We start from the raw sequence: 55,417 nt of genomic DNA, 5'->3' as shown, positions 1-55,417 counted from the left end.
CCGCCCGTCGAGGTAGTGGCCGAGGGCCTGCTTCTCGCTGGTCGCCTCGGCGTGGACATCGACGAGGATGGCATCAGCCGCCGCGCCGAGGGGGCAGGCCGAAATCTCCCGCTCCACCGCGGCGAACGGATCGTCCATCGCGTCGAGGAAGACACGGCCCATCACGTTGACGACGAGCACCCGTGCCCCGTCCCGGGTTTCCACCACGGTGGCGCCCCGGCCCGGCGTGCCGGGCGGGTAGTTGGCCGGGCGGACGAGGCGCGGCTGGCGGGCGATGAAGACCAGGGCCTCGCGCTGGTCGAAGCTGTGGTTGCCGAGGGTGACGGCGTCGGCACCCGCGCCGATCAGTTCGTCGCAGATCGCTTCGGAGATGCCGAAGCCCCCCGCGGCGTTCTCGCCGTTCACCACCACGCAGTCGAGGCGCCACCGCTCCCGTAGGTCGGGGAGAAGGTCGAGCACCGCCGCCCGACCGGGCCGCCCCACCACATCACCGAGGAACAGCAGCCTCATCCGTGGGGGTCCTCCAGGCTCAGCGAGCCGGCTTCGGTGACGATGGCCGAGAGAGACCGGTCATGGGGTTCCACCGGCACGGACGGCACTTCCTGCGCGGCGAAGCAGAGGCCCACCGTCAGCAGGGCGCGGCCCTCCGACAGGCGCGCGATGGCCCCGTCGTAATAGCCCCGGCCGTAGCCCAGGCGACGCCCGGCGCGGTCGAAGGCGGCCAGCGGCACGAGGAGCGCGTCGGGCGCGACCTCCGGCAGGGACGGGTCGGGCTCGCTCAGGCCGAAGCCGCCGCGCACCAGGGCCGCGCCGGGGTACCATTCGCGGAAGACGAGGCCGCCGGGGGTGACGTGGGGCAGCGCGAGCCGCGCCCCGCGTTCCGCCAGGGCCGTCATCGCCGGGCGCGGATCGACCTCGCTGCGGATCGGCCAATAGCCGGCGACCAGCTTGGCGCCGAGGAGGGCCGGAAGGGCGAGGAGCGTGCGGGCGATGGCGTCCGAGGCCGCGCGCCGGGCCTCGGGGTCCAGGGCGTCGCGGGCGGCCAGGGCCGTCCGGCGGACCTCCGCCTTGCGGGCGGCGAGGGAAGAAGGATCAGGGTGCGGAGCCACGTGAGCCGTTGGAGGATCGATCCCGGGAAACCTACAGAGTAGGTGGGCGCCGTGTTGGCCAAGTCCAGGGACAAGGCCAGGGACAGCTCCCGAGGGAGTCGATAAGGCCCCGGGGATAGTGCTCCTGACGGACTCTGCAGCCCCGCTCCCACTATGTAGACCCGCCCTCACCTCCGCGCCAGACGCCGCCGTGAGAAAAGCTTCTGGAGGCCGCCCGAGGGTCGTGCCTGCCGAACCCTCGTCGCCGGGAAGGCACCCCGCCGTCACGCCCGCCCGCGCCGGCCGAAGTCGGTGTCAGCGGGGGATGGCCGGCAACAGGTCAGCCAGCACGGTGAGGCAGTGGTCGATATCGCCGTCGTCCACCCAGACATGCGGGCTGAGGCGCAGGGCGCCGGAGCGCTCGCTGGCATGGACCTGCCGGGCGGCCAGCGCCGCGATGAACCCGTCCGGCAGGCCGCCCGGGACGCGGACGCCGAGGACATGCGGCACGCGGCGCCCCTGGGGCGGCACGGCGAGGCCCAGCGCCGCGCATCCCTCCGCGAGGCGATCCGTGAGGTAAGCCAGTCGGCGCGAGATCGCCGCCGGTCCCCATTCCCCGATCAGCGCGAAACCCGCCCCCGCCATCGGCAGGGCCACGGGATCGTGCAGCTCGCCCCGGTCGTAGCGCCGGGCGCCCTCGGCGGGCGGGCGGTTGCCGTTGTTCTCGTCCAGCGGATGGCCGCCCTGGCGCCCTGGCGCGGCGTAGAGGAAGGCGAGCCCGTAGGGGCCGAGGGTCCACTTGTAGGTCGGGAAGGCCAGGAAATCCGGCCGCCAGCGGGCGACATCGACCGGCATCGCGCCCACGGCCTGGGTGGCGTCGATCACCAGGGCACCCCCGGCCCGATGCACCGCCGGGGCAAGCCGGTCGAGGTCGATGGCGGTTCCGTCCGTCCAGTGCGAGGGCGTCAGGGTCGCCACGGCCAGGGGCGGTGCACCGGGCCGGTGGATGGCGGCCAGCAGCGCCTCCGTCCAGTCGCCGTCAGGGGGTCGGCCGACCACCTCCACGGTGAGGCCGCGGGTCTCGGCCAGCCGGTCGAAGGGCAGGCAGAGGGACGGGAACTCGTCCTCCACCCGCAGGATGCGCCCGCCGGGGGACGGGGCGAGGTTGAGCGCCGCCGTCGCCATGGCGTGGCTGACCGAGCCGACGATGGCGATGTCGTCGGGTGCCGCACCGACCAGCGCCGCCGCCCCGGCCCGGGCCGCCTCGGTCTGGGCGGGGAAGGCCGAGCGCGCATGCTCCCAGGGCCGGGCCTTGGCGAGGATGCCGGCCTCGCCCGCCCGCCGCACGGCGGTCGGAAGAGGTGTCCAGGCGGCGGCATCGAGGAAGCAGACGCCCGGGGGCATCTCGAAATGCCGGCGCTGGCAGGAAAGGACGTCCATGGGGCGAGTCTAACGGGCGGGCCCCCCGCGTTCATAGGGGGGCGAGGGCTCCGGTGGGCTTGATCCACCGGTGAGCTTGCCGCAATCCGGTACGGTCCATCGCGGACGAACCGACGTCCGCCTCCCCGCTTGACCCTTGAGTGATGAGCCCTCGGAGCAGCGACGCCACCGCGACCGAGCCCGCGCCGATGCGGGTCGCCGATGCCCTCGCGCTGATCTGCGGGCGGCTCAGGGTGTCGGCCGGCGTGGAGACGGTCGCCATCGCCGGGAGCGTCGGGCGGATCTTGGCGGCGGACGTGGCGGCGCCGCTTGCCCTGCCGCCCTTCGACAACTCCGCCGTGGACGGTTACGCCTTCCGCGCGGCAGACCTCGCCCCCACCGGCCCGACGACCCTGCCCGTCGCCGGGCGCGTGCCGGCCGGCGCGGAGGCGGCCTCGCTGCCTTGGGGGGCCGCCGCCCGGATCTTCACCGGCGCCCCCCTGCCGCCGGGGGCCGATACGGTCGCCATGCAAGAGGATGTCCGCTTTGCGGACGGGGCCGTGACGCTCAACGGCGGGATCGTCCGCGGGGCGAATTGCCGGCGTGCGGGGGAGGATGTCGCGGCCGGGAGCCTCGCGCTACCGATCGGCCGGCGGCTCGGGGCCAAAGACCTCGCCCTCGCGGCGGCGTTGGGCCTGCCCGCCCTTCCGGTGCGGACGCGGCTGAGGGTCGGCCTGTTCTCCACCGGCGACGAGGTGAGCGCGCTCGGCGGCCCCCTCGCACCGGCCGGCATCCACGACGCCAACGGGCCGATGCTCGCGGCCCTCCTCGCCCGGTTCGGCGCCCTGCCCTGCCCCCTCGGGATCCTGCGCGACGATCCGGCTTCCCTCCGGGCGCGGCTCGCTGCCGCAGCGGCGGAGCACGACCTGATCGTCACCTCGGGCGGCGTGTCGGTGGGCGAGGAGGACCACGTCCGCGCGGCGGTGGGCGCGGGGGGCGGCATCACCCTGTGGCGCCTCGCCATCAAGCCCGGCCGGCCGCTCGCCTTCGGCCATGTGGGCGAGACGCCCTTCGTCGGCCTGCCCGGGAATCCCGGTGCGGCCTATGTCACCGCCCTCGCGATCCTCCTGCCGGTGGTGCTGCACCTGTCCGGCGGGACCCCGGAGCCGCCGCTGCCCCTGGTGCGCAGTGGGTTCGCCCTGGGCAAGCGCGCGGGGCGGCGGGAGTACCTGCGGGTGTGCCTGAGGCCGGGGGGCGATGGCCTGACGGAGGCGGTGCCGGCCCCGGGCGGAGCCCTGTCGGCCCTGGCGGCGAGCGACGGGCTCGCCGAACTGGCCGAGGATATGGAGGCGGTCCGGCCGGGGGACCTCCTGCCCTTCCGGGCACACCCCCTCGGCTGACCCTGGCACCGGGGCGACCTTGCCGCCGCCCGATCCGGCCTGTACGCCCGGCCCCGCCCGTTAACCAGCCGGCGGACTCCCCGTGACCCACCTGACCGACCGCGCGCCTGCCAAGGTGAACCTCACGTTGCACGTCCTCGGGCGGCGCCCGGCGGACGGCTATCACGTGCTCGAAAGCCTCGTGGCCTTCGCCGGCACCGCCGACCGCCTGTCCCTGACCCCCGGCGCGGCTCTGTCGCTGACGGTGAGCGGGCCGACCGCCGGCCCCGCCGGGCCGGAGGACGACAACCTCGTGATGCGTGCGGCGCGGGGGCTCGCCGCGCGGGTGCCGGGCCTGCGCGTGGGGGCGTTCCACCTCTTGAAGCGCCTGCCCGTGGCGGCGGGGATCGGCGGTGGGTCGTCCGATGCCGCCGCGGCCCTGCGCCTGCTCGCCCGCCTCAACAGGCTCGCCCCCGACGATCCGGCCGTCATCGCGGCGGCGCGGGAGACGGGGGCCGACGTGCCGGTCTGCCTCGATCCGCGGGGGCGGATGATGCGCGGGGCGGGGGAGGATGTCGGCCCGGCCCTCGGCTTCGCGCCGCTTCCGGCGGTGCTCATCAACCCTGGCGTACCGGTCCCGACGGCGCCGGTCTTCAAGGCGCTCGGCCTCAGCGTCGGGCAGACGCTCAAGGGGGCGGAGCATCCCGCGATCCCGGCCAATGCCGGTCACGGGGCGCTGCTCGGCACCCTCGGCCCGGCCCGCAACGATCTCGAAGGGCCGGCCCTCACGGTGGCGCCGGTGATCGGCGAATGCCTCGCGGCCCTGCGCGGCCAGAACGCCCGCCTCGCCCGCATGTCCGGCTCGGGGGCCACGGTGTTCGGCCTGTTCGCCGACCGCCGCGCGGCGGTGGCGGCGGCCCGCTGCCTGCGCGCCGCCCATCGGGACTGGTGGATCGCCCCGACCTTCTTGGCGTGACGCCTCAGCGGTTGGCGGTGGTGACGGGCGAGGTGGCGCCGCCCAGCGACACCCAGGCCACCGTGTCCTGGCTTTCGCGCTTGATGAATACGTAGCCGGTGCGGTGCCAGGGCAGGATCGCGCTGGTCTTGTTGTCGAGGACGAGGTCGCCCCGGTCGGTGATCAGGGTCAGGACGGCGTGGCCCTCGCCCTTCTCATCGATGACCACCGTCATCCGCATGGCCCGGCGGGGAAGGCCCGCCTCGGCGAGCAGGTGGCGCTTCAGGAGCTGGAAGTCCTCACAATCGCCGATGCCGTCCTCGGCGAGGTCCCAGCGGTCGGCCACGTGGAGGTGCTCCATGTCGGTCATCGGCTCGACCGACTTGTTGATGCGGCGATTGACCGAAACGATGGTGTTCCAGGTGGCCGGCGTCAGGGTGATCCGGGTGGCCTCGGTGCGGTCCACGGCGCACTCGGCGGCATAGTCCTGGCAGAAGGCGGTCCAGGCGGCGATCGGCTTGGCGTCGCCACGGATGCGGGCGCCGACATCGGCGGAGGGCAGACTGGCCAGCGTCTGGGCTGCGGCGGCCCCGGTGAGGGCGGCGGTGGCGATGGCGAAGACGGCCAGGCCGCGCCGGAATGCCGAGGCCGCAACCCTCATCTTGTTCGCCGCGAACCGCATCGCCGTGACCCAACCGTTTAGCTCTCGTTAACGAAAGCTCTCACGGCAGAGCCTCCACGGCAATCGGCCCCTTAACAAAAGGTTAATGCTGTGAGCAGCGGGCAGTGACGGGGCCGATCTCGCCGCCGCCACGTCAATCCCCGGTCAAGGTTAACGGCCGTATCGGGTGGTAAGATCTTATCCACCAATGGCTTGACCCGGCGGTGAGCGACGCCCCTCCCCAGGGGACGGTGCGGGCCCCCTTGCAAATGCGGCCGCGTTGAGGGTCGGCGCGTCACCCGATCGTGAGGCGGGCCCTCGCCTGCGGCGACTTGGCAGCGTACAGACGCCCCTTGCCCCCAGGATTGGAGCCGACCGCGCGTGCGCCTGACCCAGATCACCCACCACGATCTCGACGGCTACGGTGCCTCGACCGTGGCCGCCGCCTGCGCGGAGGTCGACCGCGTCATCCACGTGCCGCGCTACAGCGATGTCGGGCCGGTCTTCGATGAGGAGCTGAAGCGCCTCGGCAAGGCGCAGGCGTCGGAGACGCTGCTGATGACCGACCTCGGCCTCGAAGAGCAGACCATCGCCGGGATCAAGCGCTTCGCGGCCATGAACCGGAAGCGCGAGGCGGACAAGCACCGGCTCGTCGTCCTCGACCACCACGCCTCCTCCGCCGACCAGCTCGCCCGGCAGGGGCTGGAGCCGGCCCCGGTGGCGGACAAGGCGGGCCTGTTCCAGGCCGATCTCGGCGACCCGGAGATCACCGTCCTGATCGACGGGGATTCCTGCGCGACGGCGATGACGATGGCGCACCGCGCCCTCTTCGCCACCCGGGAGCCGGAGCGGGCCGAGGATCTGGCGGCGCTGATCGCCGCCGTCGATGCCCTCGACCTGTGGCGCAAGGAACTGCCCACCTTCCCCGGCGGCACGGCCCTCGATGAGATCTTCTGGGACAGCGCCACGGGCCTCGTCCCCCCCGGCCATCCCTGGCACGACCGGTTCGTCTCCGCGCTGCTCATCGACGCCGGCGCCCGCCTGCGCGAGGGTGCGAGCCCGGCCGAGCTGGAGCGCGACGCGGTGGGGATCCGCACCCGGATCGTGGACCGCCTGCTCGGCGATGCGGGCGACGACGACGCCCGGATGACCACGCGCTCGCGCCTCGCCCGGGCCCTGGCCAAGTCGGACACCCTGTTCCGACCCCTGAAGGACGGGACGCTGCTCTCCTTCGGCCTCGATTCCGGGATGTTCCAGCGGGTCTCCGACCGGATCATGGAGGCCGGGCGAACGAAGCGCGTCGTCAACGTCCAGCGGATGGGGACGCTGTCGTTCCGCTCGGTGGACGGCACCGCCCTGGACGGCGCCCGCCTGTTCCGCGGCGGCGGTCACCGGGACGCGGCCGGGGGGCGGCTCCCCAGCGGTTCGGCCTTCTCCCTGACCGACGCCATCGCTCAGGTCGAGGCGGTGCTGAACCCGGACAAGCCGGCGGGCTCGGACAGCCCCTTCGCGGCGCTCAAGAACTGGAAGGTGTGAGGCGGCCGGTTTCGCGCGACCACGGCGCGCGGAACCTCGGCCGTCATCGCCGACGAGAGGATGCGATCCAGCGGCGCCACACCCGCAGACGTCCCGTTACCCTGGGTCGCTTCGCTGCGCTCGCGATGACGGCGCGGTGGGCGGCTCGCCGGACCGATCTCGTCATTGCGAGCGAAGTGAAGCAATCCAGCAGCGCCACGCTGGGAGGCGTCCCGCCACCCTGGGTCGCTTCGCTACGCTCGCGATGACGGCGCGGTGGGCGGCTCGCCGGATCGATCTCGTCATTGCGAGCGAAGCGAAGCAATCCAGCGGCACTACGCTGGCAGGCGTCCCGCCACCCTGGGTCGCTTCGCTGCGCTCGCGATGACGGCGCGGTGGGCGGCTCGCCGGGCCAATCTCGTCATTGCGAGCGGAGCGAAGCAATCCAGCAGCACCACGCCTGCAGACGCCCTACCGCCCTGGGCCACCGCGCTCGCGATGACGATGGCGGCTAGAGCCGGAAATCTTCGCCGAGATACAGGCGGCGCGCGTCGGGATTCGCCACGATCTCCTCGGGCGTGCCCTCGGTGAGGATGCGGCCCGAATGGGCGATGTAGGCCCGGTCGATCAGGCCCAGCGTCTCGCGGACGTTGTGGTCGGTGATCAGCACGCCGATGCCGCGCTGCTTCAGGTGCTTCACGAGGTCCTGGATGTCCCCCACCGCGATGGGGTCAATGCCGGCGAAGGGCTCGTCCAGCAGCATGAAGGTCGGCGAGGAGGCGAGCGCCCGGGCGATCTCGCACCGCCGCCGCTCGCCCCCCGACAGGGCGATGGAGGGCGACTTGCGAAGCCGCGCGATGTCGAACTCCTCCAGCAGGGATTCGAGTTTGTGCGCCCGCGCCTTCCGGTCCGGCTCGGTGACTTCGAGCACGGCCTTGATGTTGTCCTCGACGGAGAGGCCGCGGAAGATTGAGGCTTCCTGCGGCAGGTAGCCGATCCCGAGCCGCGCCCGCTGGTACATGGGCAGGTGGGTGATCGGCAGGCCGTCGAGGGTGATCTGCCCGCGGTCGGCCACCACCAGCCCGGTGATCATGTAGAAGATCGTGGTCTTGCCGGCGCCGTTCGGGCCCAGCAGCCCCACCGCCTCGCCGGTCCGCACCGTGAGGCCCGCCTCATGGACGACGGTGCGGGCGCCGTAGCTCTTGCGCAGGCCGCGAACCCAGAGGATCCCGGGGCCGCCCTCCTCCGTCGGGCCGGGCGGCTCCCCCTCGGGCACCGCCGACGGCGACGCCCTGCGGCCGAACAGCCGCCCCAGCAGCGAGGGGCGGCCCGCCGCCGCCGTCCCGGCCTCGAATGCCACGGAGCTGCTCAATTAGCCTGCGCCCGCGGCTTCGCCGGCGGCACGCTGCAGCCCTTGCCCTTCGTATCCTTCCCGTCGGACTTCTCACCGGGCACGAACATGGCCGAGACGCGCCCGCCCGCCACCGGATCCATGTTCGCCCGGCCGGAGGCCATGTCGTAGACGAGCCGCTGGCCGCGGGTGACGTTCTGGCACTGGCTGAGCACGACGTTGCCGGTGAGCACGATGCGCTTCGCATCCTGGTCGAACACGGCGTTGTCGCCGGTGGCGACCTGGTCCTTCTGCGTCACCGTCACAGGGCCGGCACACTCGACCTTCTTGATGCCGTTCTCGGCCGGGTTCTTGGGCGCCTGCTCCTCGCCCGCCTCCGCCGCCTTGTCCTTGGCGGCGGCGTCCTTCCCGCGCTTGTAATAGACGGTCATGGTCGAGCACCGGATCGTGCTCTCCCCCTGCACGGCCACGACGTTGCCGGCGAAGATCGCCTTGTTCTCCTTGTCGAACACGTCCAGCCGGTCGGCGTCGATCTTGATCGGCTCCTTGCCGCCGCCGCCGATATTGCCGAACGCCGAAGACGAATCGGCCTTTCCCGCGGATTTCTCGGCGAGGGCCGGCGCCGTCAGGCCGAGGCAGACGGAGAGGGCCACCGCGCAGCGGCGCAGGTCGGTCACGGGCGGCGCTCCACCGGGTCGGCATCCGAGGTGAGGATCGCGCCCTTCAGCTTGTCCTCCTTCGGCTTGTCCGCGGTCTCGGAATTGATGTGGACGTGCACGTTGCCGATGAACGAGATCACCTTGCCGTTCTCCACCACGTCGAGGCCGTCCGCATCGACGGTGCCCTTGCCGGTGGTGACGGTGACCGGGTCCTTCGAGACGATCGAGCCGGTCTTGAAGGCGATGGCGGCGGTCTTCAGCCGGGCCTCCTCCCCCTTGTCCGTCCAGACCCGGATGTCGTCCTTGAGGTCGAGGGCTTCGCGGGCACTGTCGAACAGGCCGGACGCCGCCGAGAGCCGGGCGAGGCCGCCCTGGTCGTCGGTGGCGATGTGGCCGCGCATCTGCTGCAATTCGATCTGGCTCGGCTTGCGCACGTCCTGCAGGGCGGCCTCGGCGGTCACCTCGTAGGCCCGGTCACCCTTGCGGAAGCCGGAAAGGCGCGGGTTCTCCATCTTCACCTTGGTGCCGGCGAGCGTCACCGGCCCGACGGAGACGCCGGACACGCCCAGGGCGAAGGGATTGAAGATGTAGGCCAGCAGCACGGCGGTGGCGCCGCCCGCGACGATGGGAATCGTCCGCCGCAGCCGCCGCACGCGGTCGCTGTGGCGGTAGGCATGGGCGTGAACGCGGCTTCGCGCCGCCGCGACCGCCTGTCCATTGCCGGCTTCAGCCTCGACGAGATTCATGCGGCGTCCAATGGGCCGGATAGAGATCCGCGCCGTGGAGTGAAAGTGCGCCTGCGGCCCCCACCGCGCCCGCGCGTTCGACCGGGATGATCCGGACGAGTGGCGAAGTTATGACTCCTACGTTTCCGAATGATCAATCACGACGGGGCGCCATCCGTGCGCCCCGTCACACGGATTCTACTCAGGCGCCCCCGGACCGGGCTTCGGCGAGTGAAGCGGCGACCTTTCGGGCGAAGGCGGCGGGGTCCCGGGGGCTGTCGCCATCCTGGATCCGCGCGAGGTCGAGGAGCATCCCCGCGGCCTCCGGCACCTCTGATTCGGGCGCGGCGGCCAGCGCCCGGATCAGCGCGTGGCGCGGGTTGATCTCGAGCGCAGGCTTGCCCGCGCCCGCCCGTCCGGCCCGGCGCAGCAGCCGTTGCATCTGGAGGTCGGGACCGGCGCCGCCGGCCGACAGCACCACCGCACTGTCCACCAGCCGATCGGTCAGGCGCACGTCGGCCACCTCGTCGGCGAGGGCGGTCTTCACCGCCGCCACGAAGGCGTCGAGCCCCTCGGCCGGCGCCACGTCCCCGCCCTCGGGGACGAATTTCGACAGGTCGAGGTTGCCCTTCGTGACCGAGCGAAGGGCCTTGCCCTCGAAGGTCCCCAGCTGCTCAGGCCAGAACGCATCGACGTGGTCGGAAAGCAGCAACACTTCGAGGCCGCGGGCGCGGAACCCTTCGAGCTGCGCGGAGGACTTCAGGGCCTCGGCATCGTCGGCCACGAGGTAGTAGATGGCCTCCTGGCCGTCCTTCATCCGGGAGATGTAGTCGGCCAGCGACGTCCAGCCCTCGACCGCGGAGGAGCGGAAGCGGAGCAGCGGGGCGATCTCCGGGCGGCGCTCGAAATCCTCGTAGATGCCTTCCTTCAGGATGGGGCCGAAATTTTCCCAGAAGCTCTCGTAATCCTCGCCCTTCTTGGCGCGGTTGGTGAGTTCGGTCACGACCCGCCCGGTCACGGCCTTGCGGATGCGGGCCAGGGCCGGGGTCGATTGCAGCATCTCGCGGGAGACGTTGAGGGGCAGGTCCTCGGTGTCCACCACGCCCTGCACGAAGCGCAGCCAGGACGGCAGCAGCTCGGCCTCGTCGGTGATGAACATCCGGCGGACATGCAGACGCACCTTGCTCTGGCGCTCGCCTTCGAGGGCCTGGAACGGCTTCATGCCCGGCACGAACAGCAGCGCGGAGAATTCGAGCTGCCCCTCGGCCCGCCAATGCAGCGTCGCCCAGGGCGTGTCGAAGTTCATGCCGAGCGAGTGGTAGAACTCCGCGTACTGCTCTTCGGTGATCTCGGATTTCGGCTTGCGCCACAGGGCGGTGCCCTGGTTGGCCGCCTCGTCCTTGCCGTCGCGGACGATCGCCACCGGCACGGTGATGAAATCCGCCCATTTCCGCACGAGGTGATCGAGCCTGTGGGGCTCCAGATACTCGTCGGCATCCGCCTTGATGTGGAGGACGATGTCGGTGCCCGGCTCGGCCCGGGTGCCGGGCTCCAGGGTGTAGCTGCCCTGGCCCTCCGAGGCCCAGGTCCAGGCCTCGTCCGCCCCGACCTTGCGGGAGGTGACGCTCACCCGGTCGGCGACCATGAAGGCCGAGTAGAAGCCAACGCCGAACTGTCCGATCAGGCTCGGCCGCTCCTCGGCCTTGGCCGCTTCGAGGGTCTGCGAGAAGGCGCGGGTGCCCGAGCGGGCGATGGTGCCGAGGCTGGAGGCGAGGTCGTCCTTGCCCATGCCGATGCCGGCATCGGAGATGGTCAGGGTGCGGGCGTCCTTGTCGGGGACGATGCGGACCTTGGCGTCCGGCGGCAGGGCGCTCGCCGCACTGGTCAGGGCCTCGAAGCGGCGCCGGTCCATGGCGTCGGCGGCGTTGGCGACCAGCTCGCGCAGGAAGATCTCACGGTCGGAGTAGAGCGCGTGCACCACGAGGTCGAGGAGGCGGCCCACCTCCGCGCCGAATTCATGCCGCTCGATCGTCTCGCTCACGGGAGGAAGCTCCGGTTCGGTTGAGGAAAATGCGCCGCGCATATGCGCGCGGGCTCGGCAGTTTTCAATGAGGGCTCACACCGTCATTGCGAGGCGGAGCCGAAGCAATCCAGGACGCGACCCGTCCGGAGGGGGCGGTGCCGACTGGATTGCTTCGCTTACGCTCGCAATGACGGCGGGGGGAAGGGCAAGGACGGCGGGGCTGTCAGGCTACGCGTGCCCCCAGTCGATGATCGCCGCCGACGGAGTCATCCAGCCACCGTCATTGCGAGGCGAAGCCGAAGCAATCCAGGGCGCGACCCGTCCGGAGAGGGCGGTGCCGACTGGATTGCTTCGCTCACGCTCGCAATGACGGCGGAGGGAAGGGCAAGGGCGGCGGGGCTGTCGGGCCGCACGCGCCAGATCGATGATCGCCGCCGGATGGGATGATCCAACCACCGTCATTGCGAGGCGGAGCCGAAGCAATCCAGGGCGCGACCCGTCCGGAGAGGGCGGTGCCGACTGGATTGGTTCGCTCACGCTCGCAATGACGGCGGAGAGACGGGGCAAAGACGGCGGAGGAAACGCGCGATGACGCCGGAGGCCGCGTCAGGCGGCGTCGAGCCCGAGATCGATGATCGCTGCGCTGTGGGTGATCCAGCCGCAGGAGATCAGGTCCACGCCGGAGGCCGCCACCGCCCCCACCGTCTCCCGGGTGATCCGGCCCGACGCCTCCGCCAGGGCGCGGCCGTCGATCAGCGTCACGGCCCGGGCGAGGGTCGCCGGGTCCATGTTGTCGAGGAGCAGGGCGTCCACGCCCACCGACAGGGCCTCCTGGAGCTGATCGAGGGTGTCCACCTCGCACTCGATCTTCACGAGATGCCCCGCCCTGGCCTTCGCCCGCTCGATCGCGTGCCGGACGCCGCCGGCCACGGCGATATGGTTGTCCTTGATGAGCACCGCGTCATCGAGGCCGAAGCGGTGGTTCGAGCCGCCCCCGGCCCGCACGGCGTGCTTTTCCAGCGAGCGCAGGCCGGGCGTCGTCTTGCGGGTGCAGACGATGGACGCCTTGCCGTGCGGCCGGGCCGCCTCCACGAGGCCGTGGGTCGCGGTGGCGACCCCGGACATCCGGCACAGCAGATTGAGGGCGACACGCTCCGCGGTGAGGATCGCCCGCGCCGGCCCTTCGAGGTGGAGCACCACGTCGCCGGGGGAGACCTGCGCACCGTCACCGCGCTCCACCGCCACGCTCACCTCGGGGTCGATGAGAGCGAAGGCGATGGCCGCCGCGTCCGTGCCGGAGATCACGCCCGCTTGCCGGGCGGCAATGACGCCCTTCATCCGGGCGCCCGGCGGCACGATGGCGTCCGTGGTGATGTCGCCCGCCCGGCCGAGGTCCTCGACGAGGGCCGCGCGGACGATCGGCTCCACGAGGAGCCGCGGCAGGGGGAGGATGTCGGTCACGGGAAGCCTCTCACTCGGCGAGCGCGGGGATGCCGGCCCGGTCCGGCACCGTCTCGGTGTGGCGGGCGGGCATCTGATGGGGGCGGTCGCTGCGCCAGTGGGCGCCGCGGCTCTCCTCCCGGGCGAGCGCAGCGCGCGCCAACAGGGACGCGACGAGGGCCGCATCGCAGGTGGCGACGTCGGGTGCCAGCACCTCGACGGCGGCGGCGAGCCCCGCCGCCTCGCGCACGACGCCGACCTGGGCCTCCATCAGCGACCGGATCGCGGGGAGGTCCGAGCCCGGGCGCCGCTCCGCCGTCTCCGGCACGATCCGGCCGGGGGCCGGCGCATCGAGCCCGTCCGCGATGAAAACCGCATAGGCGAGGCCTTCGAGCAGCGAGTTGCTGGCGAGGCGGTTCGCCCCGTGCAGCCCCGTCGAGGAGACCTCGCCGCAGGCGTAGAGGCCTGGGACGCTGGTGGCGCCAGCGCCGTCCACCTTCACGCCGCCCATGTGATAATGCGCCGCCGGCCGCACCGGGATCGGCTGGTGTGCGGGGTCGATGCCGGCCGCGGCGCAGAGCGCCGCCACGGTCGGAAAGCGCGTCGGCATCGCCGCGCCCAAGGCGCCGCGGGCATCGAGGTAGACCGTCCGCCCCCGCTGCAGGGCCTGGAAGATGCCCCGGGCGACGACGTCCCGCGGGGCGAGGTCGCCCCCGGCGATGCCGGCCATCACGGCGGCACCGGTCTCGTCGATGAGCGTCGCGCCCTCGCCGCGCAGGGCCTCGGTGGCCAGCGGCATCGGATCGCGCCCCGCCGCGATGGCGGTGGGGTGGAACTGCACGAACTCCATGTCGCGCATCACCGCCCCGGCCCGCGCCGCCAGGGCGAGCCCCCGGCCGACGGCGCCGGGGGGATTGGTGGTGGAGGCGTAGAGCCCGCCGAGGCCCCCCGTGGCCAGCACCACCGCGCAGGCGGGGATGCGGAACCGCGCCCCATCGCTCTCGGCCACGACGCCGGCGACGGCGCCCTTCTCGTCGCGCAGCAGGTCGGTCACCGCCGCGGTGACGACCTCGATCCAGGGGGAGTTCCGCACCGCCTGGACGAGGGTTTCGAGGACCCGCGCCCCGGTGGAATCGCCCCCCGCCCGCACGATCCGGCGGCGGCTGTGGGCGGCCTCCAGCCCGAGGGCCAGGGCACCGTCCTCCGCGCGGTCGAACGGCGCGCCGAGGCGCACCAGCCAGTCGATCAGCCGCGGCCCCTCGGCCACGATGCGCAGGGCCACGTCCGGCTCGGTCAGGCCGGCGCCGGCGGCGCCCGTGTCGGCTGCGTGGAGGGCGGCCGAATCGTCCGGCCCCATGGCCGAGGCGATACCGCCCTGCGCCCAGCCGGTGGCGGTGCCGGAGCCGAGCGGGGCAGCGGTGACGAGGGTGACCGGGCGCGGCGCGAGCCGCAGGGCGGTGCTGAGGCCGGCGACGCCGCCGCCGACCACGACGACCCGGTCGGCAGGGTTGCGGGAGAAGGCGTTCATCGCGTCTTCACCGCCAGCATGCGCTCCACCGCGGCCCGGGCCCTGTCCGCCAGGGCGGGATCGACCGTGACTTCGTGGGCCAGCGTCTCCAGGGAGCGACGGATGTTGCGCAGGCTCATCCGCTTCATGTGCGGGCACATGTTGCAGGGCTTGATGAACTCGATGTCCGGGTTCTGGGCCGCGATGTTGTCGGCCATCGAGCATTCGGTGACGAGGACGACCTGCGCGGGCCGCTTCTGCACCACGAAGTCCATCATCATCGCCGTCGAACCGGAGAAGTCCGATTCGGCGACCACGTCCGGTGGGCATTCCGGGTGGGCGATGACGGTGACGCCGGGGTAGCTCTCGCGCACGTCGCGGATGTCGGCGGGCGTGAAGCGCTCGTGCACCTCGCAATGCCCGGCCCAGGTCAGGATCTCGACATCCGGCACCTCGGCCTGGACGTTCTGCGCCAGGAACTCGTCCGGGATCATCAGCACCCGCGGCGCGTTCAGGGACCGCACCACGGCGACCGCATTGCCGCTGGTGCAGCACAGGTCCGATTCGGCCTTCACCGCGGCGGAGGTGTTCACGTAGGTCACGATCGGCACGCCGGGGTACCTCCGGCGCAGGCCGCGCACGTCCTCGGCGGTGATCGAATCCGCCAGCGAACAGCCCGCGGCCATGTCCGGGATCAGCACCGTCTTCGACGGGTTCAGGAGCTTGGCCGTCTCGGCCATGAAGTGGACGCCGGCCAGCACGATGACATCCGCATCGACGGTCACCGCCTCCCGCGCCAGGGCGAGGCTGTCGCCGACGATGTCCGCCACGGTGTGGAAGATCTCCGGCGCCTGATAGTTGTGGGCCAGGATGACGGCGTTGCGCTCACGCTTGAGGCGCAGGATCGCCTCGATGTCGGGGGCCAGCGCCGGCCACTCGATCGCCGGGACGTGACGGCTCACCCGCGCATAGAGGTCGGGCAGAGGAAGGGTCCCCGGCATCCGGGAAACGGGCGCGACGGTCGCCGTCATGGCGTCCTCCAATTATGCTCACTTTGAGCATTGTGCCGCCTAACTTATGAGCCCGCCGTGCCCCTGTCTAGATATGCTAGACTTGAGCATAAATCTTTTGCGGCGCATTTGTCAGGGTGCGCTGCGGCATCCTCCTCCCGCGGCAACCCACCCTGGGAACGCCGTGCCGCCGCGGTGCGCCTCGCCCCCAGCCGGCGGCGACGCGAGCCCCGTCAGGCGGCCCGCATTTCTGCGATCGTCAGCAGAAGGTCGCCGGATCGGGGCCGATCCGGCCATCGGCCCTATCGAGCTTGCCGATCTTCTCCATGTCCCCGGCACTCAGCTCGAAATCGAACAGGGAAATGTTCTCCACGATGCGCTGCGGATGGGCGCTCTTCGGAATCACCACGCAGCCGACCTGCGTGTGCCAGCGCAGCACCACCTGGGCGGGGGTCTTTCCATGCGCCTCGGCGATCGCGGCGATGGCCGGATCCTTGAGTTCCTGGCCTCGCCCGAGGGGGCTCCAGGATTCGGTCACGATCCCGCGAGCCCTGTCTGCGGCGCGGGCGTCGGCGCGCTGGAAGTAGGGGTGCAGCTCGATCTGGTTGACGGCGGGAGTCACCCCCGTCTCGCCAATCAGGGTGGCGAGGTGCTCGTCGGTGAAGTTCGACACGCCGATGGACCGGATCTTCCCCTCGTCCCGCAAGGCGATCATCGCCTTCCACGTCTCCACGAACAGCCGCTTCTGCGGGCAGGGCCAGTGGATGAGGTAGAGGTCGACGTAATCGAGCCCGAGCTTTGTCCGGCTCTCCTCGAACGCCTTGGCGGCATCCGGCCCCTGGCGGTCGTTCCAAAGCTTCGTCGTCACGAAGACCTGCTCGCGGGGCACGCCCGATTCGCGAAGGCCTTTGCCGACGCCGGCCTCGTTCCCGTACGCCGCCGCGGTGTCGATGAGGCGGTATCCCGCCGCGAGGGCCTGCCGCACGAGGTCCGGCGCCTGATCCTCCGCGATCTGCCAGCAGCCATAGCCGACCTGCGGGATGGTGCGTCCGTCGTTCAGGCTGAGCGTCGGGATGGAAGCCATGCGGGCTGTCTCCGGTGGGCGGGGGTATCGCCCTCACCTGTGGTGCGCGGTCCCCCGGTGCCAGGGTGAGGGGCGGTCTCCCGCGTTGATCCGGCGCAGTCTGGAGTGGATCCAGTCTGGCGGGGGGAACGTTGCCCAGCAGCTTTCCGAACGATGCCGCGCGGTGGCGCGCGCCGACTTCTCCCAGCGGGCTCGCAGCATGACTGACCAATCACCGGGCGCGCCGACGCGCCGTGCCGTCGTGGAAGGGTGTGCCCTGGTCGGAGCGCTCGGCTTCGGCGGGCTTGGGTTCCGGCCCGCGCCGGCCCGGGCGGCGGCGCCGGGCGATCCAGCTCCCCAGACCCTGCCGGTGCGCCTGACCATCAACGGGCAGGGCCACGACCTGAACCTCGACACCCGCACCACGCTCCTCGACGCCCTGCGCGAGCACCTCGCCCTCACGGGCACCAAGAAGGGCTGCGACCATGGCCAGTGCGGCGCCTGCACCGTCCTGATCGACGGGCGCCGCATCAATTCCTGCCTGACCCTGGTCGCCATGCATGACGGCGACGCCATCACCACCATCGAGGGGCTGGCCGCGGGCGAGGCGCTGCACCCGATGCAGGCCGCCTTCATCAGCCATGATGGCTTCCAGTGCGGCTACTGCACCCCTGGGCAGATCTGCTCCGCGGTGGGGATGCTGAAAGAGGCGAAGGAGGGCTGGCCGAGCCACGTCACCGACGACCTCACCGTCACCGCCTCCCTCAGCGACGCCGAGATCCGCGAGCGGATGAGCGGCAACATCTGCCGCTGCTCGGCCTACCCGAACATCGTCGCGGCGATCCGCGATACCGCCGGCTCGAACCTGTGAGGCACGCCCGATGAAGGCCTTCACCTACGAGCGTCCGGCCACGGTGCAGGACGCGGCCAAGCTCGTCGCCGAGCGGCCCGGCGCCACGTTCATTGCCGGGGGGACGAACCTCCTCGACCTGATGAAGCTGCAGATCGAGACGCCGGCCACCCTGGTCGACGTCAACCGGCTGCCCCTGGCGAAGGTCGAGGACACGCCGGAGGGCGGCCTGCGGATCGGAGCGCTGGTGCGCAATTCCGACCTCGCCGCCCATCCCCGGGTGCGCAAGGACTATGCGGTGCTTTCCCGGGCCCTGCTCGCGGGCGCCTCCGGCCAGCTGCGCAACAAGGCGACCACTGCGGGCAACCTGCTCCAGCGGACCCGCTGCTACTACTTCTACGACACTGCCATGCCCTGTAACAAACGCGAGCCGGGCTCCGGCTGCTCGGCCATCGGCGGGTTCACCCGCATCATGGCCGTGGTGGGGACGAGCGACCACTGCATCGCCACCAACCCGTCCGACATGAACGTCGCCATGCGGGCCCTCGACGCCACCGTGGAGACGATGAACCCGGACGGGGCGATGCGCAGCATCCCCATGGCCGACTTCCACCGCCTGCCGGGCGACACCCCCCAGATCGAGACCGACCTGCGCAAGGGAGAGATCATCACGGCGGTGACGCTGCCGAAGCCGATCGTGGGCACGCATCTCTACCGGAAGGTCCGCGACCGGGCCTCCTACGCCTTCGCCACCATCTCCGTCGCGGCGGTGATCGCCGCGGAGGGCAATGGCCGGGTCGGCTCGGCTCGGCTCGCCTTCGGCGGGCTCGCCCACAAGCCCTGGCGCGTGGCCGCCGCCGAGGAGGCGCTGGTCCGCACCGGCTCGGCCGACGCCGCCGCCGACGCGGTCCTGAAGGGCGCCCGGGGCTACGGCGCCAACGACTTCAAGATCCCCCTCACCCGCCGGACCCTGCGCGCCGTCGTCGCGCAGGCGACCCGTGCCTGACGCCGAACGCAGGACATCCGCCATGGAGATGAACCAGCCGATCGGCCGCACGCCGCTCGACGAACGCCCTGACGGCCTCGTCGGGAGGCCCCTGGACCGGGTGGATGGCCCCCTCAAGGTGACCGGCCGAGCGCCCTACGCCTACGAGAGCCGGGCCCTGAAGGACCCCGCCTACGGCTACATCGTCACCGCCACGGTGGCCGCGGGCACCATCACGGCCATCGACGCCACCGCCGCGCGGAACGCGCCGGGGACGATCCTCGTGATGACCCACGAGAACGTGCCCGAGCAGGGCGAGAAGAAGGAGCAGGTCTGGCCACAGCTCCAGGGCCGCGAGGTCCTGTTCTACGGCCAGCCCGTCGCCTTCGTGGTCGCGGAGACCTTCGAACAGGCCCGCGCCGCCGCGCTGCTGGTGAAGGTGAACTACGACCGCGCCAAGCCGAAGGGCCTGCTCAAGGAGAACCGCGGCGCGGCCTACGAGCCGAAGCCGATGACGACGTCCCCGACCGTCAAGGTGGATTCCGCGCTGGGCGATTTCGACGGCGCCTTCGCCGCCGCCCCGGTGCAGATCGACGTGGAGTACACGACGCCGACGCAGATCCACGCCCAGATGGAGCCCCATGCCACCATCGCCGCCTGGGAGACCGGGCCGGACGGGGACTCGGTCGTGCTCTACTCGGCCAACCAGATGCCGAACCGGGGCCAGCCCGCCCTCGGCTCGGTGCTGAAGCTACCGCCGGAGAAGGTGAGGATCGTCACGCCCTATATCGGCGGCGGCTTCGGCTCGAAGCTCCAGGCCCTGCCGGAGGCGACGCTGGCGGCGCTCGCGGCGAAGGTCGTCAAGCGGCCGGTGAAGGTGGCGCTCACACGCCAGCAGGAGTTCCACGTCGGCACCCACCGCACCGACACGATCCAGCGCGTCCGCCTCGGCGCCGACAAGGACGGAAAGCTCAACGCCATCGCCCACGAATCGTGGTCGGACACGGCCGTGGGCGACACGTTCTACGAGACGTCCGCCAACGTGACCCGCTCCCTCTACGCCGCTCCCAATCGCATCACCCGGCATCGGCTGGTCAACCTGAACATGCCGATCGCGTCCTCGATGCGCGCGCCGGGCGAGGCGGTGGGGCAGCTCGCCTTCGAATGCGCCATGGACGAGCTCGCCGAACGGCTGAACCTCGACCCCATCGAGCTGCGCATTCGCAACGAGCCGAGCGAAGATCCCGAGAAGAAGATTCCCTACTCCACCCGCCGCCTCGTGGACTGCATGAAGGAGGGCGCGGCCCGGTTCGGCTGGGACAAGCGCGGCAAGCCCGGCGCCACCCGGGACGGGCAATGGCTCGTCGGCCTCGGCGTGTCGGCCGCGGCCCGGCAGAACCCGCTGAAGCCGTCCTCGGCCGGCGTCCGCCTCGGCCCGGACGGGGTGCTCACCGTCCGCATGGCCATGACCGACCTCGGCACCGGCACCTACACCATCCTCACCCAGATCGGCGGGGAGATGCTGGGGCTGCCGCCGGAGAAGGTGCGCGTCGAACTCGGCGACACGAACTTCCCGAAGGCGGCGGGCTCCGGCGGCTCGTTCGGCGCGGGTTCGGCGGGCTCGGCGCTCTACGTCGCCTGCGACAACCTCCGGCAGGCGCTCGCCGCCAAGGCGGGCATCGATCCCGCCACCGCCACCTTCTCCGACGGGGCCGTGAACGCGGGCGACCGCTCGGTGTCGCTGACGGACCTCGCCGGTCCCGACGGGATCGAGGCCAAGGGCGAGATCAAGCCCGGCGAGCTGGAGAAGAAGTTCGCGCAGTATTCCTACGGCGCGCACTTCGCCGAGGTCGGCGTGGATGTCGATACGGGCGAGATCCGCCTGCGCCGGATGCTCGGCTGCTTCACCGGGGGGCGGATCCTCAACGCGAAGACCGCCCGCTCCCAGGCCATCGGCGGCATGATCTTCGGCGTCGGCGCGGCGCTGATGGAAGATGCGGTGATCGACCCCCGCTACAGCTACTACGTCAACCACGACCTGGCCGAGTACCACGTCTCCACCCACGCCGACGTGCCGGACGTCGATGCGTTCTTCCTGCCGGAACTCGACGACAAGGCGAATCCCCTCAAGAGCAAGGGGCTGGGGGAGCTCGGCATCTGCGGCGCGGGCGCCTCGGTGGCCAACGCGATCTACAACGCCACCGGCATCCGCATCCGCGATTATCCGATGACCCTCGATAAGGTGCTCAAGGGCCTGGAGGAGCGGGAGACCCAGCGGCGGACGTGACGTGTGGGACGCCACGTCGCTCCCCTTCCCCTCGTGGGGAGGAGTGAGAGGTGGGGGTGGTGCCGGATGGGGCTGGGCGGTTCCGCCTGAACCGCCCCCACCCCTGCCCCTTCCCCACAAGGGGAAGGAGAACCCAAGCCGTCACGGCGAGCGACGCGGCGGCGACATTTCGAGTTGACGGAACGGCCGGCCGCGCGGGACACCGGAGCCAAACTCCTCCGCGATGGACCGCCCGTTGTCAGAGACCCGGAACCCGCCCGCCCGCTTCAACGCGGCCCGCTACTGCATCGGTGAGAATGCCCGTCTGAGGCCCGAGAAGACCGCGCTGATCCTGGTCGGCGACGGCACGGACGCGCGTCTCAGCTTCGGCGAGGTGGACCGGGCGGTGCGGGGCATCGCGGCCGGGTTGCTGCGGCTCGGCCTGAAGCCCGGGGACCGGGTGATGATCCGCATGGGCAACGATGCGGACTACGCCCTGCTGCATTTCGGCGCCATGGCGGCGGGCCTCGTCTCCCTGCCCTCCTCGCCCCAGCTCACCGAGGGCGAGGCGGCGTTCCTCCTGGAGAATTCCGGCGCGGCGGCGGTGGCCCTGGCCGGTGGCTGCACCGTCGATCCCCACATCCTCGGCGACCGGATCGTCCTCGACGCCGCGGCCATCGCGGCGCTGATGGCGGGCGAGCCCCTCGCCGACTACGCCGACACCGCCGCCGACGACCCGGCGATGCTGATCTACACCTCGGGCACCACGAGCCGCCCGAAGGGCGTGCTTCACGGGCACCGGGCCACCTACGGGCGGCGGCCGATGCTCGACCACTGGATCGGCATCACCGCAAACGATGTGATGCTCCATGCCGGCACCATGAATTGGACCTACACGCTCGGCGTCGGCCTCTCCGACCCATGGTCGGTGGGCGCGACGGCGGTGCTCTACAACGGCCCGCGCGACGCGGGCGTCTGGCCCCGGCTGATCGCCCGCTACGGGGCGACGGTCTTCGCGGCCGTCCCGACCCTCTACCGCCAGATCCTCAAATACGGCGACCTGCCCGCCCACGACCTGTCCAGCCTGCGCCATGGCTGCACCGCCGGCGAGCCCCTGTCCACCGAGCTGCTCGACGCCTGGGCGGCGGCCACCGGCAAGCCGCTCTACGAGGCGCTCGGGATGAGCGAGATCTCGACCTACATCTCCAGTGGGCCGACGATCCCCGTGCGCCCCGGCTCGCCGGGCAAGCCGCAGCCGGGACGGCGTGTGGCGATCCTGCCCGTCGCGGGCGAGCCCGTGCCGCTTCCGGCCGGCGAAAGCGGGCTGCTCGCGGTCCACCGCACCGAGCCGGCGCTGATGCTCGGCTACTGGAACCGCCCCGAGGAGGAGGCGGAGGTGCTGCGCGGCGAGTGGTTCGTCGGCGGCGACCTTGCCCGGTTCGATGCGGACGGCTATCTCTGGTTCGAGGGCCGCAACAACGACCTGATGAAGGCGATGGGCTACCGGGTCTCGCCGAACGAGGTCGAGGTGGTGCTCGCGGCCCATCCCTCGGTGGCCGAGGTCGGGGTGGCCGAGTTGCCGGTGCGGGCCGACGTGTCGGTGATCTGCGGCTTCGTGGTGCTGCAGCCGGGCGCCACCCCGGATGCCGGGGTGTTGCTCGACTGGTGCGCGGACCGCCTCGCGGCCTACAAGCGCCCCCGCGAAATCCGCTTCCTCGATGCCCTGCCGAGGACCGCCAACGGCAAGGTGCAGCGCAAGCGCCTCGTCGCGGCGTCGCAGAGCTAGCGCCCTACCCGAACGAGTGTGTTCAGCCAAACTTCTCCAGATCATCCCTCATCCTTAGGTGCGGCGAAGCCGCCTCGAAGGAAGGCTCCAGGGATCGCGCGACAGGCTGGAGACCTCCTTCGAGGCCCGCTGACGCGGGCACCTCAGGATGGGGTGAGTGGGTGGGGGGCGCCTCCACGTGATCGGTCGCTGCCCTACAGCAGCGTCCCCCGCAGGATGAGGAGCGCCACCGAAAAGTAGATCACCAGCCCCGTCACATCGACCAGCGTCGCCACGAAGGGCGCGGAGGCCGTGGCGGGGTCGAACCCGATGCGCTGGAGCACGAAGGGCAGCATCGAGCCGGCCAGGGAGCCGAAGGTCACGATCCCCACCAGGGCGGCCCCGACCGTCGCCGCCACCAGCGGCCAGTGCTCGCCGTAATCGTAGAGGCCGAACTTCTGCCACGCCACGATGCGGATGACGGCGATGACGCCGAGGATCCCACCGAGCACCAGCCCGGTCGGCAACTCGCGCAGGGCCACCTTCCACCAGTCCCGCAACCGGACTTGGTGCAGCGCCAGGGCGCGGATCAGCAGCGAGGTCGCCTGCGAGCCGGAATTGCCCCCCGAGCTCATGATGAGCGGGATGAACAGGGTGAGGACGATGGCCTTCTCCAACTCGCCCTCGAACCCCTGCATGGCCGAGGCGGTGAGCATTTCGGACAGGAACAGGGCGCAGAGCCAGCCGGCCCGCTTCCGGATCATCGTGAGGAAGCCGATATCCATGTACGGCTCGGGCAGTGCCTCCATGCCGCCGAAGCGCTGCACCTCCTGCGTCTGCTTCTCGACCATGGCGTCGATCATGTCGTCCACGGTGACGATGCCGATGACGTGGCCGACCGCATCCACCACCGGAAGGGCCAGGAGGTCGTATTTCGAGATCAGCCGGGCCGCCTCGTCGCGGCTCGCGGTGGGCGATACGGCGAGGGGGGCGCGGCCGGGCGCCACCGTCAGCACGTTGTCCTCCGGGTTGCCGGAGATCAGCCGGCGCAGGGGCACCGCCTTGGTGAGGGCGCGGGTGCGCGGATCGAGCACGAAGATCGAGTAGATCGTCTCCCGGGTCTTCTCGACGTGCCGGCAGTATTCGAGCGTCTGGCCCACGGTCCAGGTGCCCGGCACCGTGACGAACTCGGTCGTCATCAGCGAGCCCACCGTCTCCTCGCCATAGGCCGAGAGACGGTCGACGGCGCCGCGGGTCTCGGCGTCGAGGCGGGCCCGCAGGTCGGAGCGGCCGGGCTCCTCGATCTCGCGGAACACATCCGTCACCCGGTCGGCGGACATGCCCGACAGGAACGACGCCACCCGGTCCCGGGGCAACATCTCGATGATCTCGCTGGCGCATTCCAGCGCGGGCTGGTCCAGCACCTCGATCGCCCGCTCCATCGGCAGGCCGAGGAGGATCGCCGTGGCGACCTCGGGCGCTTCGCTGTTCAGCGCCTCGACGATGTCGGGGGCGCGCTCGTCAGCGAGCCGCGCGGCCAGGGCTGCAGGCTCGACGCGGGCGTCGAAGGGGGTCATCTCGTTCATGACGCGCCTCATGGGACGAGGCGGCGCGCCGCAGGATGTCAGGCCGCTCCCGGGCCGCGGGCCGATCCCGCGGGCCGACCTGACGGCGGCTCAGAGGGAGCGACGGCGCAACGCCGGGCGCGGCAGGCACGATCGGTCGGGCACGTCGCTTCACTGAATCTGAGCTGGAGGGGGCGCAGCCCCGCCGTGGCGGGCCTGCGCGGTGCCTCGTGCTCCGCCTTCTCGCATCCGTCAAGCGCAAAGCCGGCGGCCTCACCGGAGTCTCCGCAGCCTGCGGCTTTTTCAGAACGGCGGCCCGGATGACTATTGCTATGAGAAATATAAGCATAGCGTCCGCTTGTATTGCGCCCCAACAAACGGTTATATCCTGCATATCGCAGGGCCGGGAGGCGAGCGGTTCGGGCCACCGGATCGCGAGGCACCCGGGTTCGCCTGCGGCAAGTTCAGCTGGTCCGCGTCGCCTGACGCGCCGCGGATCGATGGTCCTTACGAGCAGGAGAGAATCACATGGCCTGGTCCGCCCCCGTCGTGTCCGAGATCTGCGTCGGCATGGAAGTCACGAGCTACGAGTCGGCCGAGATCGACACCTTCAACTGAGCGGTTCGCGATCCGAGGATCGTCCGCAGGTTGTCGCAATAAACCACCCGAAGTCTAAATTGGAGGAATTATAATGGCTTGGTCTGCTCCCGTCGTGTCCGAGATCTGCGTCGGCATGGAAGTCACGAGCTACGAGTCCGCTGAGATCGACACCTTCAACTAAGTCGTCAGCGACCGTCAGGTCTCAGGGCGCCGCCTCCTCCGGGGGGCGGCGTTTTTCGTATGTGCGCGGCCCGGCGCGTTCGGCTATCACCCCCGGAACCGGCTCGGCCGGAGGGATCCGGGGGGAACGGCTTGGCCGAGAAGTTCCGGTTGGAAGGAAGCGTCGCCCTCGTCACCGGGGCGGCTAGCGGCATCGGCGCGGCGCTGGCCGTGGCGCTCGCGGGACGGGGCTGCTCCCTCGTCCTGATCGACCGCGACGCCGAGGGGCTTGCCGCCATCGCCCGCAGGACCGGCGCGGCCGGGGCCGCCACCGAGTGCCGCGTGGTCGACCTCACGGATGCGGGCGCCATCGCCATGCTGCCCGCCGCCGTCGAGGACCGGTTCGGGCGGCTCGACTGCCTCGTGAACAATGCGGGCGTCGCCCTGGGCGGGCGGTTCGAAGAGACGCATCTCGACGACTTCGAGTGGGTCCTCGACATCAACCTGCGCGCCGTCGTACGGATGTGCCACGCCTTCCTGCCGATGCTGAAGGCCCGGCCCCAGGCCCAGATCGTCAACATCTCCAGCCTGTTCGGGCTGATCGCGCCCCCCGGTCAGGCGGCCTACTGCGCCAGCAAGTTCGCGGTGCGGGGCTTCACCGAATCGCTGCGCCACGAATACGCCGGCACCGGGCTCGGGGTCAGCGTGGTCCATCCCGGAGGCGTGGCCACCGCAATCGCCCGCAACGCGCGCGACCCGCGCCCCTCGGCGATCCCGGAGGAGGCCGAGACGATGCGCCTCGCCGCCGAGAAGGGGCGTGCGGCGTTCCAAGCTCTGCTGACCCTGCCGCCCGAGGCAGCGGCCGAAGAGATCGTCCGCGGGATCGAACGGCGCGCCCCGCGCATCGTCATCGGGAAGGACGCGCGCAGCGCCGCGCTGATCCAGCGTCTCATGCCGGCCGGCTACTGGGCGGCGATCACCCGCCTGTCCGGCGGAAAGGTCTAAGATGGCGAGCCTGCGCGCCCATATCGGAGCCTGGATGGTTCGGCGCCGCGTGAAGGCGCCCCTGGCGACCGCCGCCAGCACCGAGGACGTCCGCCGCATCCTCGGCGGGGCCACGTTCCCCGATCCGAAGGATGCCACCTTCGAACCCGGCACCCTGGGGGGCATCCCCGGCGAATGGGTCCGGCCGGTCTCCGGCGACGCGTCGCACCGGCTGCTCTACGTCCATGGCGGCGGCTTCGTCGCCTGCTCCCCCAAGACCCACCGCCCGCTGACCGGCGCCCTCGCCCGGCGCGGCTTCACGATCTTCGCCCCCGACTACAGGCTGGCGCCGGAGCACCCCTTCCCGGCCGGGCTGGAGGACGTCGTGGCGGCCTGGGCCGCCTTCCGCGCGTCGGGTCCCGCGAGCCTCGCGGGGGAATCGGCGGGCGGCAACCTCGCCCTGGCGGCGATGCTGGCCGCCAAGGAACGCAGCATCCCCCTCCCCTCGGCCGCCTGCCTGTTCTCGCCCGTGACCGATATCGGCGCCGTCGATGGCTCCCGGGTCGCGAACGGGTGGCGCGACGCCATGTTCACCGCCCGCTCGATCTCCGAGATCGCGCCGCTCTATCTCGGCGACCGCGACCCGCGCATGCCCCTGGCCTCGCCGGTCTACGGCGACCCCGCCGGCCTGCCGCCGCTGCTGTTCCACGTCGGCGACCGGGAAGTGCTCCGCGACGATTCCGTGCGCATGGTCGAGCGGGCCAAGGCGGCCGGCGTGGAGGCGGGCCTGCGGATCTTCCCGGTGGTGGCCCATGCGTGGCAGTTCGCCGACCGGTTCCTCCCGGAGGCGACCGCCTCCCTGGACGAGGCCGCCGCCTTCCTCAAGCGCCACGCCGGCCGGCCGGGGGTGACGGCATGAGCCCCGCATCCGGGACGGACGGCATCCTCGCCGTCCTCATCGTCGGCGCCGGCTTCTCCGGGGTCGCGATGGCGATCCGCTGCCGCGAAGAGGGGATCGGGCCCATCGCGGTCATCGAGAAGGGCGCCGGGATCGGCGGGACGTGGCGGGAGAACACCTATCCCGGGGCGGCCTGCGACGTGCCCTCGCATCTCTACTCCCTGTCCTTCGCGCCGAAGGCCGACTGGAGCCGTCTCTATGCGAAGCAGCCGGAGATCGAGGCGTACCTGCGCGGGGTGGCCGAGTCGCACGGGCTGATGCCGCTGATCCGGTTCGGCACCACGCTCCGGCGGGCGGTGTGGGACGAGGGGCGCGCCCTGTGGCGCGCGGAGACGGACCGGGGCGAGGTCTTGGCCCGCGCCATCGTGTCCGGGGCGGGCGGGCTGCACCACCCTGCCCTGCCCGCCATTCCCGGCCGTGACGACTTCGCCGGGCCGAGCTTCCACACCGCCGCCTGGGACCACTCCATCGACCTGGCCAGCCGGGCCGTCGGCATCATCGGCACCGGCGCCAGCGCCATCCAGGTCGTGCCGGAACTCGCGAGGAGCGCCGCGCACCTCACCGTGTTCCAGCGGACCCCGCCCTGGATCATGCCCAAGAACGACCGGGCGATCCCGCCCGAGCGGCAGGCGCGCTACGCCCGCCATCCGATCCTGCGGCGTCTGGAGCGGGCCCGCCTGTTCTGGCGGCTCGAATTGCCGGCCCTGGTCGGTTTCACCCGGGTCTCGAAGGTCACGGCGCAGGCCGAGGCGATGGCCCGGCACCATTTGCGCAAGGCGGTGCCCGACAAGGACCTGCGCAGGAAGCTGACGCCGACTTACCGGTTCGGCTGCAAGCGCGTGCTGCTCTCGGACGAGTATTACGCCGCCGTCCAGCAGGACACCGTCACCCTGGAGACGGGATCGATCGCCCGGATCGTCCCGGACGGCGTCGAGATGATCGACGGCACCCGGCACCGCCTCGACGCCCTCGTCTACGCCACCGGGTTCGACGTCGTCGGCGGGTCGCTCCGGACGGAGGTCGTCGGCCGCGGGGGGCGGCGGCTCGCCGAGGCTTGGGCGGACGGGATGCAGGCGTTCCAGGGCATCACGGTGTCCGGTTTCCCGAACTACTTCATCCTCCTCGGCCCCAATACCGGCATCGGCCACAACTCGATCATCGCGATGATCGAGATCCAGGTCCGGCACGTCCTCGATTGCCTCAAGACCCTGGCGAAGGGCTCGCAGGCGATCGAGGTGCGCGACCCCGTGCAGACGCGCTTCGTGGAGCGCATCCGCAACCGGATGAAGGAGAGCATCTGGCAGGCCGGGGGCTGCTCGAGCTGGTACCTCGACGCCAAGGGCCGCAACACAACCCTGTGGCCGGATTCGGTGCTGGCCTACCGGCGCAGCGCCCGCCGCGCCCGGCTGTCGGATTACCGCCTGGACTAGGGACGTTCCCCGGCGCCACCCCGCGCCCTCGCTGTCGGTGCGGCCGGGCCGGGCGGGCGTGCGCCCTGCTCACGCCACCTGCCGACGGGGCGGCACCAGCATGTCGAGCATCGCATCGGCCCGCATCGGCCGGCCGAGATGGTATCCCTGCACGAGGGAACAGCCCATCTCGCGCAGGGCCGTGAGGTCCGTCTCGGTCTCGACGCCCTCGGCCACCACTTCAAGGCTCAGGGCCCGCCCGAGGTCGATCACGGCCTGGACGAGTCCGCGCTTGTCGTCCGCCTCGCCGAGGCCGGTGACGAGGCTGCGGTCGATCTTCACCCGGTTCACCCGAAGCTGGCGCAGGCGCGACAGGGAGGAGTACCCGACGCCGAAATCGTCGATGGCGATGCTGACGCCGGCATGGGACAGGTTGGTGAGCTTCTCGGACACCGCGGCCACGTCGAGCGCCATATCCTCGGTCAGCTCGATCTCCAGCCCGTCCGCGTTGAGGCCGAAGGCCGCCAGTTTGCCGAGGATGATCTGATCGAGGGGGGCCTGCGCCAGCTCCCGGGGGCAGACGTTCATGCCGGTCCGCACCGCCCCCAGGCCGCGATCGCGCAGGGCGAGCCTCATCCGGCAGACGCCGTCGAGGATGAACCGGAGCAGCGACTCGGTGAGCCCCGTCATCGCCGCGGCGGCGATCAGCTCGGACGGTGGCACCCAGCCGTGCCGGGGGTGGTGCCAGCGGATCAGCGCCTCCAGCCCGGCGAGGTTTCCGTCGCGGATATCGAAGATCGGCTGGAACCACACCTCGACGGCGCCCACCGCCAGCGCGTCGGGGAGGTCGCGCTCCGCATCCCGCCGCATGTCCAGGCGGTCGCGCAGTTCGTCGTCGAACACGTGGTACCGGTTCCGGCCGGTGGACTTGGCCATGTAGAGGGCTTCGTCCGCGCGCACGAGGCGCTCGGTCAGGCTCTCGGCCACGCCGAGATGGATGCCGATGCTGATGCCGACGCGGCCGGTATCGAACCGGTCGAACGGTTCGGCGATGGCCGCGATCACCGCCTCGGCGAGGGCGCGGAAGGGGACACCGGTCTCGGCCGGATCGTAGAGGATGGCGAACTCGTCGCCGCCGAGCCGGGCGGCGAGGCCGCGCGGGGGCACCTGCGCCCGGAGGCGCCGGCCGACCTCGACGAGCACTTGGTCTCCCGTCCCGTGGCCGTAGATGTCGTTGACCGACTTGAAGCCGTCGAGGTCGAGCAGCATCAGGCAGGAGGCGTGGGAATGCTCGCCCTGCTCGGCGAAGCCGGCGCGGTTGAGGAGGCCGGTGAGCCCGTCGCAGGTGGCCCGCCCCGCCATCTTGTCGGCCAGGGCGTTGGCCTCGTTCTTCAGGCCGCTCGTCCTACGGAAGTTGGCCTCAGCCCCGAAGCAGGTCCGCGCCAGGGCGGCGAGGTAGAGAAGGACGGTCCCGGCAAGGCAGGACTGGTCGAACTCCCCGAGGCTGATCAGGCAGCCGGCCGTCGACAGGAGCGGCGGGGTGATGAAGGCGATGGGGATGCGGGCGTAGGACGTGCCGTAGCCGACCGCCCCCGCCGTGATGCCGCAGGTCACCGTCAGGTAGAACAGCGTCTGCGGCGTGGTGTAGCCCGCGCAGAGGGCCGGGAGGAACGCCCAGACCGAGCCCGACAGCAGGGCGGCGAAGGCGGAGAGGCGGAGCCGCCGGTCCACCGCCGCATCGGCCACGTCCGGGGCGGTGGCGCCGTCGTCGTCGAGGCCGCGGCAGGGGGCCCGGCAGAGATAGACCCGGAGGAGGTTGGCCATGAGCGACGCGGCGAACCACACCGCGCCGGCCGCACCTTCCCCCGCGCGGATCGCGACGGCGAGGCAGGTGAGGCCCAACAGACCGTTGATGAGCAGGGCCCGCAGGACGCTCCGGCGGGCCGCATCCAGCTGATCGCGGCGAATCGCGCTGTTCAGCGCGTCGGTCATCGTCGGTCGCACCGGCTCTCGGCGCGCATCCGGCTCGGAGTTGCTGCCTGCTTCCGCGGCCATCACCCGGTTCCTTGCTCCCCCTGCCTATTGCACGCATGCGGTAAAGAAATTCTCGCAATTCACCCGCAGGCTGCAATGTCACGGCCGGTGCCGCACTGGGCGTCGTGGCCCATATTCATGAGCCGCAAGTCAGGGTTGCCTATGGCGCTGTCCAGAGAACTGATCTCGATCGAGCGGATCTTCTACGAGGAGGCGGCCGAGACCTATCCTCACGGACAGGCGATCCTGGCCCGCTTTCCGGGGGCCGAGCGGATCGCCGTTCCGTCCCACTGGAACATACCCGAGCTTCACGGCAACGCAGGTTCCGTCGAGGATTGGATCCGCATCAAGCGCTCGACCCTGGTCCTCGGGGTGAAGAAGAGCCTGACGATGCGGCCGAACGGGCGCAGCGCCCACTTCATCGCCCCTTCGACCTCCAATGGATGCGCGATGGCCTGCGCCTATTGCTACGTGCCGCGGCGGAAGGGCTTCGCGAACCCGATCACGCTGTTCGTGAATACGGAGAAGGCCTGCGCCGCGATCGTCCGGCATGCGGGCCGCCAGGGGCCGTTGCCGGAGCCCGACTCCGTCGATCCCGCCCTGTGGGTCTACGATATCGGCGAGAACGGGGACCTGTCCGTCGATGCCGCGGTGTTCGACGGGGTGCGTGATGTCATCCACCTGTTCCGCGACATCCCCAACGCCAAGGCGTCGTTCGCCACCAAGGCGGTGAACCGCGACCTGTTGACCTACGAGCCCCGCGGCAAGACGCGGATCCGGTTCTCGCTGATGCCGGAGCGGATCGCGAAGGTGGTCGATGTGCGCACCTCGCCCATCCCCGAACGGATCGCGGCCATCGATGACTTCGTTGGGGCCGGCTACGAGGTTCACGCCAACTTCTCGCCGGTGATCATGTACGAGGGCTGGGAGGCGGACTGGCGCGACCTCTTCCGGCAGATCGATGCGGCGCTCTCCCCGGCGTCGAAGGCGCAGCTGCGGTGCGAGATCATCATGCTCACGCACAACGCCGGGCTGCACGAGGTCAACCTCGGCTGGCATCCCCGGGCGGAGGACCTCCTGTGGCGGCCCGAAATCCAGGAGGTCAAAGTCTCCGAGGGCGGCCAGACCAACCTGCGCTATCGCACCAGGTGGAAGGGGCGCTGGCTCGCCCGGTTCAAGGATCTCCTCGCGGCGGAGATGCCCTACTGCACGGTTCGCTATGCCTTCTGAACCCTGCGTCCCCGCCGACGTTCTGCCCAGGCATCACGTGAGGCTGGCGAGGGTCGGATGGGGCGGCACGAGGAATTCATGGCCGAGGCGGTCGCGATCGCCGAGACCAATGTCGCCGAGGGCGGGAGCCCCTATGGGGCGGTCATCGTCCGGGACGGGGCCGTCGTCGCCCGTGCGGCCAACACCATCCACCTCACGCAGGACGTGACGAACCACGCCGAGATGGTCGCCATCCACGAGGCGAGCCGCATCCTCGGCCGGAACGACCTGTCGGATTGCGTGATGTACGCGAGCGGACGGCCCTGCCCGATGTGTCACGCGGCCATGCGCCTCGCGGGGTTCAAGCGGGGCTACTTCGCGTTCAGCGCGGAGGAGGCGCAGGAATTCGGCGCCGGCAGCGCCGATCTCTACGGGGAACTGTGCCGCCCCCTCGACCAGCAGCCGATGCGGCTGGAGCAGATGCGGCCCGAGGGCGCCTCCCCCTATCCGGCGTGGCAGGCACGGCAGAAAACGTGACGCCCTTGCCGCCGGCCGCTCGTCATCGCCGACGGAGCGAAGCGGCTCGATGGTCGGCGCTCAAGAAGTGACCCGCTTCCCTGGACCGCTCCGCCAGGCGTTTTCCGCGAACCTCGGATCAGCTGTCCCCACGGCTCAGTGCGGGTCCCCTCCCCCTTGTGGGGAGGGGTAGGGGTGGGGGTGGTGCCGGGCAAGGCACCCGGGTGCCTCCCGAACCAGGTTGGCGAGTGAACGCCCTAGGCCCGGAGCGACGACGCCGAGGGAGCGAGGGTGGCCAGGGCCTCCGGCGTGTCGATGTCGAGGGCGGAGGCCGGGTCGCCCGCGATCTCGAGCACGTCCGGGCGGCCGGCGAGGAGGGGGCCGGCGCCCCGGTCTCCGGTCAAGGTCGCCAAGCTTGCGCCGAGCCGCCGCAGGTTCAGCAGGACCGGATTGCCCCGGCGCCCCTCGTGGACGGGTACGACGGAAGAGGGAGCCCCGTCCGCCGCCGCGAAGGCCTCGGCCAGGCGGTCGATGAGGGGGGCGCCGACCAGCGGCATGTCCCCGAGCATCACGATGGCCGCGTCGCAGCCGGGCGGGAGCGCCGCGAGCCCCGCCTTGAGGGAGGTGGAGAGCCCGTCCGCATAGGCGTCGTTCCGCACGAAGACGAGGTCCAGCCCGGCGAGGGCCGTCCGCACGGCGTCGGCATGGGCGCCGAGCACGACGACGACCGGCCTCGGCCCGGCCGCGAGGGCGGCCTCGGCGGCGCGACGCACCAGGGGGCGGCCGTCCAGATGCGCCAGGAGTTTGGGTGCGGCGCCGAACCGGGTGCCGCGCCCGGCGGCGAGGAGGATCGTGGCGACCTCACTCATCCCCGGCCTCGGCCGTATCCGTCGCCCCGCCCGCCCGGGGCTGCGGACGCGAGACGATCTCCATGAGCAGCCCGCCGACCCCGAGGGCGACGATATCCGCCCGGTCGACCGGCACGTCCGCCAGCAGCCGGTGGAGGATCCAATCGAACCCGTTCTCCTTGGGCGAGCGGGCGCAGCCCGGCGCGCCGATCACCGGCACGTCCCCGAGGGATCCGAGGAGCAGCAGGTTGCCGGGGTCCACCGGCATGCCGAGATGGTCCACCCTTCCCCCCGCGCGCTCGATCCCGGCGGGGATCACGTCCCGCCGGTCGGCGATGGCCGAGGCGCCGAACACCACGGCGAGGTCGGCGCCCGCGCCCCCGATCACCCCGGCGAGGCCGGCAGCGACGCCGGCGGCCGAATGCGCCACCCGCGTCTCGGCCACGATCTCCGCCCCCGCCGGGGCGAGGCGTTCGGCCAGGACTCGCAGGGTCTTTTCCACCGTGGCGTCCTTGAGGGAGGCGAGGCGCGTGGAGACCACGCCCACCCGCCGCCGCCGGTAGGGCGCCACGCGGATCGCCCCATGCCCGGCCTCGGTGCAGGCCAGGGCCAGGGTCGCGCGGCGCACGGCGTAGGGGATGATCTTGACGGTCGCGACCATCTCCCCCTCGGCCACCGGCTTGAAGGCCGGCAGGGTCGCCACGGTGACGGCCTCATCGACCCCGTTCACGGCGTCGATCCGCCCGCGGTCGATCAGCAGAACGCCCGGTGCCGTGGCGAACAGGTTGCAGCGGCCGGTGAAGGGCAGTTCGGCCCGGAGGTGGGCATCGCACAGGGTGGCGGCCAACCGGCCGGCGGCGTCGTCCTCACCCACGTCGTCGCCGTCCAGGGCGACGGCCACGACCTCGCGCACGCCCTCCGCCGCGAGGCGGGCCGCCATCTCGGGCGTGATCGTGGAGCCCTTGCGCAGGGTGGTGCCGCCGCTGCGCAGGGAATGGGCGGTGATGAGCCCCGCCGCCTCGGCGACCGGGACGGGTCCGAACCTCACGGCCCCTCCGGCCGGGGCGCCCGGCGCAGCTCCGCCACGATCTCGGCCAGGACCGCCAGGGCGATCTCGGCCGGGCTCACCGCGCCGATGGCCAGGCCGATGGGCGCGCGGATGCGGCCGACCTCGGCCTGCGTGAACCCGGCCTGGGTCAGCCGCTCCACCCGCGCCGCATGGGTCTTCCGGGAGCCCAGGGCGCCGATATAGAAGCACCCCGCCCGCAGGGCCGCCGCGAGGGCCGGGTCGTCGATCTTCGGGTCGTGGGTCAGGGCCGCCAGGGCGCAGTAGCGGTCGAGGGCGGGCACACGTCCGCCGAGCGCCCCGTCCGGCCATTCCGCCACCAGATCGACGCCGGGGAACCGCTCCGGCGTGGCGAAGGCGGTGCGCGGGTCGATCACCGTCAGGGCGAGGTCGAGGGAAGCCGCCATCGGCACCATCCCCTGGGAGATGTGCACGGCGCCGACCACCACGAGGCGCACCGGCGGCACCTGCACGGTGAGGAAGGCCTGCCGGCCGTCCGGCAGCGTCGCCAGCCCGCTCTTGCCCTGGGCGAGGTGCCGGGCGAGCACGTCCGCCAGGGGGTCGCCGGGGATGTCGGCCTCGCGCACGAGGCGCTGCCCGCCATCGGGGATGGCGGTGACGAGGATGGCCGCCCGCCGGGCGGCCCGCTCGGCGTTCAGCCCGGCCAGGATGTCCGCGCGCATCAGTCGATCCGTTCCACGAAGACGCGGATGCGGCCGCCGCAGGACAGGCCCGCCCGCCACGCGGTCTCGTCGGCCACGCCGAATTCGAGAACCCGGGGGCGCCCGTCTTCGATGACCTCCGCCGCCTCCACGATCACCGCCCCCTCGACGCAGCCCCCCGAGACGGAGCCGAGGAAGTTGCCGCCGCCGTCGATGACGAGGTGGCTGCCCACCGGCCTAGGGGCCGAGCCCCATGTCTCGATGACGGTGGCGAGGGCGACGGCGCGCCCTTCGCCTCGCCACGCTTCCGCGGCGGAGAGAATGTCGGTGTCGGTGCTGAGCATGGCCCTGCGAGCCTTTACGGGGTGCGGGCCGTGCCCGCCTCGGGAGAGGTATGGCCCCCGCGTCGCAGCGCAAGGCGCCGGGGGCGTCTCCTTGGCCTGCGCCGCGCCGGCCGGTAGGATGCGGCTCCCTCCGTGCCGGAAGCCATGCCGTCCTTCGCCGACAGGATCCCGCCCCGCCGTCCCGCCGCCGCCCGCCCGTGAACGCCGAGGATCCCGCCCTCGCGCGCGTCGTCCAGGCGGCCGAGCCGCCGGCCCGCACCCCCTCGGCGTCCCGGCGGCTGTGGAAGCGCATCGCCCGGCCGATCGGCGACGCGCTGCCCAAGGGCCTCTACGCGCGCTCGCTCATCATCATCATCGCGCCGGTGGTGCTGCTGCAATCGGTGATCGCCTACACCTTCATGGAGCGGCACTGGCAGCTGGTGACGAAGCGGCTCTCGGCCTCCGTGGTCGCGGATGTCGCCGCGCTGATCGACATCTACGAGAGCTACCCGCAGGACAAGGACGCGGACACGCTCTCGCGGATCGCGGGCGAGCGCCTGAACCTCGACCTCGACATCCTCGACGGGGCCAAGCTGCCCCCGCCCGGGCCGCGCCCGTTCTTCTCGATTCTGGACGAAGCGCTCTCCGACGAGATCAAGCGCCAGATCCGGCGTCCGTTCTGGATCGACACGGTGGGGCGCTCGAACCTGATCGAGATCCGCGTCGCCATCCCCGGCGGCGTCATGCGCATCACCGCCCGGCGCAGCCAAGCCTATGCCTCGAACTCGCACATCTTCCTCGTGTGGATGATCGGCTCGTCGCTGGTGCTGCTCGGCGTCGCGATCCTGTTCCTGCGCAACCAGATCAAGCCGATCCTCCGCCTCGCGGCCGTGGCCGAGGGGTTCGGCAAGGGCCGCGAGATCGAGTTCCGCCCCCGCGGCGCCCGGGAGGTGCGGCAGGCCGGGCACGCCTTCATCGAGATGAAGCGGCGCATCGAGCGGGCCATGGAGCAGCGCACGACGATGCTGAACGGCGTCAGCCACGACCTGCGCACCATCCTCACGCGGTTCCGGCTGTCGCTGGCGCTGATCGAGGGAAGCGGCGAGATCGAGGACCTGACCCGCGACGTGGACGAGATGAGCCGGATGCTCGAAGGCTACCTCGCCTTCGCCCGGGGCGATTCGGCCGAGAGCGCGACCCCCACCGACATGCACGCCCTGCTGGAGGATCTGCGGACCGATCTCGAACGCCTCGGCGCCCATGTGGCCGACGTGGCGCTGACCGGGCGGCCGATGGTCACCGTGCGGCCGGACGCGTTCCGGCGTTGCCTGTTCAACCTCGCCTCGAACGCCGCGCGCTATGGCGACACGGTGGCGATCTGCGGCCGCCTGGAGACGCGCAGTTTCCTCGTCTCCGTCGATGACGACGGGCCGGGCATCCCCCTCGCGAGCCGGGACGAGGTGTTCAAGCCGTTCGTGCGCCTGGACGATGCCCGCCAGGATGCCGGCGGATCGGGCCTCGGCCTCTCCATCGCCCGGGACATCGCCCGGGCCCACGGGGGGGACATCACCCTCCACGACAGCCCGCTGGGCGGGTTGCGCGCCACCGTCCGCGTGCCGGCCTAGGGAGGCCCCTCCCCCGCCAGGGTCGCGCGAGGGTGAAGGGCGCCCCGTGGTGCGAATCGGAGCGGAGCGGGCCTCAGGCGTCGGCGGGACCGCGCAGCCGGGTGTATTCGGACTGGACGCTGCCGAGCAGGTGATCGAGCGTCGCGCCGTCGAGCCTCGCCCTGGTGAGGCGGTCGAGCAGCACGGCCTCGCCCCGCCACGCGTAGCCGGCATCGGCGGGCAGGTGGCGCAGCAGCAGGGCGCTGACGATCCGGTTCCTGCGATAGCCGGGATGGCGGACGAGGCGCCCGATCAGCCGGACGAGGGTATCCACGCTGCCGGCTCCCCCCGATGAATTGCCACCCTTGGCAGCCGAAACCTGCATTCCGCCCTCCGACCATGTCTTTCGACAGTTGTGGCGCAAGTCTCGTGAAGAAAGGCTGTGGGGCGCCGGGGCTGCGGCAAAGTGTGCGGGTGGCCGGCAAATCTCCCCGCCATGGGGGGTCCCAACCGTCGCCGTGCGATGCTATGCAGGCCGGATCAGCCCGAGGCGCATGATCGCGCCGGATTCCGAGTGCCCCGCATGAACCCGCTCGTCCCGCTGTTCATCCTGATCTGCCTGCCGCTCACCGCCATCGGTCTGGTGCTCTACACGGATACGGGGATCGAGCCGGCGCTGTTCTACGCGTCGGTGAAGACCTTCGTGATCCTCGGCCTCGTCGCCGTCGGCATGTCCTTCGCCGCCATGAAGCTCGCCGACCGCACCAAGCCGTAAGGCACCGGGCGGACGGTCGTCCGGGCGAGCTGGGCGATCGGCGTCGAACCGAAATCCCCTGGCCCGGAGGCCGCCATGCTCCACGTCGTCCCGGCCTTCTCGCGCATCGGCGAGGAGAACGCCTTCGCCGTGCTCGCCCGCGCGCAGGCTTTGGCCGCGCAGGGGCGGGACATCATCAACCTCGGCATCGGCCAGCCCGACATGCCGACGACGCCGCACGTGGTCGAGGCGGGCATCAAGGCCCTGCGCGACGGCCACCACGGCTACACGCCCGCCACCGGCATCCAGCCCCTGCGGGAGGCGGTCTCCCGCGATATCCTCCGCCGCCACGGCGTCGAGGTCTCGCCCGACTCGGTGATGATCGTGCCGGGCGGCAAGGTCACCATGTTCATGGCGATCCTGATGTTCGGGCAACCCGGCGCCGAGATCCTGTACCCGGACCCCGGCTTCCCAATCTATCGCTCGATGATCGAGTACACGGGCGCGACGCCGGTCCCGGTGCCGATCCGCGAGGAGAACGGCTTCGCCTTCTCCGCCGCCGAGACCCTGGCGCTGATCACGCCGCGGACGCGGCTGCTCATCGTCAACTCGCCGGCCAACCCCACCGGCGGCGTGAGCCCGCGCTCCGAGATCGACGCCCTGGTGAAGGGGCTCGCCGACCACCCCGACGTGGCGGTGCTCTCGGACGAGATCTACGGCACCATGACCTATGACGGGCAGGTGCATCACTCGCTGCTGAAGTACCCGGAGATCCGCGACCGGCTGATCTACCTCGACGGCGCGTCGAAGACCTACGCGATGACGGGGTGGCGGCTCGGCTGGTCGGTCTGGCCGAAGCCCCTCTACGACAACGCCCGCAAGCTCGCGGTGAACGCGCATTCCTGCGTCAACGCATCGACGCAATGGGCGGGGGTCGCGGCCCTGGACGGCTCGCAGGATTGCGTGACGGAGATGGTGGCGGAGTTCGACCGGCGGCGGCGGATCGTGGTCGATGGGCTGAACGCCCTGCCGGGCGTCTCCTGCATCGAGCCGAAGGGGGCCTTCTACGCCTTCCCGAACGTGTCGCGGACCGGCTGGAAGGCCAAGGCGCTCGCCTCGGCGCTGCTGGACGAGGCGGGAGTCGCCACGATCGGCGGCCCGGATTTCGGCGTCCACGGCGAAGGATTCCTGCGCCTGTCCTACGCCAACTCGGCCGAGAACATCCGCCGGGCGCTGGAGCGGATGAAGGAATTTTTGGAAAGCCGGCCGGCGGGGTAATCGCGACAGCGCCGTCCTCGCGAGCGCGGCGACGCAACCCAGGGGCGCCGCGTTCGGAGACGGCCCGTCACCCTGGAGTGCGTCGCTTCGCTCGCGAGGAGGTGGGTGGGTGTGGGGCTACCCCACCACCCGCAGCACGTCCCCCACGGCGAGGCCACCGCCCGCGATGACCTCCATGTAGACGCCGAGGTCCCGGTGGCCGAGCCGCTGGTCGATGGTCCAGGGGATGTCGAGGTCGCGCTGGCCCGTGGCGGGGTCCACATTCGTCGCCGCGCAGCGCACCGTCCGCTTGGTCACCTTCAGCCGCAGCCCGCTCGGCGCCTCGATCACCTGGCCGAGCATGTCCAATTCGGCGAAGGGCGCGAGGCCGTCCACCAGCAGGTTGCCCCGGAAGCGCAGGGGATCGACCGGCACGCCGAGTTCGTCCTCCAGCATCTGCACGCTGGCGCGGTTGATGAGGGAGACGTAGCCCATCGGCGAATCGGTGAAGCGGTACTGCGGCGGGGCTTCGAGGACCTTGGGCTCCCCCCGGAGGGAGTCCGGCATGAACCGCCGCAGCAGCGCCTCCAGGCTCTCCCGTCCCTCCGGCGTGTCGAGGCGGGCGGCGAGCGATTCGCCATCGCCCTCCACGGTCAGGGTCGCCGTCGCGTCGTCGTAGCGGGTGCGCAGGCGCGCCAGCCCCTCGTCCCGCATCAGCATCAGGTACTTGGTCTTCGGCTGATGCCGGGGGGCGACGGCGCTGAAGCCGGAGGGCCCGTTCTCGATGGCGTAGAGCCGATCCCCCGGAAAATAGCCGCTCGTGGCGATCTCGACCTTGTCCAGCGGCTCCGGGCTGAGCCCCTTCACCGGGTACCGGTAGAGGGCGGAAAGGCGGATGTCGGGGTGCGTGGCCATGGGTGAGGAGGAGCGCGATTCTGCGGCGTATGCAAGCCCGCGGTTTCCCTATCCCCGGCTCTTGTGGTGCGCAAATGCAACACCACATCCGGTCTACCGGAGGCTTCACGGCGCCGGGGCCCTTCGCGGCGCTGCGCCGGGGGGGCGACGTTTCGGCGATTCCGCGCCATGTCGGGCGGTGCGCCGGTACGGGAGAGGCGACGCATGAATTTCGAGAAGTACACCGAACGCGCCCGCGGCTTCGTGCAGGCGGCGCAGAACCTCGCCACGCGCGAGGGACATCCCCAGTTGCAGCCGGGCCATATGCTGAAGGTGCTGCTGGACGACCCCGAGGGCCTGTGCGCGGGCCTGATCGACCGGGCGGGCGGCCAGTCCCGCGTGGCCCTGGCGCAGGTCGAGCAGTGGCTCGCCAAGCAGCCGAAGGTATCCGGCAATTCCGCGGCCCCGCAGGCGACGCGGGAACTCGTCCGCCTGTTCGACACCGCCGAGAGCGCGGCGCAGAAGGCGGGCGATTCCTACGTCACGGTCGAGCGGCTGCTCCTCGCCCTCGCGGTGGAGAAGGAGACGGAGGCCGGCAAGGCCCTCCAGGCGGCGGGGGTGACGCCCGCCTCGCTCAACGGGGCGATCAACGCGCTCCGCAAGGGCCGCACCGCCGACAACGCCTCGGCCGAGAACAGCTACGACGCCCTGAAGAAGTATGCCCGCGACCTCACCGAGGCGGCGCGCACCGGCAAGCTCGATCCGGTGATCGGCCGCGACGAGGAGATCCGGCGCACCATCCAGGTCCTGTCCCGGCGCACGAAGAACAACCCCGTGCTCATCGGCGAGCCCGGCGTCGGCAAGACGGCCATCGTCGAGGGGTTGGCGCTGCGCATAGTCAATGGTGACGTGCCCGAGTCCCTGAAGGACAAGAGCTTGCTCGCCCTCGACATGGGCGCGCTGATCGCCGGCGCGAAGTATCGGGGCGAGTTCGAGGAGCGGCTGAAGGGCGTGCTCTCCGAAGTCACCGCGGCCGAGGGCGGGATCATCCTGTTCATCGACGAGATGCACACCCTGGTGGGTGCGGGCAAGGCGGACGGGGCGATGGACGCCTCCAACCTCCTGAAGCCCGCCCTCGCCCGGGGCGAGCTGCACTGCGTCGGCGCCACCACGCTGGAGGAGTACCGCAAGCACGTGGAGAAGGATGCGGCGCTCGCCCGGCGCTTCCAGCCCGTCTTCGTGGCGGAGCCGACGGTGGAGGACACCGTCTCGATCCTGCGCGGCTTGAAGGAGAAGTACGAGCAGCACCACGGCGTGCGCATCCAGGATTCGGCCCTGGTCGCGGCGGCGACGCTGTCGAACCGCTACATCACGGACCGCTTCCTACCGGACAAGGCCATCGACCTCATGGACGAGGCCGGCTCGCGCCTGCGCATGCAGGTGGATTCGAAGCCGGAGGAGCTGGACAACGTCGACCGGGAGATCGTGCGGCTGAAGATCGAGGGCGAGGCGCTGAAGAAGGAGACGGATTCCGCCTCCCGCGACCGGCTGCACCGCCTGCAGAAGGAACTCGCCGACCTGGAGGAGCAGTCCGCCACCATCACCGCCCGGTGGAAGGCGGAGAAGGACAAGCTCGGCACCGCCGCCGACCTGAAGAAGAAGTTGGACGAGGCCCGCAACGAACTCGCGGCGGCGCAGCGCCAGGGCCAGTACCAGCGGGCGGGCGAGCTGGCCTACGGCATCATCCCCGGGCTGGAGAAGCAGCTCGCCGACACAGAAGGCGCCGAGAGTGGGCGCGGTGCGATGATGGAGGAGGCGGTGACGCCGAGCCACATCGCGGGCGTCGTCTCCCGCTGGACCGGCGTGCCGGTGGACAAGATGCTGGAGGGCGAGCGCGAGAAGCTGCTCGCGATGGAATCGGCGCTGGGCAAGCGCGTCGTCGGGCAGCGCGAGGCGGTGGAGGCGGTCTCGACCGCGGTGCGCCGGGCGCGGGCCGGGCTTCAGGATCCGAACCGGCCCATCGGCTCGTTCATGTTCCTCGGGCCGACGGGCGTCGGCAAGACCGAGCTGACCAAGGCGCTGGCCGGCTTCCTGTTCGACGATGACACGGCCCTCGTGCGCATCGACATGTCGGAATACATGGAGAAGCATGCGGTGGCCCGGCTCATCGGCGCGCCCCCCGGCTATGTCGGGTACGAGGAGGGCGGCGCCCTCACCGAGGCGGTGCGGCGGCGGCCCTATCAGGTCGTGCTGTTCGATGAGGTGGAGAAGGCGCACCCGGACGTGTTCAACGTCCTGCTTCAGGTGCTCGACGACGGGCGCCTGACGGACGGACAGGGGCGGACGGTCGACTTCCGCAACACCCTGCTGATCATGACCTCGAATCTCGGGTCGGAGTACCTCGTGAACCAGCCCGCCGGGCAGGACACGGAGGTGGTCCGCGAGGAGGTGATGGGCGTGGTCCGCTCCCACTTCCGCCCGGAATTTCTCAACCGGGTGGATGAGATCATCCTGTTCCACCGCCTCAAGCGGGAGGAGATGGGGTCCATCGTGGAGATCCAGCTCGCCCGGCTGCGCAAGCTGCTGGACGAGCGCAAGATCACCCTCGACGTGGACGAGGAGGCCCGCAACTGGCTCGCCGACAGGGGCTACGACCCGGCCTACGGGGCTCGGCCCCTCAAGCGGGCGATCCAGAAGAACGTCCAGGATCCCCTGGCCGAGCTTCTTCTGTCCGGGGCGGTCCACGACGGCGAGCATGTGCCGGTCCACCTCGGCCCGATGGGCCTGATGATCGGCGACGTGGCGGTGGGGGCCCAGCGGCGGCCGGCGGACGCCACCCTGAACTGACCGACCCTGCGGCGCGGCGCCCCTCGGCGCCGCGCCGCAACCGCACGATCCCTCCAGTTACCGGCGCCTGCGGAGGTAGGCCTGCCGCTCGCCCTCCGCCCGCACCGACTCGGCCCTGATCCTCAGGAGGTCCCGCCGGGTCAGGATCCCCGCGAGGGCGCCGCTCGCCGGGTCCGTGACCACGAGGCGCCCGCTCCCGTCGGCCAGCATCACGTCCAGGGCGTGGGACACCACGTCGCCGGGATGGACGGCCGGAAGGGGTGCATCCGCGATTCGCTGGGACAGCGTATCCCCGGCGGTCCGGTCCTCCTCCGCCATCCAGAGCAGGATGTCCGCCCGCGACACGAGTCCCACCGGCCGGCGGGCCTCGTCCATGACGGGATAGGCGTCGTGGCGGCCCGCCTGCACCGCGGCGGCGGCCTCGGCCAGCGTCGAGCTCGCGGCCAGGGTCTCCACCTCCCGCGTCATCACCGCGCCGACGCGGGTGAACTCGTAGGCGTCGATCCCGTATTCGCGGGTGACGTGGTGGCCCCGCCGGGCGATCTTCTCGGTGAGGATCGAACGCTTCAGCAGGAGCACGCTGACCGCGTAGGCCGCCATCGTCGCGGCCAGGAGCGGTGCCAGCGCCCCCGCATCGCCCGTGACCTCCACCGCGAAGACGATGCCCGTCAGGGGTGCCGGCAGCGTGCCGCCGAGCATGGCCGCCATCCCGAGCAACGCCCAAAACCCGTGCGATCCGGGCAGCGCCAGACCCGCCAGGGAGCCGAAGGCGCCGCCGAGGATCAGGAGCGGCGCCAGGACACCGCCGGAGGTGCCCGAGGCGAGGGCCACCAGCCAGATCGCCGCCTTCACCGCCAGGATCGTCGCGACGGCGGCGGTGGCGAAATGGCCGTCGAGGAGCCCGCGGATCACGTCGTAGCCGACGCCCAGCGCCCGCGGCTCGATCAACCCGCCGAGGCCGACCACCACCGCGCCGAGGGCCGGCCACCACATCCAGTGGATCGGCAGACGGCGGAACGCGTCCTCCAGGCCGTACAGCAGGCGGGTGAGCAGGCCCGACAGCAGGCCGCAGGCGAGGCCGAGGCCGACGCAGGCGAGCAGCCCCCACCACGGCAGGGCCGGGTTGTCGGCGAAGGGGAACAACGGGCCGGTCTCGAACAGGAACGGGCGCCACGCCATCGCCGTGGCGGCGGCCACCGCCACCGGCACGAGGCTGCGGGGGCGCCACTCGAACAGGAGCACCTCCAGGGCCAGCAGCAAGGCCGCGACGGGCGTTCCGAAGATCGCCGTCATGCCCGCGGCGGCGCCCGAGACGAGCAGCGTCCGGCGCTCGATGGCGCTCAGCTGGAAGAACTGCGCGTAGAGGGAGCCGATGGCCCCGCCGGTGACGATGATCGGCCCCTCGGCGCCGAAGGGGCCGCCGCTGCCGATGGCGATGGCCGACGAGAGCGGCTTCAGCAGCGCCACCTTCGGCGACATGCGGCTCCCGCCGATCAGGATCGCCTCCATCGCCTCCGGGATGCCGTGCCCCCGGATCTTCTCCGAGCCGTAGCGCGCCATCACCCCGACGATCAGGGCGCCGATCACCGGGATGGCCACCATCCACGGCCCGCGCGGGGCGGCGGCGAGGGAGACGAGGGCCGTGTCGAACCGGCCGAACCATGCGAGGTTCGTGGCGAGGCCGATCAGCGCCAGCAGCACCCAGGCGGCTCCCACCGCCAGGGACCCCACGATCACCGCCATGCCCGTGAGCAGCAGGATGCGCCGGTCCACCGTGAAATCCGAGAGCGTGCAGCGCACCGGGCCCCGGCCGGTGGCATTCGCGGTCATGTCGTCCATTTCGACCTCCTGCCGCAGGAAATATATCGTGTTACGATATAATCCAGGGCCATCGGGCCGGGGGCAGCCATGAATGCGCAGCGGGACGAAGGGGGAGAGGGCCTGTCTGCGGCGCAGTACGCGTCGCTGGCGGCGTTCCGGTATCGCCTGCGACGGTTCCTGGCCTTCAGCGAGGCGGCGGCGGCGAAGGCGGGGTTGCCGACGCAGCAGCATCAGGCGCTGCTGACCCTGGCGGGCCATGCGGGCAGCCAGCCCGCCACGGTGGGTCTGCTCGCCGAGCAACTGTTGATCGCCCCGCACACGGCGGCGGAGCTGGTAGCGCGGATGGTGGAGGCGGGGCTGCTGACGAAGGCCCGGGGTGCCGGGGATCGCCGCCGCATCGAACTCGGTCTCACGCCCCGGGCCTCGGCGCTCCTGCACGACCTGACCGCAGCACACCTGCGCGAACTGCGCGATCTCGGGCCGGCCCTGGTGGAGGCCTTGGTGGCGGCCCTGGCCGGGGACGCCGAAAAAGCGACGCAATCGCCACCGACGAACCCTGGGTGAGGACACCGAACCCAACCACCACCGTATGGTGGCATTTCACCCGCGATGCCGTGGTCGCCGGCCTCGTGGCCGGAGCGGTTCTGGTCTCCTTCGTCGCCGCGGCCGACCCGTATGGGCTGCGCGCCGCGCCGGGCCATCCGCCGGGGCCGATCGTGGACAGCAACCAGCGCCTGTCCTACCCGGCCATCGCCCGGGGCGGGGCGTTCGACGCCGCGGTGTTCGGGACCTCGACGGCGCGGCTCCTCGACCCCGCCGCCCTCGATGCCGCCTTCGGCGCGCGTTTCGCCAACCTCGCGGTCAACGCGGCGACGCCCGACGAGCAATTGCGCCTCGCCGCGCTCTTCCTCGCCCGGCGGCCGGTGAAGGCCGTGCTGTTCGGCCTCGACGCGCCCTGGTGCGTGGCCCATCCGGCGGCCCGGACGGAGCACGCCTTCCCGGATTGGCTCTATGCCCCCGGGGCGCCCTTGGGGGTGCTGCGGCAGGTGAACCTGCGAGGCCTGACGGCGGCGGCGAACGCCGTGCGCGTGCGCTTCGGGTTCGGGTCGCCCCGCATCCGCGCGGACGGCTACGGCGTGTTCACGCCCCCGGAGGAGACCTACGACCTGGGCCGTGCCCGGGCGCATATCGCGGCCGGGACCGGCGATCCGGAGGCGCCCGCCGATCCGCCGGACGCGCCATTCCCCGCCCTCGACAGACTCGATGCGGCCCTGGCCGCGCTGCCGCCCGAGACGCGGAAGATCGTGGCCTTCATGCCGGTCCACGTCCGGGCGCAGGGGCGCCCCGGCACCGCGGCCGGCCTCCGCGAGGCGGCCTGCAAGGCGCGGGTGGCCGCCATCGGCGCGGACCGGAACACCCTGGTGGTCGATTTCCGCCGGCCGTCCTCCGTGACGACGCAGGACGCGAATTACTGGGACGCGCTGCACTACCGGCTTCCGGTGGCCGGCCGGATCGTCGCCGGCCTGGAGGGCGCGGCCGAGACCGGCGCCGACGCGCCGGACGGTTTCTACCGGGTCTTGGCCCGCTAGTGCCGCGGCGGTAAGCGAACGGGTTCGTTCACGGCCGTCATCGTCCCTCCGTCGTCATCGCGGGCGCAGCGAAGCGACGGAGGGATGCGAGAGGTGGCGGAGCGTCCCGTCGCTTCGGAATGCCTCTCCTTGCAGGCGATGAACCGCCCCTGTCGCGGGTCACCTCACTCACACCGTCGCCGCGCGCTCGGCCCGGGCCCAGCCCTCGCGGGTCTCGGCGCAATAGGCGGCGTAGCGCCCCTCGCGGATGGCGGCACGGGCGCCGGCCATGAGGTCCTGATAGTAGGCGAGGTTGTTCCAGGTCAGCAGCATCATCCCCAGGATCTCGTTCGAGCGGACGAGGTGGTGGAGATACGCGCGGGAATAGTCCTTGGCCGCCGGGCAGGTGGAGGCCTCGTCCAGGGGCTCCTTCACCTCGGCCCAGCGCGCGTTGCGCAGGTTCACCCGCCCGTGGCGGGTATAGGCGAGGCCGTGGCGGCCGGCGCGGGTCGGCATCACGCAGTCGAACATGTCGATCCCGCGGGCGACGGAGCCGAGGATGTCGTCCGGCGTGCCGACTCCCATCAGGTAGCGCGGCCTGTCCTGCGGCAGGTGCGGCTCGGTGGCCTCGATCATCGCGAACATGACCGCCTGCGGCTCGCCCACGGCGAGGCCGCCGATGGCGTAGCCCTTGAGGTCGAGGTCCACGAGGCCGCGGGCGCTCTCGGCCCGCAGGTCCGGCAGGTCTCCCCCCTGGACGATGCCGAACATCGCCTTGCCCGGCTGCTCGCCGAAGGCCACGCGGCAGCGCTCGGCCCAGCGCAGGGACAGGCGCATGGCCTTCTCGATCTCCGCCCGCTCGGCGGGCAGGCGCACGCACTCGTCGAGCTGCATCTGGATGTCCGAGCCGAGCAGGCCCTGGATCTCGATGGAGCGCTCGGGGCTCATGGCGTGGGCGGTGCCGTCGATATGCGAGCGGAACGTCACCCCGGCCTCGTCGATCTTCCGCAGGGCGGACAGGGACATGACCTGGAAGCCGCCGGAATCGGTGAGGATCGGCCCGCTCCACTGCATGAATTCGTGCAGCCCGCCGAGGCGGGCCATCCGCTCGGCACCGGGCCGGAGCATCAGGTGGTAGGTGTTGCCGAGCACCACGTCGGCGCCGAGGTCGCGGACCTGGCCGGCATACATCGCCTTCACCGTCGCCGCGGTGCCGACCGGCATGAAGGCCGGGGTGCGGATCGTACCGCGCGGCATGGCGATCTCGCCCGTGCGGGCCGCCCCGTCCTGCACGTGGAGGCTGAAGCCGAAGCGGGTGGCGGTCATGGGGTGTCTCCGGGTGCGGCCGGGAAGAGCAGGCTCGCATCGCCGTAGGAGTAGAAGCGGTAGCCCGCCGCGATGGCGTGGGCGTAGGCCGCGCGCATGGTGTCGAGGCCGGAGAAGGCCGAGACCAGCATGAAGAGTGTCGAGCGCGGCAGGTGGAAGTTCGTCACCAGGGCATCGACCGCCCGGAAACGGTAGCCCGGGGTGATGAAGATGTCGGTTGGGCCGGAGAACGGAGCGATCCGCCCGTCCTCCCCCGCCGCGCTCTCCAAGAGGCGCAGGGCGGTGGTCCCCACGGCGACGATCCGCCCGCCCGCCGCCCGGACCCGGTTGAGCGCCTCTGCGGTGGCGGCATCGAGATGGCCGATCTCGCTGTGCATGCGGTGGCCCGCGGTATCCTCCGCCTTGACCGGCAGGAAGGTGCCCGCCCCCACATGCAGGGTCAGGTGATGGCGGCCGATGCCGGCGGCGTCGATGGCGGCGAGGAGCCCGGTGGAGAAATGCAGCCCCGCGGTCGGCGCCGCCACGGCGCCGGGGTCGCGGGCATAGACCGTCTGGTAGTCGCTGGCATCCCGGGCGTCGGTCGCACGCTTGCCCGCGATATAGGGGGGGAGCGGCAACTCGCCCAGCGCGGCGATCCGCTCATCGAGCATGGGGCCCGACAACGCGAAGCGCAGGACGACCTCGCCCGCCTCGCCCTTCTCCACCACGCTCACCCGGAGATGGCCCGCCTCGCAGGGGGCGCCGTCGGAGGCGGTGCCGAAGGTGATGTCGTCCCCCGGCGACAGGCGTTTGGCCGGGCGGGCGAAGGCGCGCCACCGATCGGGGGCCTCGCGCAGGTGCAGCATCACCTCGGTGCGCTGCCCCGGCGCGCCGGGCCGCGTGCGCACCCCGCGCAGCCGGGCGGGGATCACGCGGGTGTCGTTGAAGACGAGGGCGTCGCCTCGCCGCAGCAGGCCCGGCAGATCGCGGATCGCCCGGTCGGCCGGGGCCTCGCGGGGAGCGACCACAAGCAGGCGTGCGGCGTCGCGGGGTTCGGCGGGCCGGAGGGCGATGCTCGCGTCGGGCAAGTCGAAATCGAAGAGGTCCACGCGCATCGGCGGGTGCGTGCACCGAACGCGGCGACGTTTCAACCGGCGCCGGAGCCGACGCAAAAAGAAACCCGCCGCGGCGAAGCCGGACGGGTCTCGATCGACTGGGCTGACGTGACGCTCAGCAGTCCTTGTCGGACATGTTGGTGGTCGACTTGGCGGCGGCAGCATTGTTCATGGCGCCGACGGTGCCGGGGGACGCGGGCTGGTTGCCGCCGGCCATGTTCTTGGCGGCCGGATCGGTGCCGTCCTTGCTGGTCGTTCCGCCGGTGCTGGTCTGGGCCTGGGTCGCGCCCGCGTTGTTCATGGCGCCGACGGTGCCCGGCGAGGCCGGCTGGTTGCCGCCCGCGAGATTCGCGCTCGACTTGTCCATGTCCGAGCTCTTCGGGTTGGACGCCTGCTTGTCCGGGGACTTCGGCATCGCCGTGCCGGTGTTGCACGGGGCGGCGAAAGCCGAGCCGGCAGTCATGACGAGGATGGCGGCGGTCGCGAGGACACGGTTAGCCTGCATAAGACGTTCTCCCGAGATTGTTATCTGCTCAGTAATGACCAACTTTGCCTGAAGTTCCGGGACATTTTGCCAACCGGTCCGCGCCAGAGGGGGAACTCGTCCTCCTCCTTGCCGTGGCAGGGCCAAACGGGTACGGATTTGACGCCGCGGATGGCCGTCGGGGTGTGGCGCAGTCTGGTAGCGCACCTGGTTTGGGACCAGGGGGTCGTAGGTTCGAATCCTATCGCCCCGACCATCCTCCGCAGCGCACAGTGCCAGGAGCCATCAGACCCCCATGCCGAGCGCCCGCATCTACCGCCCGACCAAGGATGCGTCCCAATCGGGCCTCGCCCGGACCAAGCAATGGGTCTTGGTGTTCGACCAGACGAGCCCGCGCGAGACCGATCCGCTGATGGGCTGGTACGGCTCGAAGGACATGATGCAGCAGGTGCGCCTGGAATTCGACACGCGGGAGGAGGCTGTCGCCTACGCCCAGCGCGAAGGCATCACCTACCGGGTCGAGGAGCCGGGCAAGGATACGGCGCGCAAGGGCCTGTCCTATTCGGACAACTTCAAGTTCAACCGCACGGCGCCCTGGACCCACTAGGAGAGCGGCCCCCTCCGCACCCCGCCCGGGCGGGCGCGCTCGGCGGGGCTGCACCTCCGGATGACGCACCCCGCCCGAGCGGGCTGGAGCGCATCAAAGCGGTTCAGCCGATTGCCGGTCGAACGCTCCGGGCGGCCTGCACCCTGGCCGACGCCATGCGCGAGGCCTCGTGGTCCTGGCCAGCGGCCGCTCTCAAACGCTGCCCATTATCGGATCGCCGAGGGGGGGAGCGGGTCTCCTTCAGCCCTTGCCGTCCTTCGGCCCGCCCCGTTTGGCCTCCCTCCGGCAGCGGTCGGAGCAGTAGCGGACCTCGTCCCAGACACGCTCCCACTTCTTCCGCCACGCGAACGGAAGGCCGCATTGGGCGCAGATCTTGGTGGGGAGGTCGCCCTTTCGGCGCATCGGCGGCATCAGGCGCGGGCTTTCTTCTTCGCTCGATCGTCCAGGAGCAGGCCGAGGCCGAGCATCAGCGCGAGCCCCGACAGGTTCACCACCGCCTGGAGCCACCAGAGCGGTTCGAACGTCCGGTACAGGATGCGCCCGAACAGAGCGGCGAGGCAGCCCACCGCGAAGATCTCCAGCGAATGCTTCCCGCAGGCCTCGGCCGCCCGCAGGAAGGGCCGCCGCGACAACGCCAGGAGGGTGGGCGTACTGAACAGCAGGTAGGCCAGGGCGAGGATGTTGACGAGGCGGAGCGGCGCCACATGCCCCTTGTCGGGGGGCTCCATCGCCAGGGGGCGCAGGTCGTGCAGGCCCCACTCGCCCCACGAACCGCCCTGGAAGAACGAGAAGGCGAGGTAGGCGGCGGCGAGGGCCGTCAACACGGGATAGCGCGGCAGGAAGCCGTTCCCGCCCCGCACCGCCACAGCGAGGGCGGCGCCGATCACGAACAGGAACTGCCACGAGAACGGGTTGAAGTACCACCCGTCATCGACGGCGGCCGCGTTCGGAAGGTTGAACTGGTGATCGACGTTGGAGGCGAGCCAGAACGTCCCCGACAGGGCCAGCGTGCCCCAGACACCGCGCGTCAGCCCGATATACACGAGGGGGAACGCCGCCAGCAGGATGATGTAGAGCGGCAGGATGTCGAGGTAGTTCGGCAGGGCGTTGAGGGAGAGGCCGCGCATCATCCCCTGCCACAGCCCCATCTCGAGGAGCGGCCTCACCCCGAATCGCGGGACGAGGCCGGTCATGTCCATCCAGGCCCGCACGATCAGAAGCGTGGCGACGAGCAGTCCGGCCTGGAACAGATAGATCCGCAGGCAGCGCCGGGCGATCCGGGCCAGGGTCGTGCCGATGCCGGCCCGCCGGAACAGCCCGCCATAGGCGACCATGGACGAGTAGCCCGCCAGCAGCACGAAGATCTCGGCGGCGTCGGAGAACCCGAAATTGTGCAGGGTGAAGAAGGCCGGCGCGTTGCGGGGGATGTGATCGATGAAGATCATCAACAGCGCGAGCCCCCGCAGCACATCGACCCGGGGATCGCGCCCGCGGGGCGCGTCCGCGGGGGCGCCGACGGCGCCGTGAGGGGCGGGCCTCTCCATCGCTCAGCGCGTCAGGGCGATGCTGGACAGCCAGAGCCGGTACAGGCGCGGCCAGAGGGCGACGGAGGTGTCGGACCGGCCGATGCCGAAGCCGTGGCCCCCGACGGCGAAGCGGTGATACTCCACCGGCACCTGCGCCGCCCGGCAGGCGGTGTCGAGGATCCGGCTGTGCTCGGGGCCGATCACCGGGTCGTCGTCCGTCTGGACGAGGAAGATCGGCGGGCAGCCGCCCCGCACGTAGGTCTGGAGCGACCACGCCGCGCTGTCGGCCGGGCTCGGCGCCTCGCCCACGAGGGAGCGGCGGCTGGTGGTCCGGTCGTAGGGCGGCTCGAGGGACACGACCGGGTAGATGAGGCTCGCGAAGTCCGGCCGCGCCGACCCCTCGTCCGCGGCATCGACCGGGGCGTAGGAGCGGAAGGCGGACCGGGAGGCCGCCATCCCGCACAGATGCCCACCGGCCGAGAAGCCCATGACGCCGATCCGGGCCGGATCGATCCCGAACCGCTCCGCCTGGGCGCGGATCAGGCGCAGGCCCCGTTGGACGTCCTGGAGGGCGACGGCCGGGCCGTCGTTCCAGCCCTCTTGCGGCAGGCGGTAGGTCAGGACGAAGGCGGTGATGCCCTGCGCCGCCAGCCAGTAGGCGGCCGGGTAGGCCTCCTTGACGAGGCCGATGCGGGCATAGCCACCACCGCCCGCCACCAGGACCGCGATGCCCGTCGGCCGCTCGGGGAGGAAGGCTTCGAGGACCGGCGTGGCGATGTTGCTCACCGCGCCGCTGTCGTCCCTGCGCAGCGGCCCCATCGGCCCGCCCCCGCCGGGGGGGATGCCGGGCCAGAGGGGGATTCGCTCCGGCGCCCCGATGGCGCGCGCCGGGGAAACGGCCATTGCGGCGGCGAGGGTGAGGAGGAGCGAGCGGCGATCCGGCATCCGGTTGTCCCGTGGCCACCGCGTCGCGCCGCCACCGCAGCCAAGCAAGATCGCCGGGACGATTCGGTTCCCTGCCCCGGCGGCGCACCGCCGGGGAGGACGGAGCCTTACCGCGAGAAGCGCTTGTACTTGAGCTTCTTGGGCATGATCGAATCCGCGCCGAGGCGGTGCATCTTGTCCGCCTCATAGTCGGAGAAGTTGCCCTCGAACCACTCCACGTGGCTGTCGCCCTCGAAGGCGAGGATGTGGGTGGCGATGCGGTTCAGGAACCAGCGATCGTGGCTGATGATCACCGCGCAGCCCGCGTAATCCTCCAGGCCCTCTTCCAGCGCCCGCAGGGTCTCCATGTCGAGGTCGTTGGTCGGCTCGTCGAGGAGCAGGACGTTGCCGCCCTTGCGCAGGGTCGCGGCGAGGTGGACGCGGTTGCGCTCACCGCCCGACAGGGTGCCGACCTTCTTCTGCTGGTCCGGGCCCTTGAAGGCGAAGGCGGCGCAGTAGGCGCGGGAATTGATCTCGCGCTTGTTGAAATACAGGATGTCGTTGCCGCCGGAGATCTCCTGCCAGACCGTCGAGTTCGGATCGAGGGCATCGCGGGACTGATCGACGTAGCCGAGGTGCACGCTCTCGCCGACCTTGATCTTCCCGTCGTCGGGCGATTCCTGGCCGGTGATCATCTTGAACAGGGTGGTTTTGCCGGCGCCGTTGGGGCCGATCACCCCGACGATCCCGCCCGGCGGCAGCTTGAACGACAGGTTCTCGATCAGCAGCCGGTCGCCGAATGCCTTGGACAGTTGGTCGAACTCGATGACGTTCTGGCCGAGCCGCTCGGTGATCGGGATGACGATCTGGGCGGTCGCATCCATCTTCTGCTGCTGCTTCGCCACGAGTTCCTCGTAGCGGGTGATGCGGGCCTTGGACTTGGTCTGGCGGGCCTTCGGCGAGGCCGAGATCCACTCCTGCTCGCGGGCGATGGAGCGCTGGCGGGCCATGTCCTCGCGGCCCTCCTGCTCCAGGCGCTTCTGCTTCTGCACCAGCCAGGAGGAGTAGTTGCCCTCGTAGGGGATGCCCTTGCCGCGGTCGAGCTCCAGGATCCAGCTCGTCACGTTGTCGAGGAAGTAGCGGTCGTGGGTCACGATCAGGATGGCGCCGGGATACTGGCGCAGGTGGTTCTCGAGCCAGTTCACCGTCTCGGCGTCGAGGTGGTTGGTCGGCTCGTCGAGGAGGAGCAGTTCCGGCTCCCACAGGAGGAGGCGGCACAAAGCGATGCGGCGGCGCTCACCGCCCGAAAGGGTGGCCACCGGCTGCTCGTCGCTCGGGCAGCCCAGGGCCTCCATCGCCTGATCGACCTTCGAATCGAGCTCCCACAGGCCGAGCGCCTCGATCCTGTCCTGAAGCTCGGTCATCTCGTCGGCGGTTTCCTCCGAGTAGTTCATGGCGAGCTCGTTGTAGCGGTCGAGCATGCCCTGCTTCTCGGCGACGCCCTCCATCACGTTCTCGCGGACGGACTTGTCCGGATCGAGGTGAGGCTCCTGGGGCAGGTAGCCGACGCGCGCGCCCTGCGCGACCCAGCCGTCGCCGGTATAGTCCGTGTCGATCCCGGCCATGATCTTCAGCAGCGTCGACTTGCCGGCGCCGTTGATGCCCAGCACACCGATCTTGGCGTCCGGGTAGAAGGACAGGTTGACGTTATCGAGAACCTTCTTGCCACCGGTATAGGCCTTGGTCAGGCCTTTCATGTGGTAGATGAAGTCGCGGGCCATCGCGGATCGTCCTCGGTCTTGGAAGGGAGAATCGCGGCGTGCGGCGGCGGGCGTCATGGCCGGCACTGTCGCGCGAGTCTGGATGTGTCGTATGATCCGTCCCGACTATCAGGCTGGCCGGAGAGCGGCAAGGATCGGGCCGCCCCCCCCTCCGTCAGGCGAAGGGGTTCGCGACCCGGCGGGGCGGGTCGTCGGGGGCCTGCGCGACCGCCTCGGGCAGGTCGGCTTCCTCCAGCGCCCGGACGATCGCCTCGCAGGTCTCCCGCAGCAGGCGCGCCTGCGCGAGCCCGGCCTTGTCGCGGGTGATGTCGAGCGAGCCGTGCACGGCGATCCGGCCGGTGCCGTTCTCCACGGACAGGCCGCCGATGGTGCGCGCCGCGGCATCGTCCGCGAAGGGCGCGAACCGGTCGGTGGGAGTGGGGGCCGCCTTCGTCATGGTCGCCTCAGAAGATCCCGCGGAGGAACTCGCGGACGGCCTTCCTGACCGCCCGCATCATCTCCCGAACGAGCCGGTCGCGCCAGCCCTCGTCCTGGCGCGTCCCGGGGCGCGCGGTGTCTGCGCTGCGCGAGAAGGCGTGCGGGTCCGGAAGCGTCATCGCCGTCGCCTTGGCCGCGGGGGGCAGGCCGGGGAACACGTCGATGCCCGCGGCGGCACGGAGGGCGTCGAGGGAGAGGCCCTGCCATTCCTGGCCCGCTTCGTTGGCGACGAGGTAGGCGCCCGCCTCCCCCGTGGCCGGGTCGTAGAGGGCCTTGTAGAGCTGCGTCGGCACGAGGACCCCGGAGCCGATCTCCCGCACGGACCCGCCCGAGAAGATCACCCCCGTCACCACGAAGATCGACCCGCGCCGGGTGGCGAGGCGGCGCACGCTCTCTTCAATGTCGCTCCACAGGCCCCGGTTCACGGACCTGTCCTGCGGGACGACGTTGGCGAGGGTGAAGGATTGCGCCTGCGCCGTCTCCGTCGGCATGTCGCCCGCGGGCGAGAGGTGGCCCCGGTCGTATCCGCTGCGGACGTAATCCTCCAGGCGGGCGCGGTCCTCAACGGGCAGGCGCGGCTCCTCGTGGAACGCGTCGTCCCGGGCGACGGTGCGCGCCGCCGCGACGCTGGCGCGGGTCAGGTGCTCGGCGGAATAGAGCGGCGTGCGGGTCACGCCGGAATGGAGCACCGCGAAGGCCTCGAAGCACAGGGCCTGCGTCCGCATGGCGAGCTTCGCGTTCACCACCACGGGCACTTGGCCCTCCGCGAACAGGCCGGGGCAGGTCTCCGCCGCCGCCGGGGCCGTTCCGAGCCCAGCGAGGGCGGCGACGAGGGCGAGGGGGCGCGTGGCCCTCACCAGCACGCCCGGACGTGCCGGGTCCCCTCCGGGGTCGGCCGGTCCCGCCGGGCGCAGGGGCGGCCGAGGCTCGTGCTGAAGGGTCGCACGTCGCGGTCGGGTCCCCCCGGCACCGTGCGGGCAGGGCAAAGTCCGAGGAAGTTGCACGGAAAGTCCAGGTTGCCGTCCACCGGTCGGGGATCGGCCGAAGCTGGGCTGCAGTATGGAGCCGCCGAGATCAGCAGGATTATGCACAAACGAGCGACGCTCAACGGAAGACCTCATGTGGCGGCGAGGGCACGAGACAGGAAAAAAGCGTCTTCCTGTTATTGATCGAAGGGCCGATCGTTCGTAACTGGAAATATCGTGATAGCGGCGGCATCCGGGATCTCATACGGTCGCGCCCCGCTCAAGGCCCGCGCGGTGTCCGGTCTGGATCGACGCGGCGGGCGGCACAATCGAATTAAAGCGAGTGCGAGCATTGCCGATCACCCCTGAGCAATCAGCGTTGCTGGACCGTGTGGACGAGCCGTCCGATCTTCGGAAGGTGCCGGAGGCGGAGCTGCAGAGCGTGGCGGACGCGGTGCGGGCGGAGATGATCGACGCGGTGTCGATCACCGGCG

General features: G+C 71.3%; 52 protein-coding genes and 1 tRNA gene (1 of these 53 cut by a window edge). 23 read left to right on the top strand and 30 right to left on the bottom strand.

What is annotated here, in order from left to right:
- From MKK53_RS12620 to MKK53_RS12610, 3 genes are all read right to left on the bottom strand, one after another.
- Positions 1-510, bottom strand: partial view of a TIGR00282 family metallophosphoesterase gene (locus MKK53_RS12620; RefSeq protein ID WP_243929051.1) — the 5' portion only. Its footprint begins 309 nt before the window's first position; 510 of the gene's 819 nt are visible here — the first part of the coding sequence; it begins with the start codon at positions 508-510; the stop codon falls past the left edge of the window.
- A complete protein-coding gene (locus tag MKK53_RS12615) occupies positions 507-1,109 on the bottom strand; it encodes a 5-formyltetrahydrofolate cyclo-ligase (RefSeq protein ID WP_243929050.1) in 603 nt (200 codons plus the stop codon). Before MKK53_RS12615 ends, MKK53_RS12620 begins: the two co-directional genes overlap by 4 nt.
- A gap of 294 nt (positions 1,110-1,403) precedes the next feature.
- Positions 1,404-2,528, bottom strand: a complete 1,125-nt coding sequence (locus MKK53_RS12610) for an aminotransferase class V-fold PLP-dependent enzyme (protein ID WP_243929049.1) — start codon at positions 2,526-2,528, stop codon at positions 1,404-1,406.
- 143 nt (positions 2,529-2,671) lie between these two features.
- On the opposite strand from MKK53_RS12610, the gene glp reads away from it, so the two are divergent.
- On the top strand, positions 2,672-3,907 hold the full coding sequence (gene glp / locus MKK53_RS12605; protein WP_243929048.1) for a gephyrin-like molybdotransferase Glp: 1,236 nt from the start codon (positions 2,672-2,674) through the stop codon (positions 3,905-3,907).
- Between the two features lie 82 nt (positions 3,908-3,989).
- Positions 3,990-4,862, top strand: a complete 873-nt coding sequence (locus MKK53_RS12600; RefSeq protein ID WP_243929047.1) for a 4-(cytidine 5'-diphospho)-2-C-methyl-D-erythritol kinase — start codon at positions 3,990-3,992, stop codon at positions 4,860-4,862.
- Positions 4,863-4,866: 4 nt separating this feature from the next.
- On the opposite strand, the gene MKK53_RS12595 is transcribed toward MKK53_RS12600, so the two are convergent.
- Positions 4,867-5,523 carry a transglutaminase-like cysteine peptidase gene (locus MKK53_RS12595; protein ID WP_409564321.1) on the bottom strand — a complete coding sequence of 219 codons (657 nt, stop codon included), beginning with the start codon at positions 5,521-5,523 and terminating at the stop codon, positions 4,867-4,869.
- A 360-nt stretch (positions 5,524-5,883) separates the two neighbouring features.
- Between MKK53_RS12595 and MKK53_RS12590 the strand changes: the two genes are divergently transcribed.
- Complete coding sequence (locus MKK53_RS12590; RefSeq protein ID WP_243929045.1) at positions 5,884-7,038, top strand: dimethylmenaquinone methyltransferase; 1,155 nt, start codon at positions 5,884-5,886, stop codon at positions 7,036-7,038.
- Positions 7,039-7,528: 490 nt separating this feature from the next.
- On the opposite strand, the gene lptB is transcribed toward MKK53_RS12590, so the two are convergent.
- The 8 genes from lptB to MKK53_RS12550 all read right to left on the bottom strand — a co-directional run bounded on the left by lptB (position 7,529) and on the right by MKK53_RS12550 (position 16,816).
- Positions 7,529-8,377 (bottom strand): LPS export ABC transporter ATP-binding protein, encoded by an 849-nt coding sequence (lptB, locus tag MKK53_RS12585; protein ID WP_243929044.1) that lies wholly within the window; start codon positions 8,375-8,377, stop codon positions 7,529-7,531.
- Between the two features lie 8 nt (positions 8,378-8,385).
- The gene (locus tag MKK53_RS12580; RefSeq protein ID WP_243929043.1) at positions 8,386-9,045 is read right to left on the bottom strand and encodes an LptA/OstA family protein; all 660 of its coding nucleotides are present in this window, start codon (positions 9,043-9,045) and stop codon (positions 8,386-8,388) included.
- Entirely contained in the window at positions 9,042-9,773 is a 732-nt protein-coding gene (gene lptC / locus MKK53_RS12575) for an LPS export ABC transporter periplasmic protein LptC (RefSeq protein WP_243929042.1), read from the bottom strand. The genes MKK53_RS12580 and lptC overlap by 4 nt, the downstream gene beginning before the upstream one ends.
- Before the next feature lie 181 nt (positions 9,774-9,954).
- Positions 9,955-11,793, bottom strand: a complete 1,839-nt coding sequence (htpG, locus tag MKK53_RS12570; RefSeq protein ID WP_243929041.1) for a molecular chaperone HtpG — start codon at positions 11,791-11,793, stop codon at positions 9,955-9,957.
- Positions 11,794-12,381: 588 nt separating this feature from the next.
- Positions 12,382-13,236, bottom strand: coding sequence for a carboxylating nicotinate-nucleotide diphosphorylase (gene nadC, locus MKK53_RS12565; RefSeq protein WP_243929040.1), 855 nt, complete (start codon positions 13,234-13,236; stop codon positions 12,382-12,384).
- A gap of 10 nt (positions 13,237-13,246) precedes the next feature.
- A complete protein-coding gene (locus tag MKK53_RS12560) occupies positions 13,247-14,743 on the bottom strand; it encodes an L-aspartate oxidase (RefSeq protein ID WP_243929039.1) in 1,497 nt (498 codons plus the stop codon).
- Positions 14,740-15,753, bottom strand: coding sequence for a quinolinate synthase NadA (gene nadA / locus MKK53_RS12555; protein WP_243929038.1), 1,014 nt, complete (start codon positions 15,751-15,753; stop codon positions 14,740-14,742). Before nadA ends, MKK53_RS12560 begins: the two co-directional genes overlap by 4 nt.
- 238 nt (positions 15,754-15,991) lie before the next feature.
- Complete coding sequence (locus MKK53_RS12550) at positions 15,992-16,816, bottom strand: aldo/keto reductase (RefSeq protein WP_243929037.1); 825 nt, start codon at positions 16,814-16,816, stop codon at positions 15,992-15,994.
- Positions 16,817-17,015: 199 nt separating this feature from the next.
- On the opposite strand from MKK53_RS12550, the gene MKK53_RS12545 reads away from it, so the two are divergent.
- The 4 genes from MKK53_RS12545 (at position 17,016) to MKK53_RS12530 (ending at position 22,682) form a co-directional block, all read left to right on the top strand.
- Complete coding sequence (locus MKK53_RS12545) at positions 17,016-17,666, top strand: 2Fe-2S iron-sulfur cluster-binding protein (RefSeq protein WP_243929036.1); 651 nt, start codon at positions 17,016-17,018, stop codon at positions 17,664-17,666.
- A gap of 10 nt (positions 17,667-17,676) precedes the next feature.
- Positions 17,677-18,651 carry an FAD binding domain-containing protein gene (locus MKK53_RS12540; RefSeq protein WP_243929035.1) on the top strand — a complete coding sequence of 325 codons (975 nt, stop codon included), beginning with the start codon at positions 17,677-17,679 and terminating at the stop codon, positions 18,649-18,651.
- Between the two features lie 22 nt (positions 18,652-18,673).
- Positions 18,674-20,917, top strand: a complete 2,244-nt coding sequence (locus MKK53_RS12535) for a xanthine dehydrogenase family protein molybdopterin-binding subunit (protein WP_243929034.1) — start codon at positions 18,674-18,676, stop codon at positions 20,915-20,917.
- Positions 20,918-21,140: 223 nt separating this feature from the next.
- Entirely contained in the window at positions 21,141-22,682 is a 1,542-nt protein-coding gene (locus MKK53_RS12530; RefSeq protein WP_243929033.1) for a class I adenylate-forming enzyme family protein, read from the top strand.
- Positions 22,683-22,876: 194 nt separating this feature from the next.
- Here the strand turns inward: MKK53_RS12530 and mgtE are convergent, their stop codons facing one another.
- The gene (gene mgtE, locus MKK53_RS12525; RefSeq protein WP_243929032.1) at positions 22,877-24,247 is read right to left on the bottom strand and encodes a magnesium transporter; all 1,371 of its coding nucleotides are present in this window, start codon (positions 24,245-24,247) and stop codon (positions 22,877-22,879) included.
- A gap of 507 nt (positions 24,248-24,754) precedes the next feature.
- On the opposite strand from mgtE, the gene pqqA (MKK53_RS12520) reads away from it, so the two are divergent.
- From pqqA (MKK53_RS12520) to MKK53_RS12500, 5 genes are all read left to right on the top strand, one after another.
- Positions 24,755-24,844 carry a pyrroloquinoline quinone precursor peptide PqqA gene (pqqA, locus tag MKK53_RS12520; protein WP_007559225.1) on the top strand — a complete coding sequence of 30 codons (90 nt, stop codon included), beginning with the start codon at positions 24,755-24,757 and terminating at the stop codon, positions 24,842-24,844.
- 73 nt (positions 24,845-24,917) lie between these two features.
- Positions 24,918-25,007, top strand: a complete 90-nt coding sequence (pqqA, locus tag MKK53_RS12515; protein ID WP_007559225.1) for a pyrroloquinoline quinone precursor peptide PqqA — start codon at positions 24,918-24,920, stop codon at positions 25,005-25,007.
- Between the two features lie 131 nt (positions 25,008-25,138).
- Positions 25,139-25,990 carry an SDR family NAD(P)-dependent oxidoreductase gene (locus MKK53_RS12510; protein WP_243929031.1) on the top strand — a complete coding sequence of 284 codons (852 nt, stop codon included), beginning with the start codon at positions 25,139-25,141 and terminating at the stop codon, positions 25,988-25,990.
- A 1-nt stretch (position 25,991) separates the two neighbouring features.
- Positions 25,992-26,888, top strand: a complete 897-nt coding sequence (locus tag MKK53_RS12505; protein ID WP_243929030.1) for an alpha/beta hydrolase — start codon at positions 25,992-25,994, stop codon at positions 26,886-26,888.
- Positions 26,885-28,357: a flavin-containing monooxygenase gene (locus MKK53_RS12500; protein WP_243929029.1), complete on the top strand. Its 1,473-nt coding sequence runs from the start codon at positions 26,885-26,887 to the stop codon at positions 28,355-28,357. Before MKK53_RS12505 ends, MKK53_RS12500 begins: the two co-directional genes overlap by 4 nt.
- Before the next feature lie 69 nt (positions 28,358-28,426).
- Here MKK53_RS12500 and MKK53_RS12495 read toward each other — a convergent pair whose 3' ends face one another.
- On the bottom strand, positions 28,427-30,328 hold the full coding sequence (locus tag MKK53_RS12495; RefSeq protein WP_243929028.1) for a putative bifunctional diguanylate cyclase/phosphodiesterase: 1,902 nt from the start codon (positions 30,326-30,328) through the stop codon (positions 28,427-28,429).
- Positions 30,329-30,532: 204 nt separating this feature from the next.
- On the opposite strand from MKK53_RS12495, the gene MKK53_RS12490 reads away from it, so the two are divergent.
- Together MKK53_RS12490 and MKK53_RS12485 are read left to right on the top strand one after the other, a co-directional pair.
- Positions 30,533-31,600: a spore photoproduct lyase family protein gene (locus MKK53_RS12490; protein WP_243929027.1), complete on the top strand. Its 1,068-nt coding sequence runs from the start codon at positions 30,533-30,535 to the stop codon at positions 31,598-31,600.
- A 57-nt stretch (positions 31,601-31,657) separates the two neighbouring features.
- Entirely contained in the window at positions 31,658-32,116 is a 459-nt protein-coding gene (locus tag MKK53_RS12485) for a nucleoside deaminase (protein WP_243929026.1), read from the top strand.
- 236 nt (positions 32,117-32,352) lie between these two features.
- Here the strand turns inward: MKK53_RS12485 and MKK53_RS12480 are convergent, their stop codons facing one another.
- Genes MKK53_RS12480 through MKK53_RS12465 form a run of 4 tightly spaced genes read right to left on the bottom strand, consistent with a single transcriptional unit; the run spans position 32,353 to position 35,015 of the window.
- Complete coding sequence (locus MKK53_RS12480; protein WP_243929025.1) at positions 32,353-32,964, bottom strand: NTP transferase domain-containing protein; 612 nt, start codon at positions 32,962-32,964, stop codon at positions 32,353-32,355.
- Positions 32,957-33,991, bottom strand: coding sequence for a molybdopterin-binding protein (locus MKK53_RS12475; protein ID WP_243929024.1), 1,035 nt, complete (start codon positions 33,989-33,991; stop codon positions 32,957-32,959). Before MKK53_RS12475 ends, MKK53_RS12480 begins: the two co-directional genes overlap by 8 nt.
- Positions 33,988-34,692: an XdhC family protein gene (locus tag MKK53_RS12470; protein ID WP_243929023.1), complete on the bottom strand. Its 705-nt coding sequence runs from the start codon at positions 34,690-34,692 to the stop codon at positions 33,988-33,990. The genes MKK53_RS12475 and MKK53_RS12470 overlap by 4 nt, the downstream gene beginning before the upstream one ends.
- On the bottom strand, positions 34,692-35,015 hold the full coding sequence (locus MKK53_RS12465) for an XdhC family protein (protein WP_243929022.1): 324 nt from the start codon (positions 35,013-35,015) through the stop codon (positions 34,692-34,694). Before MKK53_RS12465 ends, MKK53_RS12470 begins: the two co-directional genes overlap by 1 nt.
- A gap of 197 nt (positions 35,016-35,212) precedes the next feature.
- On the opposite strand from MKK53_RS12465, the gene MKK53_RS12460 reads away from it, so the two are divergent.
- Positions 35,213-36,619, top strand: coding sequence for an ATP-binding protein (locus MKK53_RS12460; protein WP_409564320.1), 1,407 nt, complete (start codon positions 35,213-35,215; stop codon positions 36,617-36,619).
- Positions 36,620-36,692: 73 nt separating this feature from the next.
- Here the strand turns inward: MKK53_RS12460 and MKK53_RS12455 are convergent, their stop codons facing one another.
- Positions 36,693-36,932 carry a hypothetical protein gene (locus MKK53_RS12455; RefSeq protein ID WP_243929021.1) on the bottom strand — a complete coding sequence of 80 codons (240 nt, stop codon included), beginning with the start codon at positions 36,930-36,932 and terminating at the stop codon, positions 36,693-36,695.
- Positions 36,933-37,181: 249 nt separating this feature from the next.
- Between MKK53_RS12455 and MKK53_RS12450 the strand changes: the two genes are divergently transcribed.
- Together MKK53_RS12450 and MKK53_RS12445 are read left to right on the top strand one after the other, a co-directional pair.
- Complete coding sequence (locus tag MKK53_RS12450; RefSeq protein WP_243929020.1) at positions 37,182-37,373, top strand: hypothetical protein; 192 nt, start codon at positions 37,182-37,184, stop codon at positions 37,371-37,373.
- Between the two features lie 75 nt (positions 37,374-37,448).
- Positions 37,449-38,630 (top strand): pyridoxal phosphate-dependent aminotransferase, encoded by a 1,182-nt coding sequence (locus MKK53_RS12445; protein ID WP_243929019.1) that lies wholly within the window; start codon positions 37,449-37,451, stop codon positions 38,628-38,630.
- A gap of 117 nt (positions 38,631-38,747) precedes the next feature.
- Here MKK53_RS12445 and MKK53_RS12440 read toward each other — a convergent pair whose 3' ends face one another.
- A complete protein-coding gene (locus MKK53_RS12440; protein ID WP_243929018.1) occupies positions 38,748-39,524 on the bottom strand; it encodes an MOSC domain-containing protein in 777 nt (258 codons plus the stop codon).
- 204 nt (positions 39,525-39,728) lie between these two features.
- Here MKK53_RS12440 and clpB point away from each other — a divergent pair, with 204 nt between their 5' ends.
- Complete coding sequence (gene clpB, locus MKK53_RS12435; protein WP_243929017.1) at positions 39,729-42,350, top strand: ATP-dependent chaperone ClpB; 2,622 nt, start codon at positions 39,729-39,731, stop codon at positions 42,348-42,350.
- 57 nt (positions 42,351-42,407) lie between these two features.
- Here the strand turns inward: clpB and MKK53_RS12430 are convergent, their stop codons facing one another.
- Entirely contained in the window at positions 42,408-44,189 is a 1,782-nt protein-coding gene (locus tag MKK53_RS12430; protein WP_243929016.1) for a chloride channel protein, read from the bottom strand.
- Between the two features lie 69 nt (positions 44,190-44,258).
- On the opposite strand from MKK53_RS12430, the gene MKK53_RS12425 reads away from it, so the two are divergent.
- Both MKK53_RS12425 and MKK53_RS12420 read left to right on the top strand, forming a co-directional pair.
- On the top strand, positions 44,259-44,735 hold the full coding sequence (locus MKK53_RS12425) for a MarR family winged helix-turn-helix transcriptional regulator (RefSeq protein ID WP_243929015.1): 477 nt from the start codon (positions 44,259-44,261) through the stop codon (positions 44,733-44,735).
- On the top strand, positions 44,732-45,760 hold the full coding sequence (locus tag MKK53_RS12420; RefSeq protein WP_243929014.1) for a hypothetical protein: 1,029 nt from the start codon (positions 44,732-44,734) through the stop codon (positions 45,758-45,760). The genes MKK53_RS12425 and MKK53_RS12420 overlap by 4 nt, the downstream gene beginning before the upstream one ends.
- Before the next feature lie 168 nt (positions 45,761-45,928).
- Here MKK53_RS12420 and tgt read toward each other — a convergent pair whose 3' ends face one another.
- The 3 genes from tgt to MKK53_RS12405 form a co-directional block, all read right to left on the bottom strand.
- Positions 45,929-47,065, bottom strand: coding sequence for a tRNA guanosine(34) transglycosylase Tgt (gene tgt / locus MKK53_RS12415; RefSeq protein ID WP_243929013.1), 1,137 nt, complete (start codon positions 47,063-47,065; stop codon positions 45,929-45,931).
- Complete coding sequence (queA, locus tag MKK53_RS12410; protein WP_243929012.1) at positions 47,062-48,159, bottom strand: tRNA preQ1(34) S-adenosylmethionine ribosyltransferase-isomerase QueA; 1,098 nt, start codon at positions 48,157-48,159, stop codon at positions 47,062-47,064. Before queA ends, tgt begins: the two co-directional genes overlap by 4 nt.
- Before the next feature lie 115 nt (positions 48,160-48,274).
- On the bottom strand, positions 48,275-48,664 hold the full coding sequence (locus MKK53_RS12405) for an exopolysaccharide production protein YjbE (RefSeq protein ID WP_243929011.1): 390 nt from the start codon (positions 48,662-48,664) through the stop codon (positions 48,275-48,277).
- A 158-nt stretch (positions 48,665-48,822) separates the two neighbouring features.
- On the opposite strand from MKK53_RS12405, the gene MKK53_RS12400 reads away from it, so the two are divergent.
- Together MKK53_RS12400 and MKK53_RS12395 are read left to right on the top strand one after the other, a co-directional pair.
- A tRNA-Pro gene (locus tag MKK53_RS12400) sits at positions 48,823-48,899 on the top strand.
- 39 nt (positions 48,900-48,938) lie between these two features.
- Entirely contained in the window at positions 48,939-49,250 is a 312-nt protein-coding gene (locus tag MKK53_RS12395; RefSeq protein ID WP_243929010.1) for an ETC complex I subunit, read from the top strand.
- 240 nt (positions 49,251-49,490) lie between these two features.
- Here MKK53_RS12395 and MKK53_RS12390 read toward each other — a convergent pair whose 3' ends face one another.
- From MKK53_RS12390 to MKK53_RS12365, 6 genes are all read right to left on the bottom strand, one after another.
- A complete protein-coding gene (locus tag MKK53_RS12390) occupies positions 49,491-49,661 on the bottom strand; it encodes a DUF2256 domain-containing protein (RefSeq protein WP_243929009.1) in 171 nt (56 codons plus the stop codon).
- Positions 49,661-50,794, bottom strand: coding sequence for an OpgC family protein (locus tag MKK53_RS12385; protein WP_243929008.1), 1,134 nt, complete (start codon positions 50,792-50,794; stop codon positions 49,661-49,663). Before MKK53_RS12385 ends, MKK53_RS12390 begins: the two co-directional genes overlap by 1 nt.
- Positions 50,795-50,797: 3 nt before the next feature.
- A complete protein-coding gene (locus MKK53_RS12380) occupies positions 50,798-51,721 on the bottom strand; it encodes an alpha/beta hydrolase (RefSeq protein WP_243929007.1) in 924 nt (307 codons plus the stop codon).
- A gap of 107 nt (positions 51,722-51,828) precedes the next feature.
- Positions 51,829-53,481, bottom strand: a complete 1,653-nt coding sequence (gene ettA, locus MKK53_RS12375; protein ID WP_243929006.1) for an energy-dependent translational throttle protein EttA — start codon at positions 53,479-53,481, stop codon at positions 51,829-51,831.
- A 154-nt stretch (positions 53,482-53,635) separates the two neighbouring features.
- On the bottom strand, positions 53,636-53,917 hold the full coding sequence (locus MKK53_RS12370; RefSeq protein ID WP_243929005.1) for a hypothetical protein: 282 nt from the start codon (positions 53,915-53,917) through the stop codon (positions 53,636-53,638).
- Between the two features lie 7 nt (positions 53,918-53,924).
- Positions 53,925-54,821 carry a DNA/RNA non-specific endonuclease gene (locus tag MKK53_RS12365; RefSeq protein WP_409564319.1) on the bottom strand — a complete coding sequence of 299 codons (897 nt, stop codon included), beginning with the start codon at positions 54,819-54,821 and terminating at the stop codon, positions 53,925-53,927.
- A 454-nt stretch (positions 54,822-55,275) separates the two neighbouring features.
- On the opposite strand from MKK53_RS12365, the gene MKK53_RS25425 reads away from it, so the two are divergent.
- On the top strand, positions 55,276-55,417 hold a 142-nt coding region (locus tag MKK53_RS25425), incomplete at its 3' end, for a 1-deoxy-D-xylulose-5-phosphate synthase N-terminal domain-containing protein (RefSeq protein WP_279598997.1).

This window comes from Methylobacterium sp. J-076, from assembly GCF_022829405.1.
Taxonomy (GTDB): domain Bacteria; phylum Pseudomonadota; class Alphaproteobacteria; order Rhizobiales; family Beijerinckiaceae; genus Methylobacterium.
Note: the sequence above shows the minus strand (reverse complement) of the source record. Positions and strands in the feature narration are given on the sequence as shown.

Coding starts and splice junctions, on each gene's coding strand:
- MKK53_RS12610 (WP_243929049.1), bottom strand. CDS start 2,528: ATGGACGTCCTTTCCTGCCAGCGCCGGCATTTCGAGATGCCCCCGGGC.
- glp (WP_243929048.1), top strand. CDS start 2,672: ATGAGCCCTCGGAGCAGCGACGCCACCGCGACCGAGCCCGCGCCGATG.
- MKK53_RS12595 (WP_409564321.1), bottom strand. CDS start 5,523: ATGCGGTTCGCGGCGAACAAGATGAGGGTTGCGGCCTCGGCATTCCGG.
- lptC (WP_243929042.1), bottom strand. CDS start 9,773: ATGAATCTCGTCGAGGCTGAAGCCGGCAATGGACAGGCGGTCGCGGCG.
- MKK53_RS12560 (WP_243929039.1), bottom strand. CDS start 14,743: ATGAACGCCTTCTCCCGCAACCCTGCCGACCGGGTCGTCGTGGTCGGC.
- nadA (WP_243929038.1), bottom strand. CDS start 15,753: ATGACGGCGACCGTCGCGCCCGTTTCCCGGATGCCGGGGACCCTTCCT.
- MKK53_RS12550 (WP_243929037.1), bottom strand. CDS start 16,816: ATGGCTTCCATCCCGACGCTCAGCCTGAACGACGGACGCACCATCCCG.
- MKK53_RS12545 (WP_243929036.1), top strand. CDS start 17,016: ATGACTGACCAATCACCGGGCGCGCCGACGCGCCGTGCCGTCGTGGAA.
- MKK53_RS12540 (WP_243929035.1), top strand. CDS start 17,677: ATGAAGGCCTTCACCTACGAGCGTCCGGCCACGGTGCAGGACGCGGCC.
- MKK53_RS12535 (WP_243929034.1), top strand. CDS start 18,674: ATGGAGATGAACCAGCCGATCGGCCGCACGCCGCTCGACGAACGCCCT.
- MKK53_RS12530 (WP_243929033.1), top strand. CDS start 21,141: ATGGACCGCCCGTTGTCAGAGACCCGGAACCCGCCCGCCCGCTTCAAC.
- mgtE (WP_243929032.1), bottom strand. CDS start 24,247: ATGAACGAGATGACCCCCTTCGACGCCCGCGTCGAGCCTGCAGCCCTG.
- pqqA (WP_007559225.1), top strand. CDS start 24,755: ATGGCCTGGTCCGCCCCCGTCGTGTCCGAGATCTGCGTCGGCATGGAA.
- pqqA (WP_007559225.1), top strand. CDS start 24,918: ATGGCTTGGTCTGCTCCCGTCGTGTCCGAGATCTGCGTCGGCATGGAA.
- MKK53_RS12505 (WP_243929030.1), top strand. CDS start 25,992: ATGGCGAGCCTGCGCGCCCATATCGGAGCCTGGATGGTTCGGCGCCGC.
- MKK53_RS12500 (WP_243929029.1), top strand. CDS start 26,885: ATGAGCCCCGCATCCGGGACGGACGGCATCCTCGCCGTCCTCATCGTC.
- MKK53_RS12495 (WP_243929028.1), bottom strand. CDS start 30,328: ATGACCGACGCGCTGAACAGCGCGATTCGCCGCGATCAGCTGGATGCG.
- MKK53_RS12490 (WP_243929027.1), top strand. CDS start 30,533: ATGGCGCTGTCCAGAGAACTGATCTCGATCGAGCGGATCTTCTACGAG.
- MKK53_RS12485 (WP_243929026.1), top strand. CDS start 31,658: ATGGGGCGGCACGAGGAATTCATGGCCGAGGCGGTCGCGATCGCCGAG.
- MKK53_RS12480 (WP_243929025.1), bottom strand. CDS start 32,964: ATGAGTGAGGTCGCCACGATCCTCCTCGCCGCCGGGCGCGGCACCCGG.
- MKK53_RS12470 (WP_243929023.1), bottom strand. CDS start 34,692: ATGCGCGCGGACATCCTGGCCGGGCTGAACGCCGAGCGGGCCGCCCGG.
- MKK53_RS12465 (WP_243929022.1), bottom strand. CDS start 35,015: ATGCTCAGCACCGACACCGACATTCTCTCCGCCGCGGAAGCGTGGCGA.
- MKK53_RS12450 (WP_243929020.1), top strand. CDS start 37,182: ATGAACCCGCTCGTCCCGCTGTTCATCCTGATCTGCCTGCCGCTCACC.
- MKK53_RS12445 (WP_243929019.1), top strand. CDS start 37,449: ATGCTCCACGTCGTCCCGGCCTTCTCGCGCATCGGCGAGGAGAACGCC.
- MKK53_RS12440 (WP_243929018.1), bottom strand. CDS start 39,524: ATGGCCACGCACCCCGACATCCGCCTTTCCGCCCTCTACCGGTACCCG.
- clpB (WP_243929017.1), top strand. CDS start 39,729: ATGAATTTCGAGAAGTACACCGAACGCGCCCGCGGCTTCGTGCAGGCG.
- MKK53_RS12430 (WP_243929016.1), bottom strand. CDS start 44,189: ATGGACGACATGACCGCGAATGCCACCGGCCGGGGCCCGGTGCGCTGC.
- MKK53_RS12425 (WP_243929015.1), top strand. CDS start 44,259: ATGAATGCGCAGCGGGACGAAGGGGGAGAGGGCCTGTCTGCGGCGCAG.
- tgt (WP_243929013.1), bottom strand. CDS start 47,065: ATGACCGCCACCCGCTTCGGCTTCAGCCTCCACGTGCAGGACGGGGCG.
- queA (WP_243929012.1), bottom strand. CDS start 48,159: ATGCGCGTGGACCTCTTCGATTTCGACTTGCCCGACGCGAGCATCGCC.
- MKK53_RS12405 (WP_243929011.1), bottom strand. CDS start 48,664: ATGCAGGCTAACCGTGTCCTCGCGACCGCCGCCATCCTCGTCATGACT.
- MKK53_RS12395 (WP_243929010.1), top strand. CDS start 48,939: ATGCCGAGCGCCCGCATCTACCGCCCGACCAAGGATGCGTCCCAATCG.
- MKK53_RS12390 (WP_243929009.1), bottom strand. CDS start 49,661: ATGCCGCCGATGCGCCGAAAGGGCGACCTCCCCACCAAGATCTGCGCC.
- MKK53_RS12385 (WP_243929008.1), bottom strand. CDS start 50,794: ATGGAGAGGCCCGCCCCTCACGGCGCCGTCGGCGCCCCCGCGGACGCG.
- MKK53_RS12380 (WP_243929007.1), bottom strand. CDS start 51,721: ATGCCGGATCGCCGCTCGCTCCTCCTCACCCTCGCCGCCGCAATGGCC.
- ettA (WP_243929006.1), bottom strand. CDS start 53,481: ATGGCCCGCGACTTCATCTACCACATGAAAGGCCTGACCAAGGCCTAT.
- MKK53_RS12370 (WP_243929005.1), bottom strand. CDS start 53,917: ATGACGAAGGCGGCCCCCACTCCCACCGACCGGTTCGCGCCCTTCGCG.